This window comes from Streptomyces sp. NPDC058464 (assembly GCF_042721035.1).
In the GTDB taxonomy this organism is placed as follows: domain Bacteria; phylum Actinomycetota; class Actinomycetes; order Streptomycetales; family Streptomycetaceae; genus Streptomyces.
In genome coordinates, this window is record NZ_JBHXMA010000030.1 from 1 (window position 1) to 54,584 (window position 54,584).

The 54,584-nt window shown below is 69.0% G+C and carries 59 protein-coding genes and 1 pseudogene (1 of these 60 running past the window's edge); 25 read left to right on the plus strand and 35 right to left on the minus strand.

Annotation, left to right across the window (positions count from 1 at the left end):
- Window positions 1-381 precede the first annotated feature (381 nt).
- Window positions 382-1,128, plus strand: a complete 747-nt coding sequence (locus ACFWPQ_RS33695) for a hypothetical protein (RefSeq protein WP_384043153.1) — start codon at window positions 382-384, stop codon at window positions 1,126-1,128.
- Between the two features lie 26 nt (window positions 1,129-1,154).
- On the opposite strand, the gene ACFWPQ_RS33700 is transcribed toward ACFWPQ_RS33695, so the two are convergent.
- Entirely contained in the window at window positions 1,155-1,580 is a 426-nt protein-coding gene (locus ACFWPQ_RS33700) for a MarR family winged helix-turn-helix transcriptional regulator (RefSeq protein ID WP_384043156.1), read from the minus strand.
- Window positions 1,581-1,605: 25 nt separating this feature from the next.
- Complete coding sequence (locus ACFWPQ_RS33705) at window positions 1,606-2,877, minus strand: ferric reductase-like transmembrane domain-containing protein (protein WP_384043159.1); 1,272 nt, start codon at window positions 2,875-2,877, stop codon at window positions 1,606-1,608.
- Between the two features lie 293 nt (window positions 2,878-3,170).
- On the opposite strand from ACFWPQ_RS33705, the gene ACFWPQ_RS33710 reads away from it, so the two are divergent.
- On the plus strand, window positions 3,171-3,416 hold the full coding sequence (locus ACFWPQ_RS33710) for a hypothetical protein (protein WP_384043162.1): 246 nt from the start codon (window positions 3,171-3,173) through the stop codon (window positions 3,414-3,416).
- Window positions 3,417-3,508: 92 nt separating this feature from the next.
- Here the strand turns inward: ACFWPQ_RS33710 and ACFWPQ_RS33715 are convergent, their stop codons facing one another.
- The 3 genes from ACFWPQ_RS33715 to ACFWPQ_RS33725 form a co-directional block, all read right to left on the minus strand.
- A complete protein-coding gene (locus ACFWPQ_RS33715) occupies window positions 3,509-4,369 on the minus strand; it encodes an LLM class flavin-dependent oxidoreductase (RefSeq protein WP_384043533.1) in 861 nt (286 codons plus the stop codon).
- A 71-nt stretch (window positions 4,370-4,440) separates the two neighbouring features.
- Window positions 4,441-4,968, minus strand: a complete 528-nt coding sequence (locus ACFWPQ_RS33720; protein ID WP_384043165.1) for a cupin domain-containing protein — start codon at window positions 4,966-4,968, stop codon at window positions 4,441-4,443.
- Between the two features lie 184 nt (window positions 4,969-5,152).
- Window positions 5,153-6,118 (minus strand): LysR family transcriptional regulator, encoded by a 966-nt coding sequence (locus tag ACFWPQ_RS33725; protein WP_384043168.1) that lies wholly within the window; start codon window positions 6,116-6,118, stop codon window positions 5,153-5,155.
- A 53-nt stretch (window positions 6,119-6,171) separates the two neighbouring features.
- Between ACFWPQ_RS33725 and ACFWPQ_RS33730 the strand changes: the two genes are divergently transcribed.
- The 6 genes from ACFWPQ_RS33730 (at window position 6,172) to ACFWPQ_RS33755 (ending at window position 11,108) form a co-directional block, all read left to right on the plus strand.
- Entirely contained in the window at window positions 6,172-7,101 is a 930-nt protein-coding gene (locus tag ACFWPQ_RS33730; RefSeq protein WP_384043170.1) for a fumarylacetoacetate hydrolase family protein, read from the plus strand.
- Window positions 7,098-7,292, plus strand: coding sequence for a ferredoxin (locus ACFWPQ_RS33735; RefSeq protein WP_384043172.1), 195 nt, complete (start codon window positions 7,098-7,100; stop codon window positions 7,290-7,292). The genes ACFWPQ_RS33730 and ACFWPQ_RS33735 overlap by 4 nt, the downstream gene beginning before the upstream one ends.
- A gap of 5 nt (window positions 7,293-7,297) precedes the next feature.
- Entirely contained in the window at window positions 7,298-8,533 is a 1,236-nt protein-coding gene (locus ACFWPQ_RS33740; RefSeq protein ID WP_384043175.1) for an NAD(P)/FAD-dependent oxidoreductase, read from the plus strand.
- A gap of 42 nt (window positions 8,534-8,575) precedes the next feature.
- On the plus strand, window positions 8,576-9,118 hold the full coding sequence (locus ACFWPQ_RS33745) for a VOC family protein (protein WP_384043178.1): 543 nt from the start codon (window positions 8,576-8,578) through the stop codon (window positions 9,116-9,118).
- An 81-nt stretch (window positions 9,119-9,199) separates the two neighbouring features.
- The gene (locus ACFWPQ_RS33750) at window positions 9,200-10,159 is read left to right on the plus strand and encodes an amidohydrolase family protein (RefSeq protein WP_384043180.1); all 960 of its coding nucleotides are present in this window, start codon (window positions 9,200-9,202) and stop codon (window positions 10,157-10,159) included.
- Between the two features lie 97 nt (window positions 10,160-10,256).
- Window positions 10,257-11,108 carry an SDR family oxidoreductase gene (locus ACFWPQ_RS33755; RefSeq protein ID WP_384043183.1) on the plus strand — a complete coding sequence of 284 codons (852 nt, stop codon included), beginning with the start codon at window positions 10,257-10,259 and terminating at the stop codon, window positions 11,106-11,108.
- On the opposite strand, the gene ACFWPQ_RS33760 is transcribed toward ACFWPQ_RS33755, so the two are convergent.
- Together ACFWPQ_RS33760 and ACFWPQ_RS33765 are read right to left on the minus strand one after the other, a co-directional pair.
- Window positions 11,059-11,604 (minus strand): MarR family winged helix-turn-helix transcriptional regulator, encoded by a 546-nt coding sequence (locus ACFWPQ_RS33760; protein ID WP_384043186.1) that lies wholly within the window; start codon window positions 11,602-11,604, stop codon window positions 11,059-11,061. The two genes, ACFWPQ_RS33755 and ACFWPQ_RS33760, sit on opposite strands and share 50 nt — an antisense overlap.
- A gap of 50 nt (window positions 11,605-11,654) precedes the next feature.
- The gene (locus tag ACFWPQ_RS33765) at window positions 11,655-12,560 is read right to left on the minus strand and encodes a LysR family transcriptional regulator (protein WP_384043189.1); all 906 of its coding nucleotides are present in this window, start codon (window positions 12,558-12,560) and stop codon (window positions 11,655-11,657) included.
- 124 nt (window positions 12,561-12,684) lie between these two features.
- On the opposite strand from ACFWPQ_RS33765, the gene ACFWPQ_RS33770 reads away from it, so the two are divergent.
- The 3 genes from ACFWPQ_RS33770 to ACFWPQ_RS33780 all read left to right on the plus strand — a co-directional run bounded on the left by ACFWPQ_RS33770 (window position 12,685) and on the right by ACFWPQ_RS33780 (window position 16,121).
- On the plus strand, window positions 12,685-13,680 hold the full coding sequence (locus ACFWPQ_RS33770; RefSeq protein ID WP_384043191.1) for a fumarylacetoacetate hydrolase family protein: 996 nt from the start codon (window positions 12,685-12,687) through the stop codon (window positions 13,678-13,680).
- 113 nt (window positions 13,681-13,793) lie between these two features.
- Entirely contained in the window at window positions 13,794-14,726 is a 933-nt protein-coding gene (locus tag ACFWPQ_RS33775; protein WP_384043194.1) for a VOC family protein, read from the plus strand.
- 45 nt (window positions 14,727-14,771) lie between these two features.
- Complete coding sequence (locus tag ACFWPQ_RS33780; protein ID WP_384043197.1) at window positions 14,772-16,121, plus strand: amidohydrolase family protein; 1,350 nt, start codon at window positions 14,772-14,774, stop codon at window positions 16,119-16,121.
- A gap of 342 nt (window positions 16,122-16,463) precedes the next feature.
- Here the strand turns inward: ACFWPQ_RS33780 and ACFWPQ_RS33785 are convergent, their stop codons facing one another.
- From ACFWPQ_RS33785 to ACFWPQ_RS33820, 8 genes are all read right to left on the minus strand, one after another.
- Window positions 16,464-17,384 (minus strand): phosphotransferase, encoded by a 921-nt coding sequence (locus ACFWPQ_RS33785; RefSeq protein ID WP_384043199.1) that lies wholly within the window; start codon window positions 17,382-17,384, stop codon window positions 16,464-16,466.
- A 119-nt stretch (window positions 17,385-17,503) separates the two neighbouring features.
- Window positions 17,504-18,805, minus strand: a complete 1,302-nt coding sequence (gene eno, locus ACFWPQ_RS33790; RefSeq protein WP_384043202.1) for a phosphopyruvate hydratase — start codon at window positions 18,803-18,805, stop codon at window positions 17,504-17,506.
- Window positions 18,805-19,791, minus strand: coding sequence for a C-terminal binding protein (locus ACFWPQ_RS33795; RefSeq protein WP_384043205.1), 987 nt, complete (start codon window positions 19,789-19,791; stop codon window positions 18,805-18,807). The genes eno and ACFWPQ_RS33795 overlap by 1 nt, the downstream gene beginning before the upstream one ends.
- A 39-nt stretch (window positions 19,792-19,830) precedes the next feature.
- Window positions 19,831-20,370, minus strand: coding sequence for a VOC family protein (locus ACFWPQ_RS33800; protein WP_384043208.1), 540 nt, complete (start codon window positions 20,368-20,370; stop codon window positions 19,831-19,833).
- A gap of 547 nt (window positions 20,371-20,917) precedes the next feature.
- Window positions 20,918-21,055: a hypothetical protein gene (locus tag ACFWPQ_RS33805; RefSeq protein ID WP_384043210.1), complete on the minus strand. Its 138-nt coding sequence runs from the start codon at window positions 21,053-21,055 to the stop codon at window positions 20,918-20,920.
- Window positions 21,056-21,293: 238 nt separating this feature from the next.
- Window positions 21,294-21,488 carry a ferredoxin gene (locus ACFWPQ_RS33810; RefSeq protein WP_384043213.1) on the minus strand — a complete coding sequence of 65 codons (195 nt, stop codon included), beginning with the start codon at window positions 21,486-21,488 and terminating at the stop codon, window positions 21,294-21,296.
- A 2-nt stretch (window positions 21,489-21,490) separates the two neighbouring features.
- Window positions 21,491-22,423 (minus strand): fumarylacetoacetate hydrolase family protein, encoded by a 933-nt coding sequence (locus tag ACFWPQ_RS33815; protein ID WP_384043215.1) that lies wholly within the window; start codon window positions 22,421-22,423, stop codon window positions 21,491-21,493.
- Window positions 22,424-22,675: 252 nt separating this feature from the next.
- A complete protein-coding gene (locus tag ACFWPQ_RS33820; protein WP_384043218.1) occupies window positions 22,676-22,825 on the minus strand; it encodes a hypothetical protein in 150 nt (49 codons plus the stop codon).
- A gap of 80 nt (window positions 22,826-22,905) precedes the next feature.
- On the opposite strand from ACFWPQ_RS33820, the pseudogene ACFWPQ_RS33825 reads away from it, so the two are divergent.
- Both ACFWPQ_RS33825 and ACFWPQ_RS33830 read left to right on the plus strand, forming a co-directional pair.
- Window positions 22,906-23,031: pseudogene (locus tag ACFWPQ_RS33825) on the plus strand (NAD(P)-binding protein); the annotation flags it as partial.
- Window positions 23,032-23,440: 409 nt separating this feature from the next.
- Window positions 23,441-23,659, plus strand: coding sequence for a hypothetical protein (locus tag ACFWPQ_RS33830; RefSeq protein ID WP_384043545.1), 219 nt, complete (start codon window positions 23,441-23,443; stop codon window positions 23,657-23,659).
- Window positions 23,660-23,693: 34 nt separating this feature from the next.
- On the opposite strand, the gene ACFWPQ_RS33835 is transcribed toward ACFWPQ_RS33830, so the two are convergent.
- Entirely contained in the window at window positions 23,694-24,482 is a 789-nt protein-coding gene (locus tag ACFWPQ_RS33835; protein WP_384043221.1) for an oxidoreductase, read from the minus strand.
- Window positions 24,483-24,559: 77 nt separating this feature from the next.
- Window positions 24,560-25,135 carry a TetR/AcrR family transcriptional regulator gene (locus ACFWPQ_RS33840; RefSeq protein ID WP_384043223.1) on the minus strand — a complete coding sequence of 192 codons (576 nt, stop codon included), beginning with the start codon at window positions 25,133-25,135 and terminating at the stop codon, window positions 24,560-24,562.
- Between the two features lie 86 nt (window positions 25,136-25,221).
- On the opposite strand from ACFWPQ_RS33840, the gene ACFWPQ_RS33845 reads away from it, so the two are divergent.
- Window positions 25,222-25,353 carry a hypothetical protein gene (locus tag ACFWPQ_RS33845; protein ID WP_384043225.1) on the plus strand — a complete coding sequence of 44 codons (132 nt, stop codon included), beginning with the start codon at window positions 25,222-25,224 and terminating at the stop codon, window positions 25,351-25,353.
- A gap of 285 nt (window positions 25,354-25,638) precedes the next feature.
- Here the strand turns inward: ACFWPQ_RS33845 and ACFWPQ_RS33850 are convergent, their stop codons facing one another.
- Window positions 25,639-26,586, minus strand: a complete 948-nt coding sequence (locus tag ACFWPQ_RS33850; RefSeq protein ID WP_384043228.1) for a LysR family transcriptional regulator — start codon at window positions 26,584-26,586, stop codon at window positions 25,639-25,641.
- A gap of 239 nt (window positions 26,587-26,825) precedes the next feature.
- Here ACFWPQ_RS33850 and ACFWPQ_RS33855 point away from each other — a divergent pair, with 239 nt between their 5' ends.
- The 3 genes from ACFWPQ_RS33855 (at window position 26,826) to ACFWPQ_RS33865 (ending at window position 30,617) form a co-directional block, all read left to right on the plus strand.
- The gene (locus ACFWPQ_RS33855) at window positions 26,826-28,430 is read left to right on the plus strand and encodes a bifunctional 3-(3-hydroxy-phenyl)propionate/3-hydroxycinnamic acid hydroxylase (RefSeq protein WP_384043536.1); all 1,605 of its coding nucleotides are present in this window, start codon (window positions 26,826-26,828) and stop codon (window positions 28,428-28,430) included.
- A 65-nt stretch (window positions 28,431-28,495) separates the two neighbouring features.
- Window positions 28,496-29,548, plus strand: a complete 1,053-nt coding sequence (locus ACFWPQ_RS33860) for an amidohydrolase family protein (RefSeq protein WP_384043231.1) — start codon at window positions 28,496-28,498, stop codon at window positions 29,546-29,548.
- A gap of 49 nt (window positions 29,549-29,597) precedes the next feature.
- Window positions 29,598-30,617, plus strand: a complete 1,020-nt coding sequence (locus tag ACFWPQ_RS33865; protein ID WP_384043234.1) for an alpha/beta hydrolase family protein — start codon at window positions 29,598-29,600, stop codon at window positions 30,615-30,617.
- A 922-nt stretch (window positions 30,618-31,539) separates the two neighbouring features.
- Here ACFWPQ_RS33865 and ACFWPQ_RS33870 read toward each other — a convergent pair.
- Window positions 31,540-31,812 carry a hypothetical protein gene (locus ACFWPQ_RS33870; protein WP_384043236.1) on the minus strand — a complete coding sequence of 91 codons (273 nt, stop codon included), beginning with the start codon at window positions 31,810-31,812 and terminating at the stop codon, window positions 31,540-31,542.
- A 199-nt stretch (window positions 31,813-32,011) separates the two neighbouring features.
- On the opposite strand from ACFWPQ_RS33870, the gene ACFWPQ_RS33875 reads away from it, so the two are divergent.
- A complete protein-coding gene (locus ACFWPQ_RS33875) occupies window positions 32,012-33,076 on the plus strand; it encodes a LacI family DNA-binding transcriptional regulator (RefSeq protein WP_384043239.1) in 1,065 nt (354 codons plus the stop codon).
- Here ACFWPQ_RS33875 and ACFWPQ_RS33880 read toward each other — a convergent pair.
- The 4 genes from ACFWPQ_RS33880 to ACFWPQ_RS33895 are packed head-to-tail and all read right to left on the minus strand — an operon-like array spanning window position 33,039 to window position 37,693.
- Window positions 33,039-34,430: a glycoside hydrolase family 32 protein gene (locus ACFWPQ_RS33880; protein WP_384043242.1), complete on the minus strand. Its 1,392-nt coding sequence runs from the start codon at window positions 34,428-34,430 to the stop codon at window positions 33,039-33,041. The genes ACFWPQ_RS33875 and ACFWPQ_RS33880 overlap by 38 nt on opposite strands.
- Window positions 34,427-35,299, minus strand: a complete 873-nt coding sequence (locus ACFWPQ_RS33885; RefSeq protein WP_384043245.1) for a carbohydrate ABC transporter permease — start codon at window positions 35,297-35,299, stop codon at window positions 34,427-34,429. The genes ACFWPQ_RS33880 and ACFWPQ_RS33885 overlap by 4 nt, the downstream gene beginning before the upstream one ends.
- 22 nt (window positions 35,300-35,321) lie before the next feature.
- On the minus strand, window positions 35,322-36,287 hold the full coding sequence (locus tag ACFWPQ_RS33890; protein WP_384043248.1) for a carbohydrate ABC transporter permease: 966 nt from the start codon (window positions 36,285-36,287) through the stop codon (window positions 35,322-35,324).
- Window positions 36,284-37,693, minus strand: a complete 1,410-nt coding sequence (locus ACFWPQ_RS33895) for an extracellular solute-binding protein (protein WP_384043251.1) — start codon at window positions 37,691-37,693, stop codon at window positions 36,284-36,286. The genes ACFWPQ_RS33890 and ACFWPQ_RS33895 overlap by 4 nt, the downstream gene beginning before the upstream one ends.
- A gap of 150 nt (window positions 37,694-37,843) precedes the next feature.
- Here ACFWPQ_RS33895 and ACFWPQ_RS33900 point away from each other — a divergent pair, with 150 nt between their 5' ends.
- Complete coding sequence (locus ACFWPQ_RS33900) at window positions 37,844-39,433, plus strand: glycoside hydrolase family 32 protein (protein ID WP_384043253.1); 1,590 nt, start codon at window positions 37,844-37,846, stop codon at window positions 39,431-39,433.
- Window positions 39,434-39,451: 18 nt separating this feature from the next.
- Window positions 39,452-39,598 (plus strand): hypothetical protein, encoded by a 147-nt coding sequence (locus tag ACFWPQ_RS33905; protein WP_384043256.1) that lies wholly within the window; start codon window positions 39,452-39,454, stop codon window positions 39,596-39,598.
- A gap of 233 nt (window positions 39,599-39,831) precedes the next feature.
- Here ACFWPQ_RS33905 and ACFWPQ_RS33910 read toward each other — a convergent pair whose 3' ends face one another.
- The 4 genes from ACFWPQ_RS33910 to ACFWPQ_RS33925 form a co-directional block, all read right to left on the minus strand.
- On the minus strand, window positions 39,832-40,152 hold the full coding sequence (locus tag ACFWPQ_RS33910; RefSeq protein WP_384043259.1) for a hypothetical protein: 321 nt from the start codon (window positions 40,150-40,152) through the stop codon (window positions 39,832-39,834).
- Window positions 40,153-40,377: 225 nt separating this feature from the next.
- Window positions 40,378-40,746, minus strand: coding sequence for an antibiotic biosynthesis monooxygenase family protein (locus ACFWPQ_RS33915; protein WP_384043262.1), 369 nt, complete (start codon window positions 40,744-40,746; stop codon window positions 40,378-40,380).
- Window positions 40,747-40,791: 45 nt separating this feature from the next.
- The gene (locus ACFWPQ_RS33920) at window positions 40,792-41,754 is read right to left on the minus strand and encodes a TAXI family TRAP transporter solute-binding subunit (RefSeq protein ID WP_384043264.1); all 963 of its coding nucleotides are present in this window, start codon (window positions 41,752-41,754) and stop codon (window positions 40,792-40,794) included.
- A complete protein-coding gene (locus ACFWPQ_RS33925) occupies window positions 41,747-42,028 on the minus strand; it encodes a nickel-binding protein (protein WP_384043267.1) in 282 nt (93 codons plus the stop codon). The genes ACFWPQ_RS33920 and ACFWPQ_RS33925 overlap by 8 nt, the downstream gene beginning before the upstream one ends.
- 113 nt (window positions 42,029-42,141) lie before the next feature.
- Here ACFWPQ_RS33925 and ACFWPQ_RS33930 point away from each other — a divergent pair, with 113 nt between their 5' ends.
- The 5 genes from ACFWPQ_RS33930 (at window position 42,142) to ACFWPQ_RS33950 (ending at window position 47,069) form a co-directional block, all read left to right on the plus strand.
- Window positions 42,142-42,942 (plus strand): IclR family transcriptional regulator, encoded by an 801-nt coding sequence (locus ACFWPQ_RS33930; protein ID WP_384043270.1) that lies wholly within the window; start codon window positions 42,142-42,144, stop codon window positions 42,940-42,942.
- Window positions 42,943-43,163: 221 nt separating this feature from the next.
- On the plus strand, window positions 43,164-43,907 hold the full coding sequence (locus tag ACFWPQ_RS33935) for a hypothetical protein (protein ID WP_384043274.1): 744 nt from the start codon (window positions 43,164-43,166) through the stop codon (window positions 43,905-43,907).
- Window positions 43,904-44,446, plus strand: coding sequence for a hypothetical protein (locus tag ACFWPQ_RS33940; RefSeq protein WP_384043277.1), 543 nt, complete (start codon window positions 43,904-43,906; stop codon window positions 44,444-44,446). The genes ACFWPQ_RS33935 and ACFWPQ_RS33940 overlap by 4 nt, the downstream gene beginning before the upstream one ends.
- Before the next feature lie 77 nt (window positions 44,447-44,523).
- Entirely contained in the window at window positions 44,524-45,639 is a 1,116-nt protein-coding gene (locus tag ACFWPQ_RS33945) for an NAD(P)-dependent alcohol dehydrogenase (protein WP_384043280.1), read from the plus strand.
- Window positions 45,636-47,069: an aldehyde dehydrogenase family protein gene (locus ACFWPQ_RS33950; RefSeq protein WP_384043283.1), complete on the plus strand. Its 1,434-nt coding sequence runs from the start codon at window positions 45,636-45,638 to the stop codon at window positions 47,067-47,069. The genes ACFWPQ_RS33945 and ACFWPQ_RS33950 overlap by 4 nt, the downstream gene beginning before the upstream one ends.
- A 79-nt stretch (window positions 47,070-47,148) precedes the next feature.
- Here ACFWPQ_RS33950 and ACFWPQ_RS33955 read toward each other — a convergent pair whose 3' ends face one another.
- The 8 genes from ACFWPQ_RS33955 to ACFWPQ_RS33990 all read right to left on the minus strand — a co-directional run.
- The gene (locus ACFWPQ_RS33955; protein WP_384043286.1) at window positions 47,149-48,345 is read right to left on the minus strand and encodes a cytochrome P450; all 1,197 of its coding nucleotides are present in this window, start codon (window positions 48,343-48,345) and stop codon (window positions 47,149-47,151) included.
- Window positions 48,346-48,369: 24 nt separating this feature from the next.
- The gene (locus ACFWPQ_RS33960) at window positions 48,370-49,746 is read right to left on the minus strand and encodes an alkaline phosphatase family protein (RefSeq protein WP_384043289.1); all 1,377 of its coding nucleotides are present in this window, start codon (window positions 49,744-49,746) and stop codon (window positions 48,370-48,372) included.
- Window positions 49,743-50,933: a metabolite traffic protein EboE gene (gene eboE, locus ACFWPQ_RS33965; protein WP_384043291.1), complete on the minus strand. Its 1,191-nt coding sequence runs from the start codon at window positions 50,931-50,933 to the stop codon at window positions 49,743-49,745. The genes ACFWPQ_RS33960 and eboE overlap by 4 nt, the downstream gene beginning before the upstream one ends.
- A 7-nt stretch (window positions 50,934-50,940) precedes the next feature.
- Window positions 50,941-51,795, minus strand: a complete 855-nt coding sequence (locus ACFWPQ_RS33970) for a TatD family hydrolase (protein WP_384043539.1) — start codon at window positions 51,793-51,795, stop codon at window positions 50,941-50,943.
- On the minus strand, window positions 51,795-52,526 hold the full coding sequence (locus ACFWPQ_RS33975) for an EboA domain-containing protein (RefSeq protein ID WP_384043294.1): 732 nt from the start codon (window positions 52,524-52,526) through the stop codon (window positions 51,795-51,797). The genes ACFWPQ_RS33970 and ACFWPQ_RS33975 overlap by 1 nt, the downstream gene beginning before the upstream one ends.
- Window positions 52,527-52,610: 84 nt before the next feature.
- Window positions 52,611-53,471: a sugar phosphate isomerase/epimerase family protein gene (locus tag ACFWPQ_RS33980; RefSeq protein WP_384043297.1), complete on the minus strand. Its 861-nt coding sequence runs from the start codon at window positions 53,469-53,471 to the stop codon at window positions 52,611-52,613.
- The gene (locus ACFWPQ_RS33985) at window positions 53,468-54,367 is read right to left on the minus strand and encodes an SCO3242 family prenyltransferase (protein WP_384043300.1); all 900 of its coding nucleotides are present in this window, start codon (window positions 54,365-54,367) and stop codon (window positions 53,468-53,470) included. The genes ACFWPQ_RS33980 and ACFWPQ_RS33985 overlap by 4 nt, the downstream gene beginning before the upstream one ends.
- A gap of 112 nt (window positions 54,368-54,479) precedes the next feature.
- Window positions 54,480-54,584 carry the end of a hypothetical protein gene (locus tag ACFWPQ_RS33990; RefSeq protein WP_384043303.1) on the minus strand. 582 nt of this gene lie beyond the right edge of the window, so the window shows 105 of its 687 coding nt (coding positions 583-687); its start codon lies beyond the right edge, outside the window — the gene reads right to left on this strand; it ends in the stop codon at window positions 54,480-54,482.

Genomic DNA, 54,584 nt, shown 5'->3' on the forward strand with positions numbered 1-54,584 from the left:
CGCAGCCAACACCGGGGAATGACCAACATCAACTGACGCAGTGGGGGTCACTTTTCATCCGTCGGATATGGGTCACGATTCACGCGCCGCCGACACAGGCAGGGGGTCCGGTTGGCGTGATGGCAGTCGGCATCGCTGCACCGAAGGTCCTGGAACAGTTGGCCGGCGGAAAGTTGGCGGAGTTGGAGATGCTGCGTTCAGGTCCGGCGCACGTGCCTGCGGCGCAGCCAATCCCGAGTGGTAGGTCAGAGCTGGATCCCCGCATTGCCGTTGATGCTGTCCAACCCCCACAGTCCGGGCTTGATCCGTCACATGCCTCCGACTCTGTCCCCGGCCAGGGTTCCCGTCCGGATCCCACACGAGCGGAGGGAGTAACAGGCGATGGCTGACTCATTCATGCAACAACTCATTGCCTCGCTCGCGCGGCGGACTCCCGTCCTCGACGAGCCAGTCTCGTACCAACCTCGCTCGTCACTGGCCACGGATCAATCAAGCCCTATTTCAGCGTTGCTTCCCGAGGACCGTCCAGATTTCGAGCGCACCCTGGACGAGGTGTTGACTGCGGACGCTCCCGGCAGTTCTGGACGTCTCAATCCCGAGCAATTGCGCACGATGGCCCTCACCGCCGATGAAATCATCGCGGAGGCGGCAGCACACGAGTACGCCCACTACGTTGAGGTTCGAAAGCGAGACCCAGGTTCAGGAACGGACGATCAATCTTCGTCTACGGTCCCGGCTGGCGCCGGCCTTCTTGCGGTTGTGGCCGTACTGTTCCCTGTCCTGTCCGGGGCCGGTACGGCGATATTCCTGATTGTCGGATATCTTTTGAAGTTGGTGAACTCGGAGTCGCCACTCGCCTCCTCCTTGATCTCTGGGGGATGGGTCTTCGCTGCATTGACAGCGGCAAGTATGGTTGTCACCGCAGTGGGTCTGTTGCTGACGGCTCTGCGGAACACTCCACCCATGGGCGTGGCTCAGAATGAGGAAGTCGTCGCTGCTAGAGACGCTTGGTTGCAAGCTCTTCGTAGGCGCGGTATTGAGCCATTCCTGCGTGACGTGCGCAAGGCCGTGGACGGTGTAGTCGATGCCGGCCAACAACGGACCGGCAAACCTGAAAATGATATTTGAGCACCGTCAAAAGGGATCTCCGCTGCCTATTCGAGATTGCGTACGGTCTGAAGCAAGAGTTCGATGAGCTGTGCCGACGTTTCGGCGGGGAGGCCGGTGAACGCCGCCTCGTTGATGCTGCCCGCGAGTTCTTCCACGCGTGGCATGAGTTCCTCGGCCCGAGGCGTGAGTCGGATGATCGCTCGGCGGCGGTCCGTCTCGTCCTGGACGCGGGTGATCAACCCGTCACGTTCCATCCGGCGCAGGGTGAGGGCCATCGTCGGCTGCTGGATGGCCGAGACCTTCGCGAGCTCGCCCTGTGTCGCGCCGCCCACAGCGGACAGCGTGAAGAGCGTGGGAAGATAGGCCGGGGCGAGCCCGAGGGGACGTAGGGCTTCGGCCATGCGACGCTCGAACAACCGCGCACACCAGTTGATGACGAATCCGGCAGATTCGAAGCGGTTGAATTCCATCTGCCTCTTTTCAACGGTGTGCGCTTCACCGGCGTCGCCCTGTCACCGCTCGCCATTCGTACAGTTCCCGGTGCACCTGTCGGCGAGTGCCTGAACCCTGCTGCAGCCTGTGCTGGATCATAGACGTAAGGTCCGCCGGACCGCAGAGGTACCAAACGGTGCCTTCGGGTTTCCCGGCCGCAAGACGGTCGACGGCGCGCTCGTCGAGCCGTGCGCCCCGTGCACTGAACGCCGGAGTGACAGTCAGCCAGGGCAGTTTGTGGGCGTACATGCACAGGTCTTCCCAGCAGGGCATGTCATCGGCGTCGTGTGCCGCGACGACCAGTTCAACCTGTCCGTGTGCCGGGTCGCCCGCGGTGTCCGCGTCGGATGCCTGCTGTGCCGTCCGCAGAACCGACAGGAACGGTGTAATGCCGGCTCCTCCCGCTATCCAGACCTGGTGCTGCTCGGCGTCGGGGCCCGGCGACGGCGTGAACGCTCCGAACGGACCCTCCACGCGCACCTGATCGGCGACGGCCAGACCGGTCTGGGCCGCGCTCGACCAATCCCCGGACGGACGTATCAGGATGCTGATCCGCCCGTCGCCCTCCGCGCTCGTCAACGTGAAGGGGTGAGTCTCGCGCGCCCCGCCGGCGGTCGCCGTCAGGAACACGAACTGGCCGGATCGTTGCTGGGCGATCCTCCGTGCCCCCTCGGGCTGCATGACGATCTCGATCCCACGCTCTCGTCGCAGTGTCTCGACGATCGTGTAGCGGACCCCGCCGCGGGCTTTGCCCACCACGCGGACGATCAGACTCGTAAGACCCAGGAGGGCGAAGAATCCGAGCAGCCCGCCCAGCGGACCGGCCACGGAGAACCACAGGCTCACGGCGCTGGCCATGTGCGCCGTCAACACGAGAAAAGCGAGTCCCGTGGCCATATGGACGCGCTGCCACTTGTCGTACGGCACCTTGGTGTTCATCGCGAGCGCGATCGACCCGAAGAGCAGCAGAGCACCCAGCACCCCGAGCGGAACCGCTACGCCGAGGTTGTCCAGAATGCTCTTCCCGCGGTCGACCTCGGATGCGATGGGGATGAGCACCAGATGCAGCCCCAGCAATCCGGCGATACCCGTCCCGATCAGACGATGGGCGACGTAGACGCGGTCGAGCGGCCCGAACAGCCTCTCCAGCACGGGCAGTCGGGTCGCCAGCAGCAGATTCGTCGCCATCAGTGCGTAGGCGACAGTGCCGGGGAGGACGGCGAAGCTGGTCAGCCATCCGGAGGAGGGGCCGAGGCTCAGCACGCTCGCCGCCAATCCCAGGAATGTGCAGCCGAGAATCCAGGCGCCAGGATATGATCTTCGCAACATAGATAGCATGCTATATGAATCGCCATGCCGTGTCGACGGAAGTCAGGGCGGGGCTGCGGGCTGAGGGGGGGGCGCGATGGGCTTGGTGCGGGTCGGTATAGCGCTCGGGCGGCGCGGGCGTCAGGCGTGTCTTCGCACCGGAGTTACGGAACCTGGCGCTCGCCCAGGGCGTCGGCGGTCAGGCGCCTGTCCCGCAAGCACGGGTGTCCGACGGCCGCGGCTCAGGACGTGAAGGAGAAGTGGATGAGTGCATCAGCCCCGATGCCGCCGCGGAAGCGGACGCCCGCTTGATGACCAGCCGCAAGTTCAGCGGGGTGCTCGACTTCAACGACTACCTGATTCTCGAGGCGCGCTGCCGGCAGAGCGGTGACGAGCGTCTGGCCTACGCCCGGGAGCAGCTCTCCCTGGGGCGGACTGGGACAGCGAGGCTCTTCTTCTTCGCGGGCGTCCGCCGTGTATCGGGTCAGACAGCACCCGGTACCTGACCGAACGCCCGTGCAGGGCCGATCCGAGGGCCCCTGAGTGAGACGTGAGCACGCCCCGCGCGCAGTTCGGGCACGGGGCGTGCTCACATCTCTCAGGCGAGTTCGGCCAGGCGATCGACCTGGTCGACGCTGGAGGACCAGCAGTAGAGCATGATCTCGTCGGCACCGAGATCGCCGTAGGCCTTGATCGTGTCGCGGAGGTCCCGTGTGGTGGTGAGCATCCTGCGGACCGTCTCGTCGGCGCCGTAGAGGGCGTCGTCGCCGGTGAAGGCGTAGTACGCGCGAAGCGCTTCACGGGCCTCGTCCACGGTGGACTCCGGGCCGAGCGCGACGTTGACCTGTGCGACCAGGCGAGGTCGGCCCTCCCGGTCGGCCTCGTTCCAGAACCGCTCAACGGTGCGGAAGAGGTCCCCCGCACCGGACGCCGGCGCCGCGCAGACGAAGCCGTCGCCCCAGCGCGCCACACGTGCCAGTCCAGCCGGCTGGAAGGCGCCGAAGAGCACTTCGGGCCCACCCGGCCGGACCGGTGCCGGGCCGACCGGCCCGGCGTCCTCCGCAGACGGCTCACCGGCCCAGATCCGTCGCATCAGCGACATCTGCTCGTCGAGCCGGCGACCGCGATCTCGTGGATCCACGCCCACCGCGGCGAAGTCGTCCATCCGCGCGCCGATGCCGAGACCCAGGGTGAACCGGCCGTTCGACAGACGGTCGAGCGTGGCGCTCTGTTTGGCAAGCAGCGTGGGGTTGCGCAGCGGCGACAGCAGCACTTCGGTCTGGACACGCACCCGGGTCGTCGCAGCGGCGACCGCCGCGAGCGTGACCATCGGCTCGGGATTGTCGTACACCACCCGATCGAGCAGGCCGAGCGCGCTGAACGGGCCCGCATCGGCACGGCGCGCCCAGTCCAGCAGGGACTCCGGGCGGGAAACAGGCAGGCCAAGGGCAATCTTCACGTTGATCGATCCTCCAGAGCGTCGCTGTGGCACCGGGAGCCTCGTGAAGTCTTCGCTCGACCGCTGACGGATCAGCCCCCTGCCGCGAAGGGGCTGGCGAGGGGCGTGAGCTGTTCGATGTCGTAGCGGCGGCGCAACTCGACGATCTCCTCGATGCCGGGCGGTGTGCCCTGCCGCAGCAGCGCGGTGAGTTCCTCGAAATAGTTCTCGTGTCCGGACGGGGCGGACTGGAAGAGCATGGTGGCCGGCTTGTCCGTGGGATTGGCGAAGGCGTGCGGGCAGCCGGCCGGGACGAACATCAACGCCCCCGGACCGCCGCGCATGAAGCGCTGGCCGGACTTGGACTCCCAGGTGTGCCAGTCGCCCTCCGTCCGGTCCAATGGTTCGAAGGCGAGCAGTTCCAGCTCTCCTTCGACGATGTAGAACAGTTCCTCGCCGTGGCTGTGTACGTGGGCGCCCACGTCGTACCCCGGAGGGACGACGCACTCGAACGTCGAGGTCAAGGCCCCAGCACCGCCAGGGATCTTCAGCGTGGCCTGCAGTCCCCCGCCCGATATCAGTTTGCCCGCACCGGGTTCCAGCATCGCTCCCGTCGACATGATCACTCTCCTCGTACGACCGGCCGTAGCCGACCGGCACAGCCCCTGACGGGGCTTCGACTTCTTCGTCCTCGGGGAGTCTCGGGCCGGGCCGCGTACGGCGTCCAACAGACATTGCATACGGCCTGACAGTCGGCGACTGTCAGAGGCGACCGATACCGGGGTCGGTGAAGGACACGCAGAGTCAGAGTCGCTCGTCGGCGGGCATCCACCAAGGCGTCTCCGGCGGGACCAGCCAGCCATGCTCCTCGGCGATCTCATGGATCGCCGCGACCGCCCGTCGCAGGGGCAGCGAGGCGCGCCCGGACCGCCAGATGACGGAGAAGGGGTACAGAGGCACAGGGTCGATCACGGGCCTGACCACGACACCCTCCGGCACCGGTGCCTCCAACGGCCCCAGCGACGGAGCCTGGTACGAGAGCACGGCCGCGTTGGCTGCTCCACGTCCGTGGCCGTGCAGGCGCCAGCCGAAGGTCAGGCCGAATTCGGCGGCCAGTTCCTCGTTCCAGGCCTCCCATTCGGTGGCCTCGGCCGCCGTGTGCAGTACCAGGGGGTATTCGGCCAGTTCGTTCATCGGTACCCGCTCCCACTTGGCCAGTGGATGTCCGGCGGGCAGCACGACGCCCAGGGGCTCCCAGCGGACCAACTGGTGCCGGAGGTTCCCCGGGAGCGGTCTGCCCATCCCGTGCACCCGCCCGAACGCCAGGTCCACCCGGCCTTCCGCGACAGCCGTCACCGTAGCCGCGAATCCCTGTCCCTGGACGACCTCCAGCGTGACGTCGGTGAGTCGTGGCCGCAGTTCCCGGGCCACGACGCCCGACGTGAGGCCCTCCGTGATCACATCAAGGCGCAGCGGAGGGATGCTCTTGCTCAGTTCCGTCAGCAGATCCTGGGACTCCGCCAGCAGCGCCCGCCCGCGGCGCACGAACAGTTCCCCCTGGGGGGTGAGTTCCACATGGCGCCGGTCCCGTACGAACAAGGCGATACCGAGCCGGTTCTCCAAGCCGCTGATCTGCGCGGAGAGCGTCTGTTGGGCGATCATGAGGCGATCGGCGGCGCGGGCGAAATGCAGCTCGTCGGCAAGGACGACGGCGTACCGCACCAGTCGCAGGTCGAGGTCCACAGTGCGGTAACAGTAGATGGCTGTCACCGGCCGTTCAAGAGTGTTGGACGCCTGGCCGGGGCCGGTCGTCGAATGAAGCCATGGCCGCACATGACAACCACGGTCCAGCATGGTCGCTGGTCACCGTCGAGGCCCCGGGACGGGGTACCTCCTGCGCCGCGCTCACTCAGGACAGTCTGTGGGAGGTGCCCGCGCTGCGGGGCTATCCCGGGGTCTTCGAGGCCTTGCAGGACTGGGACGAGCTCGCCCCCGGACTGCGCTCCTACGAGCCCCTGAAGGCCGATCCCGTCTTCGAAGCGCGAGTCCTCACACCGGTCCGCTACCCGCGGACCGTCCTGTGCTCGGGCTCGAACTACCGTGACCACCTGGCGGAGATGTCCGGCGACGGCTCCGCCGACATCAGCCCGTTCTTCTTCCTCAAGCCTCCGACCACCACCGTGATCGGCCCCGACGACGCCATCGTCATCGAGGCCGACCCGGCCCAGAAGGTCGACTGGGAGGCCGAGCTCGCGGTGGTGATCGGGAGGGCCGGCCGTGACATCACGCCGGAGCAGGCCGACGCGCACATCGCGGGTTACACCATCGTCAACGACGTCTCGGCACGCGGGACGCACTTCCGGACCGATGCCTTCCACGAAGCCTTCGCCTGGGACTGGCTGGCCTCCAAGGGGCAGGACACCTTCTGTCCCACCGGACCTGGTGTCACTCCCCAGTGGCTGGTGCCCGATCCGCACGATCTTCCCATCGTCCTGACCGTCAACGGCCGTCAGGAACAGGTGAGCAGCACCAAGGAGATGATCCAGAGCGTCCAGGAACTGGTCGCGGCGGCGAGCGCCCTGGTCACGCTCCAGCCCGGAGATCTGGTGGCCACCGGCACCCCCGCCGGAGTCGGCATGCCCCGCGGCAAGTTCCTGCGACCGGGCGACCTCGTCGAGATCACCATCGGCGACCTGGGCCGGCTCAGCAACCCCGTCGTCGCCCGTGACAGCACGCAAGGAGAACCAGCATGAAGGTGCATGTCGACCGCGATGCCTGCCAGGTCAGCGGCCTGTGCACGGGGCTCGCCCCCGACGTCTTCGAACTCGACGAGCGAGGTGACCTCGTCATACTCGACGAGACACCACCCCCACACCAGCACGACGATGTGCAGGAGGCCGTGCGCAGCTGTCCGTTGCAGGCCCTGTTCGTCACGGACAACTGAGATCCATGGCTCGCAAACATCTGCGTCACGTCAGTATCGTCGGCGCCTCCGCCGCCGGCCTGGGCGCGGCCCATGGACTGCGCAGGCGTGGGTTCGAGGGGCCGATCACCGTTTTCGGCGATGAGCCGGAGACGGCCTACCAGCGGCCCGCCCTCTCCAAGCGCTTCCTGACCAGCGGCGACCTGCAGCCGGACGACATCCGGCTGCGCGGGCCCGCCGAAGACGTACGCGTCGAACTGGGCGTGCGGGTGACAGGTCTCGACCTCGCGGCACGGTGTCTGCGTCTGCAGGACAGTGACAGCGGTCGCCACTTCACCCACTCCGTGGACGGACTCGTCATCGCCACGGGAGCCGCCGCCCGGGAACTGCCGATGCCGACGCCACCCGGGGTGCACGTCCTGCGCACGGCCGCCGATGCCCTCGCCTTCCGGGCGGAACTGACGCGGTCGCCTCGCGTGGTGATCGTCGGCGCCGGTTTCGTGGGCAGCGAGGTCGCCGCCTCCTGCCGCAGCCTCGGCCTGGACGTCACGCTGGTCGAGGCCGCCGCCACACCGATGGAAAGAGTTCTCGGCGGGACCGTGGGAGCGGCCCTGGTAGGTCTGCACCGTGATCACGGCACCCGGTTGCGGCTGGGCACCGGGGTCGCCGGTTTCACCGGGGACGATCGGGTCACCGGCGTACGCCTGGCCGACGGTGAGGTGCTGCCCGCCGATGTCGTGATGGTGGGCGTCGGAGCCCGGCCGGCCACGGACTGGCTGCGCGGCAGCGGACTGCCGGTGGACGACGGTGTACTGTGCGGGCCGGACCTGGCCGTGGCCGACCGGATCGTGGCAGCGGGGGACGTCGCACGCTGGCCGCATCACAGTGACGGCACCCTGGTCCGCGTCGAACACTGGGAGAACGCGCTGCGCCAGGCGGACTCCGCCGCGGCGACGTTGCTCGCGGGCGCGGGCCGGGCCCCTGCCTTCGCCGAAACCACCATGTTCTGGTCCGACCAGTACGACTGCAAACTCCAGTTGATCGGCCACCCCCGCCCCGGCGACCTGGTGACCGTGGCCGAGGGCGATCTGGCGCAGCGCCGCTGCGTCGTCGTCTACAGCCGGTCCGGCCGGACGACCGCCGCGCTTCTGGTCGGCAGCCCGCATCGGCTCCGCGCCTATCGGGAGGCCGTCGGATCAGCGGTGCTCGTCGCCGACGTCCGCCCGTCGCCGGACGGACCCGCCCTGTCCAACGCGTCTTGAGAACGCACTTCCCCTTCGACCCTCCCCGAGGAGTGACGCCCCATGCCCGGTATCACCCACCGTTCCACCAAGCCGCCCCTGCTGAAGACACGCTTCTTGTCTCACGGCACCCTCGAATGCCGGAACATCGCGACGACCCGTCGCTTCTACGAAGAGGTGCTCGGCCTCGAAGTCGTCCAGCAGGCTCCGATGTCCCTGTTCGTCCGCCTGGGCAGCGAACACTGCTACGCGGTGGTCGAGACCCAGGGCAGCGCCCAGGAGATGCCACTGATGAACCACAACGGCATCGACCTGGCCAGTGAGGAGGAGGTGCGCGAGGCGCACCAGGCCCTTCAGGCGGTCAAGGAAGAGTACGGGATCAAGAAGCTCACCAAGCCGGTCAACCAGCACGGCACCTTCTCGTTCTACCTCCAGGACCTCGACGGCAACTGGTGGGAGATCTGCCACCTGCCGCACGGTGGTTACGCCTTCCGCTTCCAGTACGACCAGGTGGACCTGACCGGCCGGGACGACCTGTCCCAGGAAGAGGTCCGGTCCATCTACCAGCGACCGCTGGACCACCTGCCGCCCGAGGCCGCGGTCTAGCCGGACGCCGGAGCCGGATCACCCGCTCCTCTCGAACCCCCCCCACCACACCCCCCTCATCGAACAGCCCAGGAGGGCACCATGCGCGTCGTCGCCATCGAAGAGCACTACTCGACCCCCGAACTGCTCCAGGCCACCGGGGTGGACTTCTCCTGGATGGCGGACAATCCGCACGACCGGCTGATCGACACCTCTGAAGCGCGACTCGCCGACATGGACGCGGCCGGTGTCGACGTCCAGGTGCTGTCCGCCTCCGGCCCGGGGGTGCAGGTCCTGCCCGCCGAAACGGCGATCCCCATGGCTCGCACACTGAACACCAGCCTGCACGAGGCCGTCGTCGCCCGGCACCCGGACCGGTTCGCCGCGTTCGCCACCCTCCCCATGGGCGATCCCGCGGCGGCCGTCGCCGAACTCAAGCACAGCGTGACCCAGTTGGGTTTCGTCGGCGCGCTCGTCAACGGGACGACCGGCGGCCGGTTCCTCGACCACCCGGACTTCGACCCCCTGCTGGAAGCCGCCGCCGAGTTGGACGTGCCGCTCTACCTGCACCCCGGGGTGCCCCCGAAGCCGGTGCTGGGTGCCTACTACTCCGAACTGCCGCACCCTCTCAGCCTTCTGCTCGCCACCACCGGCTACGGCTGGCACTACGAGACCTCGCTGCACGCCCTGCGTCTTGTCGTGACGGGCGTCTTCGACCGCCACCCCGGGCTCAAGGTCGTCCTCGGACACCTCGGCGAAGGGCTGCCCTTCCACCTCGCGCGGATCGAGGACACGGTGACCCCGCTCGCCGGCCACCTGGCCAAGCCCGTCAGCGCCTACTTCCGCGAGAACTTCTGGGTCACCACCAGCGCGTACTTCTTCGACGGCCCGTTCCACCTGACCCGGGAGGTCTTCGGCGACGACCGGGTGCTCTTCTCCGTCGACTACCCCTTCTCCGACAACAAGCGCGGCACCGACTGGCTCCAGCAGCTCTCCGTCGAACCCGACGTCCGGGCGCGCATCGCCCACGCCAACGCCGACGACCTCCTCCACCTGGGCTGACCTGGCAATACGGTCCGGCATGCAGAGCATTGCATGCTATGAGAATATGTGCTGTGTGATGTAATTTTTCTCGTACGAAGATCGAGAGGGGCAGCCCGTGTCGAATTCCACTGGCCCCGTTGTCGTGACCGGAGCGAACAGCCGCACCGGGCGCGATCTGCTGTCACGTCTTGCCGAGAAGGGCGTAGCGGCCACAGCGCTCGTGCGGTCCGCGGAGGATCTGCCCGCCGGGGAGGTCGTGGACGACTGGATGCGGTCACAGCGAGCCGTCGAAGCGCTGTCCAAGGCATCCGTCGTGATCCATCTCTGCGGAATGTTCGCGGCCACCGACTGGGAGACCTACGAGGCCGGCACCGTGGCCACCACCCGCAGGGTCGTGGAGTCGGTCGGCCCGGAGACGCGACTGATCTACCTGTCGTACGTCGGCGCGGACGCCGCGCACGACAACTGGTACGTCAAAGCCAAGGGGCAGGCGGAAGACCTGCTGCGGACGCTTCTGGATGCCGTGATCTTCCGCATCCACACGATCGTCGGTGGACGTGAGGCACCCGCTCCCTTCGAGTTGTTGTTCCGCCAGAGCGCGCCGGACGCCCCGGTGCGTGTCGCGGGCGACGGTACCCAGCGCTTCTGCCCCACCTACTCGGGTGACATCCTCGACGCGCTGACCCGGGCCGCCTTCGGGCAGGGCGAGGCAGGCACCTATGACCTGGTCGGTCCGAGCGAGTTCGCCGTCGCGGACCTGCCGGAGCTGATCAACGGGCACCGTGTGCCGGTCGAGTACATGCCCGTCCGGCGGCCCGCGTCCGTGCCGGGGCCGCCGCACACCGTCGTCGACCTGCTCGCGCACCCCATGGAGCCGGCCGATCCCGATGCCGTCGTCAAGGCCTTCGGACTCTCCCTCACCCGACCGGAGACACACTGGCCGATCGCCGGGCCCTCACGTCCCTGACGTTCGGCCGGGTGGCGGGGGCATCGGACGTTTCCTCGGCCAGGGCGTGTTCGCGGCGACTCCGTACGGTCTCCGCGAGCTGGGTGTCGCGCAGGCAGCACTCCAGGAGGGCGGTGGCGGCGGTGAGGTCCTGACCGGACAACTGGTCGCGCACCCAGGAGCGGAAGGTCTCCTTGCGCTCCCGCGCCTGCCGGGCGAGTTCGCTTCCGCGTGCCGTGCAGGAGATCTCGACGCGTCGGCGGTCGTTGTCGGCGGATTCGCGTCGCAGGAGTCCGGAGGTGACCATGCGGTCGACCAGTCGGCTCGGGTGGCCGCCCTCGGCGATCAGAAGGGTGCCCAACTCGCCCAGGGAGAGCGGCCCGTACCGGTCGAGCAGTTGCAGCGCCTCGGCCTGACTCGCCGTGATCCCCAGCGGCCTGAGCAAGTCGTTGATCCGCCGGTCGGACTCGCGGGTCAATGCCTTGAGCAGGAGCCCGAACTCCTCGATGGCATCCATGCCGACATGTTACGTGTGGTGTGAACATGTGCTGTGCGACGCATTCGCCCTTACGCCGTCACCGAGTCGGCGATCCGTACGGCCGTCTCGCGCAGCCAGGTGTGCGCGGCGTCGTGGGTGTGGACGGGGTGCCACCACAGGGCTTCCCGGAGGGGAGCCACCTCGTAGGGAGCGGGCATGATCCGCACAGGGGCGCTGGCCCGCAGACGTTCCGCGAGGCGCCGCTGGACCAGGGCGATGCGGTGGGTGCCGGCCACGAGAAAGGGCAGTACCTGGAAACTGTCCACGGAGACCTCGACGTTCGGCTCGATCCCGAGCAGCCCGAGCTGGTGGACGGGCGGGGCGTCGTAGACGCGCTGGTACGTCACCCACGGGAGCCGCGCCAGGTCTTCCCGGGTGAGACGCTCGCCGACCTCGGTGTTGTCCTCGGCAACGATGAACACCCATTCGTCCTCGTGGAGTTCGACGCTGGGGAACCCGCTGATGATGCCGTGGGGCATGAGTACGCCGTCGACAGAACTCAGCACGGTCGCGGCGGACGCGACGATGTCGGCCGGGGTCTGCGTGAACCGCAGCCGCACCCTGGGCGCCTCCTGACGAAGTGCCTGGACGAGCGCGGTGCCGAGCACAGTCACCGCGTAGTCGGAGCACACGAGATGGAACTCGCGGGTCTCGGTGGCCGGGTCGAAGCCGAGACGGCTGCTGAAGACGCGTTCGGCCATGTCGCAGACCGATGCCGTGCGGTCCAGCAGGGCTCGGCCGAGTGCCGTCAGCTCGTACTGCCCGCCCACGCGGGAGAGCAGTTCGTCGTCGAAGTGACGCCGCAGCCGCGCCAGCGAACCACTCATCGTTGGTTGGCTGAGGCCCAGTCGCTGTCCCGCACGGGTGACGTTGCGCTCCTCCAGCAGGGCCCGCAGCGCGACCAGGAGGTTGAGGTCGAGGTTGGCGAGGTTCATGAGCCGTCCCGAGTCATGAGGAAGGGTATCGGTCGCACCAATTAAGTCTATCCAAAGAATTTATTTCCCTGATCGTTGTTGTCGCGCCAGATTAGACACATAGCCACACCAGGAAGAGACGGACATGAATGCTGTGACCACGCCGGTGAGCTTCGCCGGTTCCTTCGCCCTCGGCACCCTCTCCGCTCCGGGCCAGGAGCCCTTCCCCGGCCTCGTGATCCCCAGCGACGAGGTGCTGGACCTGCGCACCGAACTCGACGAGCCGACCCTGACCATCCGTACGCTCCTCGAACGCTGGGACGAGCTGCTGCCGCAGCTGCGCGCACTGGCGGCGGACAGCTCCCGCGCATGGCTCCCGCTGCGAGGGCTGCACGTGCACGCGCCCGTGGAGCCTCTCCAGGTTTTCCAGGCCGGTGGCAACTATCGGCAGCACGCGATCGAGATGGAGATCATCTATCGTCCGGCCGACGACAAGCGCACCGTCGAGCAGGCGCGAGCCGACCTCGAGGTCGAGATGGACCGCCGTGCGGTCGAGGAGCGGCCCTACGTCTTCGTCGGTCTGTCGGGTGCCATCACGGGTCCGTACGACGACGTCGTCATTCCCGCCTGGGCCAAGAAGCCGGACTGGGAACTGGAGTTGGCCGCCGTCATCGGCCGGCCGGCATACCAGCTGTCCGTCGAGGAGGCCCTGGGCTGCGTCGCCGGATACACCATCGCCAACGATCTCACCGACCGCGCCAGCATCTTCCGCAAGGACATCCCCACGCTGGGCACGGACTGGCTGCGCTGCAAGAACGCGCCCGGTTTCACCCCGCTGGGCCCGTGGATCGTGCCCGCCGAGGCGATCGCCGACCCCCAGGACGTGCGCCTCACGCTGAAGGTGAACGGCCAGACGATGCAGGACGAGTCGACCAAGGACATGATCTTCAGCATCGCGCAGGTCGTGTCGTACATCTCCCAGACCGCCCGGCTGCTCCCCGGTGACCTGGTCCTGACGGGCAGTCCGACGGGCAACGGCGTGCTGCGGGGCATCCTCCTCCAGGACGGCGACGTCATGGAGTCGACCATCGCCGGGCTCGGAGACCAGCGCACACGTTGTGTCGCGGAGCGCACGTCGTGATCAGACGCCGGAGAGCGACATCTCATGGGTGTCCGTGACGCGGCCTGCGCCGCACCTCACCCGCACACCAGGGGAGGCGGTTCCGCCTCCCCTTTCCTGAAAGAAGCAACGCCATGACCCTTCTCACCCATCTGCGCCATGTCGATCTCGCCGTGCCGGACTACGACAAGCAGCTTGAGTTCTACTCGGGCGTCTGGGGTCTGACCCAGGTCGCGGAGGACTCCGGGATCTCCTTCCTGGCCGCCGAGGGTTCGCCCGAGCAGTACGTCGTCCGGTTGCGCAAGGCCGACGAGAAGCGGCTCGACCTGGTCTCCTACGGTGCGGCGAACGCGTCGGACGTCGACACGCTGGCCGAGCAACTCCTGGCCGGGGGAGTGCAGTTGCTCTCGCAGCCGGGCAGGGTCGACACTCCGGGCGGCGGTTATGGCTTCCGCTTCTTCGACGTCGACGGCCGCACCGTCGAGGTCTCCGCCGACGTCGCGGCCCGGCAGCACCGGAAGATCGAGGAGAAGGAGTCGATCCCGGTCAAGCTGTCGCACGTGGTGTTCAACTCGCCCGACATCGACCGCACCCGGGACTGGTACGAGCGCTACCTCGGCTTCAGGCTCACCGACTCGCTGGCGCACCCGCGCATGGGTGAGGTGCTGAACTTCATGCGGATCAGCAACCTCCACCACTCGATGGGCATCGCCAAGGGCCCGCACACCTCCGTCAATCACATCTCCTTCGAGATGCGCGGTGTCGACGAGTACATGCGCGGCTCGGGCCGGTTGCTCCGCGCCGGACACCGCTCGCTCTGGGGCCCCGGACGGCACCTGGCGGGCGACAACACCTTCACGTACTTCCAGGATCCGCACGGCAACGTCGTCGAGTACACCACCGAGCTGGAGACCGTCGACGAGGACCTGTGGCACCCGCATGTGTACGACGTCTCCAGCCCCGACGTCACCGATCAGTGGGGCACGGCCGCCCCGGTGAGCGAGCAGATCTTCGCGGAGATGTTCAACGACCCCGACCGAGGCTGCTTCGTCGCCCCGCCGGCGTAGGACACCCCGCCCTTCCAGACCGTCCACCGACCTCATGGAGCACCCGTGAGCACCTCGACAGCGCAGTCGCTGCTCATACGCAACGCACACATCCTGACCATGGACCCCGCACTCGGCGACATCAGCGGCGGTGATCTCCTCGTCGAAGGAGGCCGTATCGCCGCGGTGGCACGCCACTTGGACGCCCCCGCGGGCGCCGAGGAGATCGACGCCACCGGATGCATCGTCATCCCCGGCTTCGTCGACACACACCGCCACATGTGGCAGGCGATCCTGCGTGGCCGCACACCCCACGACACACTGCGGGACTACTTCCAGAACGTCCTCATGGACCTGGGCCCCGCACTCACCGCCGAGGATCTGCACCTCGCCAACCTGCTGGGCGCCCGTGCCGCGCTGGCCTCCGGGGTCACCACCGTCCAGGACATCTCCAACATCCAGGCCACCCCCGAGCACTCGGACGCACTGGTCGAGGGGCTCAAGGAGTCCGGGCTGCGTGCCGTCTTCGCCTACGGCATCGATGTCCCTCAGGCCCTTGCCAAGGGGAGCCGGCTGCCGGAGGACGTGCGCCGCGTCCGCGCCGAACTGCTGCCGGACGACGACGCCCTGGTCACCTTCGCGATCCTCACCGAACTCGGCGACGACGAGGCCGAGCTGCACAACGCACGGCTCGCCCGCGACCTCGCGGTCCGCACGGCCCGCCACGTCGTGCCGCGCCCCGGCGAACCGCACCTGAGCCGCCTGAAGAAGCTCGACGTCCTGTTGCCGGGCACGACGTTCATCCACGGCACCCAGCTGCCTGTCGACGAACTGCGGCTCATCGCCGACGGCGGCAGCAGCCTGTCCATCGCGCCCGCCATCGAGATGATGATGGGCCACGGCTATCCGCCGTTCGCCCGCGCGGCCGAAGCGGGGTTGCGCATCAGTCTCAGCACCGATGTCGAGGTCACCGCGTCCGCGGACATGTTCACCCAGATGCGTGCCGCATACCAGGCCGGCCGCTTGAGCCAGCTGACCTCCGAGGAATCGGCGGACCGGCGGCTCACGGTGCAGGACATCCTGCGCTGCGCCACCCTGGCCGGCGCCGAGACCCTCGGCCTCGACGACCGGATCGGTTCTCTCACCCCCGGCAAACAGGCCGATCTGCTCGTCCTGCGTGCCGACCAGCCCGACACCGCGCCGGTGCACGACCCCTGCAGCACCGTGGTCCTGCAGATGGACCGTGCGCACATCGACACGGTCCTGGTCGCCGGCAAGCCGGTCAGGCGAGGCGGACGCAGCCTTGTCGACAACAGCGATCTCGTCGCGAAGAGCCAGGAACTGGTCGACCGCCTCGGAACTAAGGGTCAGTCGACCACCACGGGCCCTGCGGGTGCTGTGCCGTTTTCCGAGTGATACCTCTCGACCAGAGCCGGAAAGGGCAATGAGCACCAACCCCTCGTACGGGGCTACTTCCTTGCCGCAGATCCCGACGTGGGCGGCCTCGTCGACGCGGCTGGGCTAGTCAGGGATGGTCCCATCGGCCACATCGTCGACGTCGCCCCCGGCCTGCCCTTGGGCGATGCCGACGTCGTGGAGGGGAGCGGTTGCCTCGTCGTTCCCAGCGTCGTTGACGCACCGGCCTCGGCGGCCACTTCCTCCGGCATCGGACGGTTGTGGCGACCCCCTGCGCATGGCGTCTGGGGGGGCTTACTCCTCACCCGTCCTCGGCGGAACGGGGCCTCGAATCGCTGCCGGTCATTGACGTCGCCGACCGGCGGACAGCAGTTGGACCGCCTTCGTCATGACGGAACGCAGATCCGAGGTCGGGGCACCCAGCAGTTTCCTGGCGGCCGCTCGCACGAGCCCCTGCTGTTCCGTATCGAGGTACTCCACGGGGGAGAGACCGTCGACCCGGGCGAGGAGAAGCGCCGGCAGCAGCTTGGCCGCCCTCGCGAAAGTGCCGTCCACGGCTTCCCACGTCACCTGTCGGGCGTAGGCGTCGACCAGGGCGTGGGCCGAAGGGAGGAGGGCTTGCCTCTGGCCGGCAGCCACGAGCGTCTTGAGTACCAGGTGGTTGACGACGAATGCGATGTCGAACGCCGGATCGCCGTACCACGCGCATTCGGCGTCGAGCAGGACGGGACCGGACGGGCCGAGAAGGATGTTCTTGGGGCTGACGTCGCCATGGACCACGGCCAGGTGGGTGGTCGTGGTGGACCGGATGATGCGTCGGAACTCGTACGCCAGATCGGGGTGGCGTCGGGCGGTGGCGGCGAGATAAGGCTCGATGCGCAGGCTCGTGAAGTTGTCGTCGGTGGCGAACCGCCGGGCGAGCTCCCGGTCGCCCGCGCTCGCGGCGTGCAGTCTGCCGATCAGATCGCCGACTGCTGCGGCGTCCTGCTCGTGCACGGCGCCCGTCAGGAGAAGTGCCTTCCACACCGGATGGCTTGGCGTCGGCAGGTAGCTCATGGCGAACAGGGCGCGGCTCCCGTCGTGTGCCAGTGGCTCGGGCACCTGGCCAGGCACGATGCCGGCGGCGAACCCGAGCCAGTCCCACTCCACGCGGTTCCTGCCGACCGGGGCGTGCCAGTCACCCTTCACCTTGAGCTTTTCCAGGGCCCTCTTGACGCAGATCGTCCTGTCGGCCAGGTCGACGCGCCACAGTTCGGACGACACTCCACCGCTCAGGGGCGTCCAGAGCGGAGTCTCCTCGCCGGTGGCCAGACCGTTCTCCACGAGGAAGCCACGGACAGCCGCCGGAACGACCGTCCCCGAGGTCTCGGGCGTTTCGCGGTTCACCTGATCCGGTCCGCCCTGTGGCGGGGATAGGCGGTCATGCCGGCGAAGCTCACCGAGGGGTCCTCGGCGATACGCAGGAGCTGGTTGTACTTCGCCAACCGGTCCGAGTTCCGCACCGACCCGATCTTGATCTGGCCGACCCCCGTGCCGACGGCAAGATCGCTGATGAAGGCGTCCTCGGTCTCGCCCGAACGCGCGGACACCACGGACACGTAGCCGGCGGCGCGGGCCGCCGCGATCACGGAGAGGGAGCCGCTGAGGGTTCCGTTCTGGTTGACCTTCACCAGGACGCCGTTGGCGGCGCCGAGTCCGATCCCTCGCCGCAGCCGCTCGGGGTTCGTGGTGAAGAGATCGTCGCCGATGAGGTTCAACCGATCCGTGAGCCAGCCAGTCAGCAGCTTCCAACCACGCCAGTCCTCCTCGTCCAACGGGTCCTCGACCGACGCGACCGGGAAGTCCTCGGCCCAGCCGACGATCGTCTCGACCATCTCGGCGGTGTCCACGTACCTGCCCTCCCGGGCCAGGTGATAGCTGCCACGGGCGGCGTCCCACAGCGTGTGCGCCGCGACGTCGACGGCCACCACGATGTCTTCGCCGGGCGTCAGACCGGCCCGCTCGATCGCTTCAACCATCAGCTCCAGGGCAGCCCGCCCCGTCTTGAGCCCCGGGCTCAGCCCGCCCTCGTCGGCCAGCAGTGTCGGCATCCCCCTGGCCGCGACGGCGTCCGTGGCAGCGGCCCGGACCCGGCTCACCAGGTCGATGGCCTCCTCCATGGTCGTGGCGGAGGCCGGCACGGCCAGGAAGTCCTGTACGTCCATGCCGCGCCCGGCGTGCAAACCACCGCTGAGGATGTTGACCATGGGCATCGGCAGGCTGGGTGCGGTGCCCGCCAGCGCCGCCAGCCAGCGGTAGAGCGGGGTGTTCTCGCTGTCCGCGGCAGCCCGGCAAGCGGCCAGCGACACTCCGAGGATCGCGTTGGCGCCGAGCCGACGCAGCTGTGGTGTGCCGTCGAGCTCGACCAGCGACTTGTCCAGCACGGTCTGCTCGCGCACGTCGTGGCCCAGCACTGCCCGCGCTATCTCGCCGTTGACGTGGGAAACGGCGGTGCGTACACCCAATCCATTGTATTCGTCGGTCCCGTCGCGCAGTTCCCAAGCCTCACTGGTGCCGGTCGAGGCGCCGGACGGTACGGCCGCCCGCCCATGACTTCCGTCGTCGGTCTCGATGTCGACCTCGACGGTCGGACGGCCCCGGGAGTCGAAGATCTGGCGGGCGTGGACTCGGGCTATCCGCGGCATCAGAGGCGCTCCTTCGCGGTGGAGGGGACGAGCGGGAGATTGCAGGGAAAGCAGGGTGGCCGACCGCGTAGAACGCGGACGACTTCCTCCGCCGCCTTCGTCCGCAGCTCTTCGACGGACTCGTCGGAGGAGAAGCCGACATGCGGTGTGACGACGACGTTCGGGTGAGCCAGCAGTGCCGGGTCGACCACCGGCTCGTCCTGCAGGACGTCGAGCGCGGCACCACCGATCCGTCCGGCGTCCAGCGCCTCGACCAGAGCCGCGGTGTCGACCAGGCCACCCCGGCTCACATTGACGAGAAGGGCGTCATCGCGCATGGCGGCGAGCTCAGCCGCACCCACCAGGTGCCGGGTGTCGTCGGTGAGCGGAACGTGGAGCAGGACCACGTCGGCCATGCCCAGCAGGTCGGCCCAGGACACGAACTCGACGCCTGCCGCGGGGGCTACCGTGCGGCTGTGGACCACCACGCGACAGCCGAACGCCACGAGTTTACGGGCGGTGGCCCGGCCGATGCGGCCGTGGCCGACGATGCCGACGGTCTTCGAGCGGAGCCGTCGCAGCCGGGCAGCAGCCGGATTCCAACGGCCGGCGCGCACCTCGCGATCGAACGAACTGATTCCGCGTGTCCAGTCGAGAACCAGGGCGACGGCGTGATCGGAGACCTCCTCGACGCAGTAGTCGGGGACGTTGGTGACCAGGGTGCCGAGCTGGGTCGCCGCCCGGACGTCGATGTTGTTGAGTCCGACCCCCATCCGCGCGATGACGCGCAGATCGGACGGCGCCCTTACGGCCGCGGCGGAGACCCGCGCCCAGCACGTCATGATCGCTACTGGATCGTGCTCCCGCACCAGGCGCTCGATCTCCTCCGCGGGTGCTGGATCGGCCGGACCGCTGACGAGTTCGAACCCGGCGCTCTCGACGATCTCCCGCTCGATCCGCTCGTCCGGCCAGGCGCGGTCGGTGAGCAGCACAACCCTTCTGGACATGCCAGGTCCTCTTGGTCAGATCTTCTTGGCCCGCGGCCGTCAGTCGTAGGTACGGTCGGTGACGTGCTCAAGCGGCCGCTGGAGGCGGGAGCGGATCTCGGCCGCGGACAGGTCCTCGCGCCCGGTCAGATCCACCCCGCTGTCGAAGCGGAAGTCGAAACCGTTCTTCGGCAGGTAGCAGATCTCCCACCAGTTGCCGTCGAGGTCCTGCAGGTAGAAGGAGTACGTGCCGTGCTGGAGCACCGGCGAGGTGAGCTTCCTGATCCCGTACTCGTCCTTGATCTCCTGCATCTTCACGTGTGCCTCGTCCACCTCCTCCCTGGTCCCGAGGTCGATGCCGTTGTGGTTCAGCAGTGGCATCTCCTGGTCGTTGTCGGGAGTCTCGATCACGGCGTAGACGTGGTGGCCCCCTAGCCGAACGATCAGCGCGAGCGACGCCTGCTGGGCCACTTCGAGGCCCAGGACCTCCTCGTAGAAGCGGCGAGTGGCGAAGATGTCCCGGCACTCGAGAGTGCCGTGCGAGATGAAGGTCGACTTCAAAATGGGTGGCTTGGTGGATCGCTGAGTGATGCCAGGCATGACCGGTTACTCCTTCGCGGTGGTGCGGAGACGTGGAAGTTCATCGAGCGCGGGCAGGGGAGCGGCACCGTGTGCGACGGGTTCCGCGGACTCGGTGCCGGCGGCGACGGCCTTTCGGTAGTCGAGCAACCGGTGCGGGCGGGACACCAGCCGCGCGGCCGTCATCCGCCCGGCCCGGGGTGACCGGTCAACTGGATTCTGCAGCCGTACAGTTCGGACCAGAACATCGAGGTGTCGGTGAACGCCGGTGCGACACCGTCGGGGGCCAGCAGCGTCCGCCTGACGCATCGCGTTGTCCCAGTACTCGACCCAGACCATGGCGCCGTCGCGGTGGTGAGGCCAGCGGGGCACGTCCTCGGCGGCAACGATCCGGTCGGCGACCGACTGATCCGGCCCGCACAACACCCCTTCGTCCAACGGGAGCCCGCTGCTGCGCAGCCAATCGGTGGCGGGCCGCGTGCCGGCGCCCACGACACCAGGTCGGCGGGCACTGTCTCCCCGTCGGCAATTCGCAGGCCGGTGAATCCCTCGACGCAGACTCCCAGTCTTAGCCGAGTGCCGTGGTCGCGGTGCAGAGCCGCCAGCGCGGCGCCGACTTCCGGTCGCTGTACTCATGCCCGCTGCCGCTGCCGCTGTCACGCAGCCGCAGTCGGCGGCCGATCGGATCGAGTCCGGTCGCGCGCATGTCCAGTGCGACCCGGACATTCGTGAGGTCCGCCCGTAGCCGGATGTCCTCGGACTGGACCCCTTCGGCGGTGAGGAAACGTTTGGAGAGGACAGGGCGCAGGTAGGCCGCTTCCGTCTCGTCACCGAAGAGCGTGATCGTCCCGTCGCAGCCCTGCTTGCGCGGGACTGTACGGAGGCCGGCCCGGCGGTGGAAGCGCCGACGACGGTGACGTGCCGAAGCGGAGGAGTCATCGTGCTCATTCCTCCGTGAACGACAGGGCATTCACCGGGCAGCTGGCGACCGCCTGCTGTACTGCTTCGTGGAGTTCGGCAGGGGGGGTCTCGTCCAGGACGATGAGTTCACCCTGCTCGTCCATCTCGAGGGCCTCGGCGGCGATCCCGGCGCACAGCCCGCTGCCCAGGCAGAGCTCGTTGTTGACACGCAGTTTCATGGTCACGCTCCTGGTGAATCGTCGCGGTCGGCGACGGGGTTGCGGAGTCGACCCAGCCCTGCGATGGAGATCTCCACCGTGTCGCCGGGCCGCAGGAACCTGCCCTTGCCCGCGCCGACGCCGGCGGGCGTGCCGGTGGCCAACAGGTCACCGGGCTGGAGCCGGACCATGGCGCTGGCGAGGGAGATCAGCTCCGCCACACCGCGGATCATCTCCTTGGTGTTGCTGGACTGCTCCTGGCGGCCGTTGACCGTCAGGACGATGGACAGATCCTGCGGGTCCGGGACCAGCCACTCCGGCGTGACACCGGGGCCGGTCGGACAGAAGGTGTCCTGTCCCTTCGACGCCAGCCAGTCCCAGGCGAAGGCCTCGTGGAAGGCGTCCGTGCGGTGGATCGCGCCACGCGCCGAGATGTCGTTGACGATGGTGTAGCCGGCGACGTGCGCAAGCGCCTGGTCCACCGGGATGTCCCGACCGCCCCGGCCGATGACCACACCGAGCTCTGCTTCCCAGTCGACCTGCTGAGCCGGGTCGGCCGAGATCAGGATGGGCTCGTCGGGGCCGATCACAGTGGTCGTCGCGGGCTTGATGAAGAAGTACGGGGGCACGTGGATGGCGGTGCTGTCCGACCCCAGCATCTCGGTCAGATGAGAGTGGTAGTTGGAGCCTCCGCACACCAGCGTCCGCGGATAGCGGACCGGGGCGAGGAGGCGGGCGTCGGAGACCGGGGCGGCCTGGCGCGGGTCGTAGGAGCGGAGGGCCGGGGCGAGTGACTCCCAGTCCTGGAGGGCCTCGAACACCCCCGCGTAGCCCTTCAGCGAAGGTACTTCCCGTACGCCGTTCTCGCCGAGTGCCGCGCAGAAGATGTTCCGGCCAGTGGCGGACACGGTGACCAGCGACCACGTTTCCGGGAGGGGGCTTCCGTTCGTATCCATGCCCTCATGTGACATCCGCCGCGGAGACGGAGTCCAACAAGGTTGTCGGGCCGGTGACCGACAACTGTTGTTATCCATTCCGGGACCTGGTCCCAACAAATGGTGAGACCTGTCATTCATCCAGCGGCGGCCCGCTGTGAGACGGCACTTGGGGCCCCTCGCGACCGCTGAGAATCCCGACGTGCCGCGCGAATACAGGCGCGTGCCGGGAGATCGTCCACCGGTACGGCGGTGAGTTCGCGGTGGCGGTCGCTACGAGGAGACACCCGAGGGCACGCTGGAGCCGTCCGGCTGTCGCCCCACGACCGGGATCGTCCAGTACCGGCCCGACCGCGCGGCCCCCGACCGGATGCTCACGTCTCCTGAGTACATGGCCTTGAGGTCGCAGCGCACGGAGTTCATGACCGCGACGGTTGCGGTGCTGAGTGACCTGAAGGATCTCCAAGGGGGTGGCCTCTGATGACTCAGTGCTCTGACGTCGTGTGATCGGCTCCGGCCCGAACGGGCTGGTGTCAGTCGCCTACCTGGCCCGCGGTGGGCTCTCGGACACGGTGCTGGAGGCGGACGGATCACCCGGCGGCGGTGTCGCTTCGAGCGAACTTTCTCTGCCTGGGCACATCAGCGGTCTCGCCTCCAGCCTGCATCCGCTGATCCACTTCAACCCCGTGTTCGCAGCCAACGAGCTCGGCCTGAACGCCGATCACGGCCCGCGCTACCTCATGCCCGACCGCGCCATGGCGGTCATGACCGAAGACGGTGGCGCCCTCGTCAGCCACCGCGATGTCACGGCCACCGCCGCCGAGATCTACCGGTACTCGACGCGGGACGCAGACGCGTTCGTGACACTCGTCGAGGGGCGGGAGAGCGTCCTGCCCCTGTTCGTCAAGCGCCTGGCCGCCCCGCCCGGAACTGTGCCCGGCACCTCGCCGGAGACGGCGCGGAAGCTCGCCGAGTTGATCGCGCCGAGCGCGATGGCGCCAATAGTGGCCCTGCGAGCTGGGGTCGGCCGGAATCCGCGTGGTGACCCTCAAGTCCTGCGGGATTTCTGGAGGCATTCCGCAGGACTTCGGAGTACGCGACGAGCTGGTGCAGATACTCACCGAGCCGACGCTGCTCGGCTGCACGGCGACGCTCTCCGACGTCGGCCCGGTCGCCGCCTTCGTGGCCTCCGACCGGGCCCGCGCGATGCTGTCCGCGACCGTGAACGTCTCGTGCGGGGCCCTCGTCGACCACTGAAGGCCGGCTGGCGGCCGTGACCCGAGGCGGCCGATCAGGCGGCCTTGAGGGTGCCGCCGTCGATGACGTGGTCGGCGCCGTGGATGTTGGCGGCCCGGTCGGAGAGCAGGAACGTGACCAGGTCGGCCACCTCCTCGGGTCGGGTCATCCGCCCTGAGGAGATGCCGGACTGCCCGGGGATGCGCGCCAGCAGTTCGTCGTGGCTGATCCCGGCGGCATCGGCCAGTCGTCCGGCGAATCCGTTCGGGTCGGTCCACAGCGAGCTCGCGACGATACCCGGTGAGACGGTGTTGACGCGCACCCCGCGCGGGGCGAGTTCCTCGCTCAGCCGCTTGCCGAGCTGGGTCAGCGCCGCCTTGGCCTCGGCGTAGCCGACGGGCGCGCCGGTGGGCACACGGGCAGTGATCGAGGAGATATTGATGATCGAGCCCTTGCGCTCGAGGATGCTCGGCAGTGCCGCCCTGGTCGTCCAGACCGCACTGAACAGGGTGAGATCGAAGAAGGACTGCCACTGTTCGTCGTCCGCGTCGAGGAAGTGGCCCTGGGAAGGGCGGCCCGAGTCGCCGCCGCCGACGTTGTTGACCAGGAAGTCGATCCCGCCGATCGTTTCGAGCGCTCGCTCAACGACCGCCGTGGCGCCCTCCCGAGTGCTGAGGTCGGCGGAGACCGTGACGGCCGCGGCCTTCTCCAGCTCGGGGGTGACGGTGCGGGCGGCACCCACCACCCGGACGCCCTCCGCGGCCAGTGCACGGGTGATGGCGAGGCCGATGCCGCGGCTCGCTCCGGTGACGACGGCGGTCTTTCCGTTGAGTCCGAGTTCCATGTCTATCCTTTCTTGAACTACAGGTCAAAAATTGGGGTACAAAAATCCCGGCCCGTTCGGGCACGGTGGGGCAGGGATCAGAGGCCTGCGAGCGCGGTGTCGATGATCCGGTAGAGGGCCGGTCCATGGAAGGTCCGGGCCATGACGTGCAACCCGACGATGGTGTTCATGAGGAACTGGGCCTGCGCCTGGGCATCGACCCCGCGGGCGACGTCGCCGTCCCGCTTCCCCTGCTCGATCCGGGCGGCGAGCACCTCGACGCTGCGCTCCTGTATGCGGCGCACCGCGTGGAGTGCCTCCTCGTCCCGACCGCCGAACTCCAGCGCGGTATTTACGGCCAGGCAGCCACGCCGGACCGGCCCCTCGAGGTCCATGTCCACGATGTGTACCAGGTAGGCGCGGATCCGGTCCCGGGTAGTCCCGGGCCGGGAGAGGATCTCCTCGATCAGCTCGGATCCGGCACGGCCATACAGGTCGAGCGCCTTGGCGAAGAGCTCGCGCTTGGAGCCGAAGGCGTGGTACAGGCTCCCCTTGGCCACGCCGGTGGCCTCGGCCAGGTCGGCGGGAGAGGTGCCGCCGTAGCCGTTCGTCCAGAACGTCTCCATGGCCTGCTTGACCACGGCGTCCGGCTCGAAGCTCTTCGGTCTGCCCATATCGGTACGCTAACCGATTCTAGACCTGCGGGTCAAAAATAGGTTCGCGGCTGGACCGGAGCCCGGTGGCGGCGAGGCCAACGGAGATGACTGACGACTGGTCGAAGGCACACGCGGTGTTCCGCACCCCCCTGGCAAGCGGATGCGGCAGCCCCGTGCCGGTGGACATCCGGGCCGACCTGTACGGCGTCTCGGAGCCCTACCGCCGCTGGGCGTAACCGGCCGTCCGCGAACAGCGGGACACAGGTCGAGCACGCCGCAATCGCCGAGGCGGCCCTGGCGGCCAACGCGCAGCGTGCGGCGGATCTGCTCGAACGGCGTCGGCGCAAGATGGCGGAGATCCTGCCGGCCAGCGGTCTGACCACGTCACCCGTCGCATCCCAGTCACCGGCGACGCGCCAACGCTAGAACCACTCGGCCGACCGGATTCCCACCGGCGGTCGCGGGCGGCACAGTGCAGTCAGCGGCACCCGGCGACCTGGTTCCCGGCCGGGCGGCACGGGCTACCGACGGCCCATGGGGTTGGGGCGGTCGGCTTCGGGCAGCCAGTAATCCGTCGTCGGCAAGGTCAGCCAACGGTGGCCGGTGCTGATCTCCTGAATGGCGCTGATGGCCCTCCGCAACCGTTCTGGGGCATGCCTCTGGGACCGCCAGACCACCGAGACCCGGGCCAGCGGAACCGGTTCGACCACGGGCCTTACCACGACGCCCTCCAACAAAGGCGCCTCCAGCGGTGCGAACGCGGGCGCCTGGTGGAACAGGACCGCCACGTTCGCCGCGGTCCGGCCGTGGCCGTGCAGACGCCAGCCGATGGTGAGGCCGAAGTGCTCCGTGACCTTCTCGTTCCAGTCCTCCCACTCGGCCGCCTCCTCCGCCGTGTGCAGGACCAGTGGATGGGCAGCCAGGGCGGCCATGGGCACCTGCTTCAGTGCCGCCAGCTCGTGGTCCGCGGGCAGGACGATCCCGAGGGGTTCCAGCCGCACCATGCGATGGGCCAGTCCTGGAGGCAGCGGCTTGTCCAGTCCGCACACCCGGCCGAACGCCAGATCGACACGGCCGTCGGACACGGCTGAGAGACTCGCCGTGAGCCCCTGGCCTTGGACGACCTGCAACTGCACGTCGGTCATCCTCGGTCCCAGCTCCCGGGCGATGACTCCCGGAGTGAGACCCTCCGAGACCACATCCAGACGCAGCGGCGGGGCCGCGAGTCGCAGTTCCTGGAGAAGATCCTGCATCTCGGCCAGCAGCTCCCGCCCACGGCGGACGAACAACTCGCCGGCCGGGGTGAGCTCGACGTGACGACGGTCGCGGACGAAGAGCGCGACGCCCAACCGCGTTTCCAGCTGGCTGATCTGTGCTGACAGGGTCTGCTGAACGATCGACAGCCGTGTCGCGGCACGACCGAAGTGCAGTTCGTCTGCGAGGACGACCGCGGAGCGCACCAGTCTCATGTCCAAGTCCATCGGTCCGTGACCATAGGTTTCTGTTAGTGGCTGGTCAAGAGTGTTGGACGACATCCCCTCGCAGCGGTGAAGCTCTGTTTCCGGCCTCGTTCCGATCCACTCCGAGGCCGCTCGGCACGCCTGGCCGCGGTGTGACCCGAGCATCGGAATTCCCGCTGCCCCCGTAGCCGCATCGGGCAGGTCCTGGCTCCTTCTTCCTTCCCCTTGGAGGTGTCGTGCACAGTGAAGTGACAACGCCCTGGGATTACGACGTCGTCGACATCGGTTTTGGTCCCGCCGGTCAGACCATGGCCGCCCTGCTCGGGCAGAAAGGGCATCGTGTCGGCGTCTTCGAGCGCTGGCCCAGCGTGTATCCGTTGCCCCGGGCGGGCCATGTGGATCACGAGATCATGCGGATCCTGCAGTCCGTCGGCGCCGCTGAGGACTTCGAGCCGCACGCGATCTCCCTGGCCAGCTACGACTGGTTGAACGGCAAGGGCGAACTGTTGCTCAGCATGGACTGGGACCGGCCGGCGCCGTCGGGCTGGAAGTCCGACTACCTGCTGTTCCAGCCGGATCTGCAGGACGCCCTGCTCGCTGCGGTCCGCCGGCACCCGTCCGTGGAGCTGAACTTCGGCTGGGCGGCGACGGGCATACGGCAGTTCGACGACCATGCCGAGGTCGACCTGGCGCACGGAACGGTCATCGAAGGGACCTGGGTGCCCGACGGCGAGGTCCGCACCGTGACCGCAGGGTTCGTCGTCGGTGCCGACGGGGCCAACTCCACGGTCCGGAGCGAGGCCGGCCTCCCATGGGTCGACCGCGGTTTCCAGGAGAACTGGCTGGTCATCGACATTGAACCGCACGACCCGGACCTCGACATCGACATGCCCGGCGCCGGACAGTACTGCGACCCGAAGCGCCCGGTGTCCTTGTTCCGCTGGCTCGGCCGGGGACACTCCCGCTGGGAGTTCATGCTCCTGCCCGGAGAGACCCCCGAGGAGATGACCCGCGAGTCACGGTGCTGGGAGCTGCTGTCCAGGTGGAAGGTCACCCCGGACGACGCCACGATCATCCGCCGTACCGTGTACACCTTCCGGTCGCTGTACGCCGCCTCCTGGCGCCATGACCGGATCCTGCTCATCGGCGACGCCGCCCACCTGATGCCGCCTTTCCTCGGGCAGGGCATGTGCTCGGGTCTGCGGGACGCCGCCAATCTGGCCTGGAAGCTCGACCTTGTGCTGTCGGGACGGGCCGAGGACTCGCTCCTTGACCACTACACGGCCGAGCGCCTGCCCCATGTCCAGACCGTGATCACGATATCGGTGGAACTCGGACGCATCATCTGCATCTCCGATCCGGAGCAGGCCGCCGCACGGGACGAGGCGTTCAGGACCGGCCAGGTGCCGCCGCTCCCCGAATTCCCCATCTTGACCGACGGCGTCCTGCAGCGCGGGGCCGACGGTCGGCCGACACCGGGGGCGGGGACGCTCAGCGTCCAGCCTCGGGTCCACCACCAGGGCCGTACCGGACGACTCGACGACGTCGTCGGCACCGGATGGACGCTGCTGAGCAGGGTGCCACCCGCCACGCTCGGGCTGAGTGGCGAACAACTGTCCTGGCTGGACACGCTCAACGCGCGCACCATCCAGGTCACCCGGGCGAAGGTCCCCGGCGCGGTCATCGACCTGGACGCCGTCGCGACGCGATGGTTCGACGAACTCGACGCCGACGTCGTTCTCGTCCGCCCTGATTTCTACGTCTACGGCGCCTCCCGCGTCGATGGCGTGAAAGGCCTGGTCGAGTCGCTGCGGCGGCAGCTGGAACCACATTGGCTTCAGGCCCTGGCATGAGCGAAGTGCCGCCGCCGACCGGTGGCGGCACCGGTCGATCACATCACTTGAGGAAAAGAAGGCACATGGACGGGATCATCGACTGCGAGACCCATTACTTCAGTGACGGGTTCCTCGAACTGCTTCGAAGCCGAAAGACTCCGCCCCGCCAAGAGGTGCACGGCGGTCTGCGCAAGTACTTCCCGGAACCGACCGCGCCCGATGTGGCCATCGCCTATCCCGCGGTGCTTGAGGAGAACCTGCTGGACCTCGGCGACAGCAGGATCGCGCTGATGGACCAGCACGGAATCGCCGCGCAGGTGGTGTCCCTCACGACTCCCGGCACCGATGTGTTCGAACTCGACCTGGCGCTGAAACAGGCCCGCGAAGCGAACGACGTGCTCGGCGCCGCCGTCGCACGCCACCCGGACCGCTTCATCGGGTTCGCCACGCTCGCCCCGTTCGGTGGTGACGAGTCGGCGAGGGAACTGGAGCGGTGCGTCGTCGAGCTCGGCTTCCGGGGCGTGAACATCCACTCCCATGTCGGTGACCGATACCTCGACGACCGCAGCTGCTGGCCGATATTCGAGGCGGCGCAGCGGCTCGACGTCCCGATCAACGTCCACCCCACGCTTCCCCTGGGCACCATGCTCGCCCCCTACCTGGGCTACGGCTGGACGCTCTCCGGGCCGGGACTCGGTTTCGGCCACGAAGTCGCCGTCCAGGTCAGCCGTATGATCTACGCAGGGGTCTTCGACACCTACCCGGATCTTCAGCTGATGCTCGGCCACTGCGGCGAAGCGCTGCCCTTCTGGATGTACCGCCTCGATTTCCCCTATATCAAGCCGTACATCGACGTACTCGGCGATCACCCCAATCTCGACCGCAAACCGAGCGAGTACCTGGTCCAGAACTGCTGGTACAACTGCAGCGGCAACTTCTTCAACCCGGCCCTGCTGGCCTGCCTGAGCGCCGTAGGCAGCGATCGGCTGATGTTCGGCAGCGACCACCCCTACGAGTCGTACGACGAAGCCTGCCAGTACCTCGCCACCATGCCGGTGTCCGAGCCGGACCGGGTGAAGATCGCCAGCACCAATGCCCGACGCCTCTTCAAGCTCGATGCAGTCTCCGCCGACTGAGCCCCGGCCCGACGACGGCGATGCGTATCGGGCCGCGCTCCGGCGGGCCATGCCGGTCACGCGAATGCTCGACTACGGCATGAGCTACCACGACGCGACCACGATCCACCGCGAGAGCGAGCGGGGTGGATCGTGGGACGCCGTCGCCGTACGACTCGCGGATGCCCATCTGGACCGGGCGGTGGCCGCGACCGACCGCGGCCACCGGGAAACGGCCGTGGAGGCCTACCGGTCGGCCGCGGTCTGCCTGGTCTTCTCCCAGCTGGCCTACAACTTCGACGGCGACCGCAAGCGCGAGTTGTACTGCTGGCTGGTCGACGCGTTCGGGCGGGCCGCCGCCTTGGACACCCGGCTCGCGGTCCAGCACCTCACGGTTCCCTTCGACGGCGCCGCCCTGGCCGGCTGGCTGGTCCGCCCACCGCTCACGAACTCGCCGCCGACCGTCGTGCTGGTCGGTGGGCAGAGTGGCTGGGGACCGGCCTATTTCCCGGCGGCGCGAGCCCTGGCCGACCGGGGGATCGCGACGCTGCTGGCCGAGATACCCGGGCAGGGAGAGACGCGTCTGCTGCACGGCCTCCACCTCAAGGCCGACGTGCACCGGGCCTTCTCGGCGCTCGCCGATCACCTGCTGGCCCGCGGCGACCTTGGTGCCGGCCTCGGCGTCTGGGGCAACAGCTTCGGCGGCCTCCCGGCCGCGCTGGCCGCAGCCAGGGACCGGCGCTTCACCGCGTGCTGCGTCAACGGGGCCTGGGCACACCCCGGCATACCGACGTTTCGAACGGCGGCCGAACAGGCGGCTGCCATGGTGGGCAGCCCGGACCCGGCCCGGATCGGCGAGGTCTTCGACGCTCTCGCCTTCCGGCCCGAGCGAGACCGTCTCGCGTGCCCGCTCCTGGTCCTCCACGGCGGGGCCGACCCACTCATCACCAGGGACGACCAGCAGCCGTTCCTCGACGGTGCGGACGACGCGACCCTCAGGGTCTGGGCGGACGGTGAGCACACCCTCTACAACCACGCCGCCGAACGAACGGCCATCGTGGCGGACTGGTTCTGCGACATCCTGCGCTGAGGTCTTCGTCCTTGCCTCCTCTGGCCGCGGCTTCATCAACTAGCAGATGGGCACGTCCTGGTTGTCCGGGCTACCGACGGTCCGCCCCCCACACTCATCTGTTACGGAGAGTAGTCGACGTGGTCGGAGCAGCGCGTGGGCCAACGGATTCCAAAAGCCGACGCCCTGAGTAGGCAGGGTGGAGGCGTTGAGAGTGGTGCCGGTGTGTCTGCGCTATTCCCGCGGTCGGCTCGATGCTCGAATCAACCGTGCGGTAATCGCCGCACGGGTTCCGTCTCGACCGGATCCAGGGGGACGGAGGGCGACTCAAACGGATGGATGTGTCCGTCCCTCCGACGGAACCGCAGGTGACAAGCGTCATCAGAATGGGTTCGAGTCCCCCGGCCCACTAGTGCAGGGCCCTGGGTGGCGGGAACGTTCATGTTTCGGTGTCTGATCGTCAACTTTGCCCGAACGGACTGAGTCTGCTGCCTACTTCACTGAAGTGTTGCGCCCGCCTGGTCCGCTTTGGGTCGCCATCGATCCTCTGACCTGCGACTTTGTAATTGATCAGGGAAGTCGTCAGTGCAGGTGTGGCAGTCCTTGAGGCCGCTGCCCACTTGGTTGGGGCCGGACTGGGGCCGAGGTAAATAGCTATGAAGTGGGGCGATAATGGGGCATGAGGGCGAGGTGAGCTGGGACGGCGTTCGGCGCAGATGCTGGCCATGGGCCGGTGGGTGCCGGACCGGGGCCAGCTACCTTGTTGAAGACTGCCGAGCGCGCGCTACCTGTTGGCGGAGAAGAGCGACCAGCCGTCCCTGGCACGGCAGTTGAGCCCGTCGGCCTGGAGTCATGTCCCCGTTCTGGACTGTGCCCGCGAACGCGGGAGAGCTGGGAAGAGATCTGCGGAGTCTAGATCGTCACCGTCAGCAGAGTGGGCTTCCTACATGCCCGTCAGGTGGTGCGCATCCGCCGCGAGCGCCGCCGCATCGGCGAGAAGGAGCGGCAGGCCGAGACCGCCTACGCTGTCACCGGTCTGCACGCCGAGCAGGCCACCGCGAGGAAGATCGCGGCCCGGGGACGCGCGCACCGGGTCATCGAGAACACCGTCCACCCGACCAAGGACGTCACCTTCGGCGAGGGCGCCAGTCAGGTCCGCCACCACAGCCCGGTCGTCGTGAGCGGCTTGCGCGGTCCGGTCCCTGTTGTCCTCCACCGGGCCGGTGGGCCGGCATCGCCGGCGGATGACGTGCTTACGCCCGGTCCGAAGCGGTCCCCGCCCTCCGGGGCATCCGGTGATCAGATCGGACGCCCACGCCGTGGCGCCCTGAGGATCTCCGGTGTGCCGTGGCGCTCCCCGCGGATAGGGTGGACGGTGATCGACAGGGACGGGCTGGGCGAGGACGGCGGACGGCGTGGGCGGTGCCGAGGAGAGCAGGAGCACGGGCACCGGGCGCCCGACGTCACGGGACGTCGCCCGGCTCGCCGGCGTGTCGCACACCGCGGTGTCCTTCGTGTTCAACGGACGGGCCGAGGGCAACCTCTCGCCCGCCACCCAGGAACGCATCCGGCAGGCCGCGGCCCGGCTGGGCTATCGCCCCGACCCGGTGGCCCGCGGTCTGCGCCGTCGCCGTACGGCCGTGATCGGGCTGGTCACCGATGAGATCGCGTCCTCGCCGTTCGCCGGCCGGCTGCTGCGCGGCGCCATGGAGACCGCCTGGGAGAGCGACCATCTCGTCCTCACCGTCGACTCCGGCGGCGACCCGGCCAAGGAGGACGCGGCCGTCGCGGAACTGCTCGACCGGCGCGTGGACGGCATCATCTACGCGGCCATGTCACTGCGCCGCGTCCGCGTCCCCGAGGGCCTGCACCGTACCCACTCCGTGCTGGCCAACTGCCTGCCCGAGGACGGCTCACTGCCCGCCGTGGTCCCCGCCGAGCGCGCCGGTGGCCGTACCGCGGCCCGGCTGCTGCTCGGTGCGGGCCACCGCCGGCTCGCCGTGATCGGCGGTCTGGACGACATCGCCTCGGTGGAACGTACCCGCGGCTTTAGGGACGCGCTGCGCGCCGAGGGCGTCACCGTGCCCGAGGGGTGGATCGTGCGCGGCGGCGGGGAGATCTCCGCGGGACACGCGGGGGCGCTGCGCCTGCTCGACGGGGTCGAGCCGGGCCGTCGCCCCACTGGCGTCCTGTGCTACAACGACCGGGTCGCGGCGGGCGTCCTGCACGCCGCGACCCGGCTCGGGATCGACGTGCCCGCCGATCTGTCCGTGGTCGGTTACGACGACCAGGAGCACATGGCCGCGTTCCTCACACCGCCGCTGACCTCGGTCGCGCTGCCGCACCGGGCGATGGGCGAGGCGGCGGCCCGGCTGCTCCTGGACGCCATCGAAGCCGGCCGTACGCCGCCCGCGACCGTCCGACGCCTGGCCTGCCCTGTGGTCAGCCGCGCCTCCGTGGGTCCGGCGCCCACCCGGTGACCCGGGCGCCCGGCCCGTCGACGACCAGCTCGGCGATGTCGCCGGGGCGCCGGTAGACGCGCTCGGTGACCATGGCCCGTTCCCCTACGAAGAGTTCGAGGAGCGAGCCGTCGACGAGCAGCCGGAGCGCGAGTTCCGGCCCCTTCGGCACGTGCACGGTGATCGGGGCGGAGCCTTCCCTGCCGGTCCGGGGCCAGGCGCTGCGGTCGAGGACGACGGTCCCCGAGGCAGGGTCCGCCCGGACGGTCAGCTCCCGGCCAGCCGCGTCCCGGAGCAGGCTTACGGTGGTCGGTTCACCTGCGGTGACCGTCAGGTCGTACGTGTGGGGAAGCGGAACCCGGCCCGGCGCGGTGACGAACGGCTCGGCCGGGCGCAGCAGGTCGAGTTCCGGGGCCGGACTCACCCGCAGTGAACCGTCGGGGTGGACGTCGACCACCCGGGGTGCCGTGAGTACGCCCGCCCATCCGGCCCGGTCCGTCTCCTCCTGCGGGCGGGCCTCCCACGACCAGCCCCACAGCAGGGCGCGGTCCGGCTCCTGGAGCACGGCGGGGGCATAGAAGTCCCGCCCCTGGTCGAGCCGGCCGCCGGCACGCGGCTCGAATATCAACGCGCCCTGGTTGTCCGGCTCCAGACGGCCCGTCAGGTGTCCGGTGGAGCAGGGGTCTCCGTCCCACAGGGACACCAGGAGTACGTGGTCGCCGCCCGCTGTCCGGTACAGGTGCGGGCACTCCCAGCCCACCGACTTGTCGCCGAACACGCCCGCGGCCACCGGGTCCCTGCCGTCCAGCAGCACACCGGCGAACCGCCAGTCGGTCAGGTCGTCGCAGTCGTAGAGCAGGACCGACGGCGTGCCGTCGGCGTGCCCGGCGCCGACGAGGGCCCAGCGCCGGTCCGCGTGGTGGAAGACGAACGGGTCACGGAACATCACCACGTCCAGTCCCGGCGGCGGCCCCGCCACCACCGGCGTCGGCAGCGGCTTCCACTCGGTCAGCCGCTCGTCGTCCGGGTCCGCCGCCCGCGCCAGGCAGATCGCGCCGAGACCGGCGTGGGCACGGCCGACTCCCGTGTACACGGCGATCGGCGTGCCGGCGTCGTCGATCACGCAGCCCGACCAGCAGCCGGCCTCGTCGGGGCCGCCGGGCGTCGGGGTGAGCGCGATCGGGTGGTGCTCCCAGTGCGCGAGGTCGGCACTGGAGGCATGACCCCAGTGGACGTTCGCGTGCACCGGTGCGTCGGGGTTGTGCTGGTAGAAGAGGTGGTAGCGGTCCCGCCAATGGAACGGCCCATTGGGGTCGTTGATCCAGCCGACGGGCGGACGGACCCTGAAACGCGGCACGTCGGGGTCATTGCTCAACGGTTGACTCCTGCCGAGGTGATGCCCTCACGCAGAGGGCGCTGGCCGACGAGGAACACAGCGAGGGCGGGGAGCATCGAGAGCACGACCCCGGCCAGGACCACCGAGATCGACCCGGTTCCGAGGTTGCCCTGCAGGGAGACCAGACCCAGCGGAAGCGTGTAGTTCTGGCCGGAGGTCTCCAGGATCAGCGGGCGGAAGAACTCGTTCCAGTGGTAGTTGAAGGCCAGTACGCCGACGATCGCCAGGCCGGGCGCGGCCAGCGGCGCGTACACCGAGCGGAAGATCCGCCAGGGCCCCGCGCCGTCCAGCATGGCCGCCTCGCCCAGGTCCTTCGGCATACCGAGGAAGTACTGGCGCATCAGGAAGGTGCCGAAGGCCGTAGGGAAGGCCGGGATGATCAGGCCGAGGAGCGTGTCGGTGAGGCCCATCGACTTCAGCACCAGGAACACCGGCACGATGGTGACCTGCAACGGCACCATCATGGTTGCCAGGACCAAACCGAAGAGCGGCTTCTTGAAGCGGAACTCCAGGCGCGCGAAGGCGTAGCCGGCCAGGCCCGCCGTGATCATCTGGCCTACGGCGATCAGTGCCGTCACGAGAGTGGAGTTCAGGGCGAGCAGCCATACGTCGAGCTGATCGAAGACCCCACGGTAGGCCGCGATCGTCGGGTGCGTCGGGATGATCTGCGGTGGCAGGTCGAAGGACTGGGCCGGAGTGCGCAGCGAGGTGGCGACGGTCCAGATGACCGGGCCCAGCGTCAGCAGGGCACACACGGTCAGCGCGGCGATCCGGGTCCAGGGGGCGAGCGAGTACCGTACGCGGCCCAGGGGCGGGGTCGCCTTGAGGGTCGGGGTTGCTTGGCTCATAGCGCTCATGCGGCTCACCGGCTCACTGGTAGTGGACGAAACGCCGGCTGAGCCGGAACTGGAGGGCGGTGACCGCCATGATCAGTACGAAGAGCAGCACGCCCACCGCGGATGCCTCGCCGAAGTCGAGCTGCTCGAAGGCCCTCTCGTAGATCACCATCACCACGGTGCGGGTGGCGTCGCCGGGTCCGCCGTCGGTGAGGACGTAGGGCTGTTCGAAGACCTGGAGGGCGTTGATGATGCCGACCACCGACGCGACGAGCAGCGTCGGCGACAGCAGCGGCAGCGTGATACCGAGGTGCTTGCGCAGGCCGGTCGCGCCGTCGAGAGCGGCGGCCTCGTGGATCTCCTTGGGGATGTTGTTCAGACCGCCGACGAACAGCAGGAACGAGAAACCGAACTGCTGCCAGACGTAGACCAGGATCACCGTGGCCATCGCCGCGTGCTCCGAGGTCAGCCAGGGCACGGGCGCGACGCCGACCAGGCCGATCAACCAGTTCACCACCCCGAAGTCCTGGTTGAACAGGTACTTCATCACCACCGAGATCGAAGCGGCGGACAGCACCAGCGGGAAGAAGAACGCCGAACGGAACACCGACCGCAGCCACCCCGGCATCCGCCCGTTCAGCGCGAGCGCCAGCGTCAGCGCGATCAGCAGTTGCAGCGCGACCGCGAGGACCATGAAGAGGAGCGTGTTGCGGAAGGAGACCAGGACGGTCGAGTCCGTGAAGGTCGTGCGGTAGTTGGCGCCGCCGGCGAAACGGGGCGGGTCGATCACGTTCCAGTGGAACAGGCTCAGCACGATGGACCCGATGATCGGCACGACCGTGAAGACGACGATGCCGACGACCGTGGGCGTCAGGAACAGCGCGGCCAGCAGCCGGGCGCCGCGGTCGCGGACAGACGGCCGCACGGCGACGGCCGGTGGCGTGGCAGGCCGCGAACGTACAGTTGGGGCCTGGGAGTTCGGGACCTGAGTGTTCGTCATATCTCACGCTCCATGGCCTGCTCCAGGCCGCCCTGCATCCGGCGCAGCGCGGGACCCACCGCACGCGGCGAGGCCAGCGCGGTGCCGGTGTACTTGAGCAGGACGTCGGTCACCTCGGCCACCTGCGGCGGCGCGGGGATCGGGCCGGTGTCGGGAAACCGGTCGAGGGTGTCGTAGAAGACCCGCCAGTGGGCCGGGCCGCTCGCGGCGTAGCGTGCGGCGGTCAGCATCGAACGCCGGGCCGGGGTGGTCTGGTTGCTCTGGAACAGCCGGGTCATGGTGTCCTTGCGGGCCGCGTATTTGATGAACTCCCAGGCGGCTTCCTGCTTCTTCGAGGTGCGCAGCAGCGCGTAGCCCGCCGCGCCGAACTGGTGGCGCTGGGTACGCCAGCGCGGGAAGTACTGCACGTCGTAGTCGGCGGCCCGCATGCCGGCCAGATGCAGGCCGCCCGCCCAGAATCCGCCCGCCGGTGTGACGCCGACGCGGCCGGTGGAGAACACGCCGACCAGATTGCTGCCGTTGCCGCCCTCGGGCCGGGTGCACAGGTCCTCATGGACGAGGGAGGCGAGATAGTCGTACGCCTCCTCGACCCGGTCGGCGGTGGCCTGCGGGGTCGTCCAGCGGAAGCCCCCGCCGCGCCCCTGCCGGTCGGCGGCCGGGTAGAAGGTGTCCCACAGCCAGGAGCCGCCCGGCGCCTTCGACTCCTTCAGCAGGTTCGTGCCGTTCGCGAAGAGCCAGGGCACCACGCCGCCCCAGAGCCGGTTGGTCCAGAAGTACGGCGTGAAGTGCGCGTCGCCCGCACGTTTCATCTCCCGCAGCAGCGAGGTGAAGTCGTCGCGGCTCCAGTCGGCCCCCGGGAAACCCGCGCCCGCCCGTTTCAGCACCTGCTTGTTCAGGTACATGTCGGCGGCGTTGAACTCCATCGGCAGCTGGTAGAGGTTGCCCTCGTACATCATCGACTCCACCAGCGAGGGATGGACGTCGGCGAAGTAGTTGCGCAACTCCGCCGCGTCCCGCCGCACCCAGCGGTCCAGGGGCACGCCGAGTCGCCGGGCGAACAACTGCACGCCCTCGGTGGCCACATACACCAGGTCGGGGGCGGTGCCCGCGGCGATCTGGGTGAGGATCTTCGCGAAGAAATCCGACCAGTCGACGGCCTGCACCGCGTTCACCCGCAGCGGAATGTCGGGGTGGAGCCGGTGGAAGCCCTGGGTGAGGGCGTCGACGGTGGCCGGGTCGAAGGCGGAGCCGAGGGTGGCGACGACGAGGGAGCCGTCGTCACGGCCGGGGATGTCGGCTCCCGTGAGCCGGTCCCAGCTCGCGGCGGTCGCGGCCAGGGCGGCTGCCCCGGCCCCGTAGGCGCCGTACCGCAGCAGCGTGCGGCGGGGGAGGTGCGAGTCAGTCATCAACGGGCCTAACTCGTGTTAGTTCAGGGTTGATGCCCCAGATGATGGGAACCGGGCGGCGGGCCTGTCAAGGGTCGGGAACGCTTGACCTTTAACGAGTTAGGTCTACAGTCCTCGTTCACATGAGCCGCACGAGAGGAACGATGCGTCATGCCCGGAACATCGGGGATTTCCAGGAGATCACTGTTCGCGGGATCGGCGGCGGGCACCGCCGCCGCGCTGCTGCCCACCGCAGCGGCCACGGCCGGCCCGAAGCCCAAGCCCGGGGCCACGACCAAGAGCAGGACCAAGTCCGCGGCGAGCGGCGCGAGTTACCGCGCCGGGTACCACTTCACGGTCCCCGACCAGTGGAAGAACGACCCGCAGCGGCCCGTCTGGATCGACGGCGAGTACCACTACTACTACCTCTACAACGCCGACTACTTCACCGGTGTCGTCGGCACCGCGTGGCGCCTGGCCACCACCGAGGACCTGGTCTCCTTCGCCGACCGCGGGGTCGCCGTGCCCAAGGACACCACGCCGGGCGGCGATCTCTGGTCGGGTTCGGCGGTGGTCGACATCGGCAACACGGCCGGATTCGGCGCGGGCGCGGTCGTCGTCATCGTCACCATGTCCCCCGGCGGCGGCACCGACCACCAGGAGCAGTTCCTCTACTACTCGACGGACGGCGGTCTCACCTTCGACAACTACGGGACCGACCCCGTCCTGCCCAACCCCGGCGTCGCCGACTTCCGCGACCCCAAGGTGATCCGCGACGAGGACCGGGGCCGCTGGGTGATGGCCCTCGCCGAGAACGACAAGATCGGTTTCTACCACTCCGACGACCTCAAGTCCTGGACGTACGTGAGCGGTTTCGTCCACGACGGCATCGGCGTCCTGGAGTGCCCCGACCTGTTCCGCATCACCGCCGGCAACGGCACCGTGAAATGGGTGCTCGGCGCGAGCGCCAACGGGAAGGGCTCGGGGCTGCCCAACACGTACGCCTACTGGACGGGTTCCTTCGACGGCAGCGCGTTCACCGCCGACGCGAGTGACCCGCAGTGGCTCGACCACGGCTGGGACTGGTACGGCGCCGTCACCTTCGAGAAGCGGGACGCGAGCGGCGCGGTGGACGCGGCCGCCCGGTACGCGATCGGGTGGCTGAACAACTGGGACTACGCCAACACCACCCCCACCATCGACTGCGACGGCTTCAACGGCACCGACTCCGTCGTCCGCGAGATCAGCCTGAAGAAGGCGTCCGACACCACCTATTACCTCGCCTCCCAGCCCGTCGCCGGTCTCGACTCGTATGTCTCCCGCACCGTGAACCTGGGCGACGTGACCGTGAACGGCACGAAGGTGCTCGACTACACCGGTATCTCCTACGAGGTGACGACCGAGATCACCTGGTCCCAACTCACCGGCGCCGGACTCCAGCTGAGGCGCTCACCCGACGGCGGTCGGCACATCGACGCCGGGATCTACGCCGACTACGCCTTCCTCAACCGACGAGGCACGGTGAACGCCGACACGTCCGGCAAGTGGCAGGAGAGCCACACCCCGTTCGACCCGTCCGCCGGCACGGTGAAGCTGCGCATCCTGGTGGACCGCACGTCGGTGGAGATGTTCGTCGACGATGGCCGCTACGTGCACACCAGCCAGGTGTTCCCGTACCTGCTGGACACCCGGCTCGCACTGTTCACGATCGGCGGCAGCGCGGTGTTCCGCAACACGGTGATACGCGAGTTCTCGGTGTGAGGCCGGCCAGGGGGGCGGGTGCACACCATTCACGTGAACCCGATCGGCAACACCGGAACGGGCCGCCAGACCCTGGAGGGATCCGCGCTCCGCCCCGCTGACGCGGCGAAGCCGAACGCCGGCCGTGTCTGCGCCGTACGGCTCATGCCGACGAGGCTGTCCTGACCTTCCACCGCATTCCGAGATCAAACCCGGCGAACGTGGCTCTCCTTGGACCTTGCCCCGGCGGAGCCCCTGCGCGTTGGCTGGGGGATCCGCCGAGGGCGAGTGCGAGCCCCGTTCGCGAGTCGGCGAGACCCTCCCGCGCGAAGCTTGCCCGGCTCCGTGGGGCCTGATCGAGGCCGCGTCGGGGCCGCAAGGACGAGAACAGACCGTGGTGCTGTGGTCGATGACCAGGCTCATGAGCGGTCGCCTGGCCGGACGCCGCCCGGCCGGCTGCAGACGGCCGGCACCGCGAGCGCGCAGAACACTCCCGGCTGGCAGCGCATGCCCACCCGGCTCGCTTCAGAATCCAGCACCGACAAGATCCGCTGGTAGTCCGGCGCGAGGACCGTCGCCGTCATGCCCGTCTCCCGCCGGGGCACCGTCGAACCCGCGATCGCGCTTTCCGGTGGCTCCGTGACCATCGAAGGCAGCCCGGCCAGCACCTCGGTCCTTGTCGCCCGGGCATCCACCAACCGCTGAAGCCCGCGTTCGGCCTCACCGAGCGCGGCCTGCACCCCCTGGGCCTCCTCCCGTAACCGCGCGATTTCCTCTCGGACCCTCTTCTCCCGTTTGCTTAGCGCCGTCCTGTGGCATTACGCCGAGATTCTTGGAGCGGTACCGGCGAGTGCGTGGCGTGAGGTTCTGAGCCGGGTCACCTCGACGCACGCGTCACGGGGCGCAGAGCCGCCGTCGGCTCTGCGCCCCTGTCGTACGACGGACGTCACTTCGCCCGCGTCGGTTCACGCGACGCAGACGCCCTCCACGGCGACCTTCTGGAAGACGTGCGGATAGGAGACCGAGCCGTCGGGATAGTGGGACCGGGCCTTCTGGAACTCCTCGGTCGAGAAGGCGGCCCGAAGGTGCGCGACCGATTCCCAGACCGCGACGTTCACCAGCACCCGGCTTCCGCCGGTGCCGCGGTGCAGCTGGGCGGAGATGTATCCGGGCTGCTTCTGGAAGTACTTGGCGTCCCATTTCCATGCCTCCACGACCTCGTCGACCTTTCCGTCGGGGGCCGTGAAGGTGTTGATCAGGACTATGGGTCCTTCCTCTCCCTGCAGTTGCTGCGGGTAGGGAGTGGACTCGTCGAGATGGGCTAGCTGGATCATGATCTCCGTTCCTTGTCCGGGGGCAACCGCTGTCGTCGGGCGGGATTACTTCCAGATCGGCGCGTCGTCGGCCAGCTCCCTGTCGCCCAGCGCCTCGTACACACGCGCCGCGGCAGGGTGCAGCGGCAGCGGGGTGGCCGCCATGTCGGCGGGGACGAGCGGGTAGGTGACCGGTGAGTGGTCCGCCGGAAGGTGCGCGTACTGCGCCTCCAGAGCACGGCGGGCCATCACCATGCACCACGTGGCCAGGGCGGCCACGTCGTCGTCGAGGTCCTCCCGGCACAGCACCGCGAAGTCGGAGAAGTCGAGCGTCCGCAGGTCCTCGGTCAGTCCGGGGAGGTACCCGGCCTCCACCACCGCGTCCTGCCATCCTTCGGCCGCGAACGCGTCCAGGACCGCGTCCCCCCAGGGCAGGTACCTGACGGGACGAACGCGGTCGATGCGCTGCCACGCCGGGGTCATCACGGCCTCGTGGATGAGGACGTTCGCCTCGCCGGCGGCGAAGCGGGCCACCGGCGGGAACGGCCGCTCGTGGTAGTAGAAGGAGAGCTTTTCCGGATCGACGCCGGCGAGGCGCAGTGCCTTGTGTGCCGCGTACCCGATGAGGTTGACGCCGTCGTCCGGCGAGGTCGCCACCGTCAGCTGGTCCGCGACGGCAGCGAGATCGGCCACCGTGGTCACCGGGAGGGCGGCGTCGACCGCGACCACCAGACGGTCCCGCTGGCCGACCACGCCGAGGGCGGCGAGACCCTTCGCGTTCCCGGCGCGGTGCAGCATCCGCATCGCGGCCGTCGGGGTGGCGATGGCGATGTCGGCCTCGCCGGCGCGCAGCGCCTCGAACTGGTCGAAGCCACCACGGCCGGACCAGATGGCGAACCGGGAGCCCTCGGGCGCGCGGTCGAGCATCTCCTGGGCGATCCAGCCGCAGATGCGGTGCATGTTGGCCTGCCCCCAGTCCCCGCGGAGATGGACGGTGACCGGACGCGACAGAGCGGGTGCCTCAGACATGGTCGCCCTGCGCAACCATCTCGGCCAGCTCCGCGGCGTTCTGGGTGAAGTCGATCTCGTGGATGGCGTCGAAGGGGAAGCCGATCCGCTCGAACTCCTCCTCGACGGCCTTGGCGTTGTCGGCCTCGTAGACCGAGACGATGAATCCGGTCCCGGTGTTCACGTACAGCTGCCGGAAGGTGGCGTGCACCTGCTGGGCGACTTCCGGCGCGTTCCCCGCGATCTCCTCGACCGAGAGGCCGGGGGCCTGGTGAAGGCTCAGGTACAGAGGCATGGCAAGACTCCCTCGTCGTTGCAATGTATCACGATACAGAACACTGTCCCGTTCATTGGAACGTAACTGCAAGGGGTAAGAAGTCTGGAAATCCCTGCGCTACTGTGCTCCGCGTGGATCAGAAATCGGGGACCAACAGCGAAGAGGCCAGTTCCGCCGAGCGTCCGGCCGGCCTGATCGGGGCCGTGGACAACGTGCTGCGGCTGCTGCGCATGTTCGAGGACCACGAGATGATCCGGGTCAACCAGGTGGCCCGAGACATGGGTCTGTCCCGCTCGACCGTGCACCGCATGCTGGCCACGCTCAGTCATCACCACTTCGTGGTGCAGGACGAGTTCTCCCGCGCCTACAAGCCGGGACCCGCGCTCGTCGACATCGGTCTGTCGGTCGTCGCGAACATGGACATCCGGGCGCTCGCCCACGGTGCCCTGGTGCGGTTGCGCGACGAGACCGACGAGACCGTGCACCTCGCGACCCTCCGGGGGGCCGAGGTGCTCTACGTCGACAGCGTCGAGAGCAACCAGGTCGTGCGCACGGGCAGTCGCATCGGCTGGACACTGCCCGCCCATGCGACAGCGGCCGGGAAGGCTCTCCTCGCCGAGCTCGGCGAGGACGACCTCGCGGCCCGCTTTCCGTCGGAGGACCTGAAGTCCCCCACGTCGCGTGCGCCCCAGACGCTCGATGAGCTGCGCAAGCAGCTGGCCGAGGTCCGGCGGCGCGGTTACGCGACCAACAACGCCGAGAGCGAGGCCGACGTCAGCGCGGTCGCCGCGGTCATCCGTGACAAGCGCGGCCGCGCCCGTGCGGCCATATCCACCACTGCCCCGCAGTCCCGTGTCGACGACGCCTGGATCGTCTCCGCGGCGGCTGCCACCACCCGCATCGCTCATGAGCTGGGCGAGCGCATCGACTGACGTCCGCCCCGACACCAGACGGCCGCCCCGGAAATCTCCGGGGCGGCCGTCGTCGTCTGTGCATCCTGTGTGACCTGCGCTTCTGATGCTCGCTGTGGTGTGGTTCGCCCGCCGGGGCCGTCACATTTCCTGCTGTCCGACGCTTGCCATGCCGTCGATTTTGGTATCAAAATAGCGACCGCTGTTCCGCATCATGAAACAATCTTATGAGAGGGGCTAGCATGAGCGAGCCCAACACCGATTCGGTGCGACTGGCGGAGACGAAGCAGATCCCTCCGCCCGACGCCGACCGCGAACCACTCAAAGTCAACGTCTATCAGCGCATGGCCCAGGCCGCGGCGCAGCTGGTACCGCTGTTCCCGTACGACTACGCCGGCGCGATCGTGCCGTGCGGCAACGTCCTCATCGGCGACCCCGAGGCGGAGTACGGACACTTCTTCCACTGGAACACCGTCAACGAGGTCGTCGTCGTATACGGCGCCAACCGGTCCATGCTGTCGACCGGGCAGATCATGGCGACCCAGAACCTGCACGGTGTCAACTCCTACCTGCGGGACGAGAAGGAGGCCGGGGCCTACGCGGTCATCGTGGTCACCCAGCACCAGTCGGAGGAGGGCGACCAGTCCGAGGCGCTGATCGCCCGCTGTCAGAACTGCAAGGCGGAGATCGTGCGTCACGAGTACGACGCCACCCCGTTCGGCCTGCCCGGCTACGACGCGGCCCGGTACGGCAGCGCCGAGGACGCCGTCCACCAGTTCGCGACGACGGTCGGCTCGGCGACGTTCGCCGACATCCGCAACTCCGACGAAGGCCGGACCTGCAAGGAGTGCGGCCACGTCAACACAGCGTTCCCGGGAAGCCGGTGGGGATGGGCCCGTCAGGTCGCCCAGACCACCGCGGTGAACGCCGCGTACCACGCGCTGCGGGACTCCGCGCAGCCCGCAATCGAGGAGGCCGGCCGATGACGAACCGCCGCAGGATGCTGCACGCCCTCAAGGTCGCTCCGGAGCTCGGCAGTTACGCCGACGCGGCCGTGCTCCCCGCGGACACGGATCCCCAGCTCTACCTGTCGCACAACGAGTTGCCGCAGCCGTTCCATCTGATCTGCGAGAAGGACACCGTGCTGAGCCAGTTGTCCGGCAGCAGCGACGTGTATCTGCGGGACAGCTCGGTGAACCGGTTCCGGATGTCCATCGGCGATCACGTCTACGTACCCGCCGGCACCCCACACCAGATCGTCCCCGTCGAGGCGGGCACCGTGATCCGCTACATGGCTCTCAACGCCGGTCGTCAGGGCGCGGTCTGGTACTGCCCGGAGTGCCGCACGGAGCTGCACCGTTACGAGTGGGAGCACGACAACGACGTGACGCCGTCCCGGTTCTACGCGGCCGCGTGCGCAAAGTTCTCGGCCGACGACAGCGCCCGCACCTGTGGTGCGTGCAAGGCCGTGCATCCCCAGATCGATCTCGCGGCGTTCGGCTGGTCGAGCCCGGTTCCCGCTTGAACGATCCGCGCCGGCCGACCAGATCCCATCGTTTCCGGAAAGAGTGAGAACCTGTGCCCACACCGACAACAGCAGCCGTGGCGCGGGCTGGAGAGGACACGTTCCACTGGGAACAGGTCCTGCTCGACGACCCCCGCCCCGACGAGGTACTCGTGCGTCTCGTCGCCACCGGCCTGTGCCACACGGATCTCTCCGTGCTCGCGGGACGGCTGCCCACGCCATTGCCCGCCGTACTGGGGCACGAGGGAGCCGGTGTGGTCGAGGCCGTCGGTACCGACGTCGTCGACGTCCGCCCGGGGGACAGGGTCGTGCTCTCGTTCAACTCCTGCGGCCGGTGCGACAGTTGCCGGACAGGCAAGCCGACGCGGTGCGGGACGTACTTCCCGCTGAACTTCGCCGCCGCACGTCCGGACGGCTCCACCTCCGTGCACACCACGGACGGAGCGCCGCTCGGCGGGCTCTTCTTCGGCCAGTCGTCCATGGCTCGGCACGCGCTCGTATCGGCACAGAGCGTCGTACGCGTCGACGTCGCCGACGACGAGGAACTGGCTCTGCTCGCCCCCATCGGCTGCGGAATCCAGACGGGTGCCGGTGCCGTCCTGAACATACTGCAGCCCGGACCCGGGGACACGGTCGCGGTGTTCGGCGCCGGAGCCGTGGGACTGTCCGCCGTCATGGCGGCACGACTGAGCGGTGCCGGGGAGATCGCCGTCGCGGACGTGGTTCCCTCCCGCCTCGCCCTCGCCGCCGAACTCGGCGCCACCCACACCATCGACAGCGCCCACGAGGATCTGGGGAAGCGCCTGGCCGAGATATCCGGCGGGGCCGGAGTCACGTACGTCATCGAGACGACCGGTGTACCCGCACTCCTGGAACTGGCCGCCACCGCCGTCACGTCGTACGGGACCGTCGCGGTGATCGGTGCCCCGGCGGCCGGCAGCCGCGCCTCGTTCGACATCAACTCCCTCATCGACGGCCGCACGATCCGCGGGGTGGCTGAGGGAAGCAGCGACCGGATCACCTTCATCCCCGCACTGGTCGGCCTCGCCCGCCAAGGGCGGCTTCCGTACGAGAAGTTCGTCCGGTTCTACCCGCCCGAAGAACTCGACCAGGCTGTGGCGGACGCTCGTTCGGGCGGCACGATCAAGCCGGTGATACGTTTCGCCGACGTACCGAAGGACACGAGCGCATGAGCCTTCCGCACGTACGCAACCTCGTCGACGGCACATGGCTCGACGGTCACGCGGTCGGCGAGTCCCGCGACCCGGCGACCGGCAAGGTCATCGGCACCTTCGCCGACGCGGGGGCTGTCACCGCAAGGGCGGCGATCGACGCGGCACGCCGCGCCTTCCGGGAGACCGGCTGGGCGCGCGACCGCGAGCTGCGGGCGCGAGCCCTGCACGAGATGGCCGACCGGATGCAACAGCGCCGCGATGAACTGGTGGCACTGCTCTCCCGCGAGAACGGCAAGAAGCTGGCCGACGCGGCCATGGAGATCGACTCCACCATCCCCAAACTGCGCTACAACGCTGCTCTCGCCCTCACGGACGCCGGCCGGGCGGCCGAACTCGCCGACGGTTCCTATTCCATGACGCTCCATCAGCCCATCGGAGTGGCGGCGGTGATCGTGCCGTGGAACTCCCCGGTGATCCTGGCCGTGCGCTCCTTCGCCCCCGCGCTCGCAGCCGGCTGCACGGTGGCCATGAAGATGCCCGCGCAGACGGCGCTCACCAACGGGCTGCTCTACGAAATCATCGCCGGGACCACCGCACTTCCCCCCGGGGTGCTGAACGCCTTCACCGAATCCGGGAACTCGGGCGCCCCGCTCCTGGTGTCGGACCCCGGCACCGACGTGATCAGCTACACCGGATCCACCGCCGTCGGACGGCTGATCATGGCGGAGGCCGCCCGCCACCTCAAGCCCTGTTCGCTGGAGCTGGGCGGGAAATCCCCGATGATCGTGTTCGAAGACGCGGACCTGGACGCCGTCGTACCCGTGCTCACCGCGGCGGTCACCACCTTCGCCGGGCAGTTCTGTATGGCGGGAAGCCGCATCCTCGTCCAGGAGGGAATCGCGGACGAGTTCCGGCAGCGCATGACGACCGCGTTGCAGGCGGTGGTCGTCGGAGCCGGTGACGACCCGGACACCGGCATGGGACCCGTCGTTGATCGTGAACAAGCCCTGCGCATTGACACGTTGGTCGCCGAGGCGGCGTCGTACGGCAAGATCCTGGTGCGCGGCGGACTGGTGAACCCCGATGGTGTGGACGCCTTCCTGCGCCCGAGCCTGGTCGAGGTCGACGAGGTCTCGGCTCCGCTCGTCCAGCGTGAGGTCTTCGGCCCGGTGGCGACGTTCGAGGTGTTCGCCGACGAGGCCGAGGCGATCGCCCGCGCCAACGCGACGGAGTACGGCCTCGCCGCGTCGGTCTGGACGCGTGACGTGGACCGCCCGCTTCGGGTCGCTCGCGAGATCGACGCCGGCACCGTGTGGACCAACGGGTGGGCGGTCATCCGGGACCAGATGGAGGAGGGCGGCTTCAAGCAGAGCGGGGTCGGCCGCCTGAACGGGCCCCGTGCGCTGAGCGAGTTCCAGGAGATCAAGCACCTCGTGCACAGCGTGTGACGCGGCGCGAAGATGTGAGTCGGCCCTGCTCCGGACGACGAGCGGGGCCGAGCCATGATGGGTTGCCGATGCCGGGGATCTACCAGCTCACGGGAAGTTCCCGCACGCCGTGGATCGCCCGGCCCTCGAACGCGTACTCCTCCGCGGCCCGACCGGCGAGACGCAGGTCCGGCAGACGACGGAACAGCGCGGGCAGCGCGATCTGCAGTTCGGCGCGGGCCAGCGACTGCCCCAGGCAGTGATGGAGGCCATGGCCGAAGGCCAGGTGCCGGCCGGCGTCCCGGTGGATGTCGAACGTGTCCGGGGAGGCGAAGGCCGAGGGATCCCGGTTGGCCGCCTGCAGAGCGATCACGACGCCCTCGCCGGCCCTGATAGTGACACCGGCGACCTCGACATCCTCCGTGGCGATGCGACGGAGCCCGATGTGGACGACGGTCAGACAGCGCAGGAGTTCCTCCACCGCGCCCGGCACCAGGTCCTCGTCCGTCCGCAGCGCCGCCAGCTGGGCGGGATGACGCAGCAGTGCGACGGTGCCCAGGGAGAGCATGCTCGCGGTGGTCTCGTGCCCCGCGATGAGGAGTTGCACCAGCAGGCCGGCCGCCTCCGCCGCGGTGGCCTCGCCGGTCGCGACCCGTTCCGTGGCGAGCTTGCTCATCAGGTCGTCACCGGGATCGCGCGACTTGACCGCCAGCAGCTCCTGCAGATAGCCGAAGAGCGCCGCCCACCCTGCCCGCATGGCCTCAGGCCCGGCCGTGACGGTGGCGAACGCGGCAGCCTGTCGGTGGATGAAGTCCCGGTCCGTGTAGGGAACTCCGAGCAGCTCGCAGATGACCAGGAGGGGAAGCGGCAGGGTGAAGTGCTCGACCAGGTCGGCCGGCCGCTGTTGTTTGACGAGGTGGTCGAGGAGTTCGTCGGTGATGCTCCGGATGGCCGGACGCAGTTGCTCGACCCGGCGGAAGGCGAACTCGGGGATGAGCATGCGGCGCAGCCGGGTGTGATCGGGCGGGTCCATGGCGAACAGCTGGCCGGGCGTGGGCGGCGGCGGGGTCGGCTGCAGGCCGGGGAAGCCGGGCCTGACGTTCTGCGAGCTGAACCGGGGGTCGGCGAGGACGGCCCGGGCGTCCTCGTGCCGGGTGACCAGCCAGGGGTGGGCGTCACCCCACAGAGTGACCCTGGCCAGGGGCCGCTCCGTGATCCAGCGCCCGTACTCGGCGGCCGGATCCAGGAGAGGACGGTGGTGGGGCAGGGACGGCGGCGTGGGGTCCGTCGAGTGCATGCGGGGGCTCCGGTGGTCGGATGTTCAGGGAGTGGAGAGTCCGGCGAGGGCGAGAAGGAGATCCTTGACCTCGGTCGCGTCGATCTCCTCGCGTGCGAGTCCGGGCCGCGAACACAGCAGGAGGGGGCTGTCCTGCGGGTCCTGCGGCAGTCGGCCATGGCTGCCGCGGACGCCGGAAGGATCCAGCGGGACGGTCCGAATGCGGTAGCGCAGGCCCAGCTTCTTGCGGGCGACCTGGGCGGCGGCTCGTGCCTTCACACCGGGGACGGCGGGGTCGTAGAGGAGCTCCGCGGGGTCGTAGCCGGGTTTGCGGTGGATCTCGACCTGGCGGGCGAAGTCCGGGGCACGGTCGTCGTCGAGCCAGTAGTAGTACGTGAACCAGGCGTCGGAGTCGGCCACGGCGACCAGCTCTCCCGAGCGTGCGTGGTCCAGCCCGTGTGCCGCCTTGCCCTCCTCGTCCAACACCGTCTCCACGCCTGGAAGTTCGGTGACGACCTTTGCGACCGTGTCGATGTCGGCGGGGTCGCGGACGTAGACGTGCGCGATCTGGTGGTCCGCGACGGCGAAGGCGCGCGAGGTCCACGGGTCGAGGTACTCCATGCCGTCCTGGGTGTGGACTTCGAGGAGTCCGGCCCGGCGCAGGGCGCGGTTGATGTCGACCGGGCGGGAGGCGGGCGCGATTCCGTACTCGCTCAGGATCACGACGGTGGCGTTCTCGCGCCGGAAATGCTCCAGCAGCGGGCGCAGGGCGTCGTCGAGTCGGCGCGCCTCGCGGGCGGACGCCCGTGAACCGGGTCCGGAACGCTGGGGTTCGTAGTCCAGGTGCGGTACGTACACCAGGGTGAGATCGGGGCGGTGCTCGTCGAAGATCTGGCGGGACGCGGCCAGAATCCACTGGCTGGACGGCATCCCGGCGTTCGGGCCCCAGTAGGTGAACAGCGGGAACGGTCCGAGCCTGCCGGTGAGTTCGTCGTGCAGGGCCGGCGGGTGGGTGTAGCAGTCGGGTTCCTTGCGGCCGTCGGAGTAGTAGATCGGGCGCGGGGTGACGGTGAGGTCGACGTCGGCGCCCATGGCGTACCACCAGCACACGTTGGCGACCTTGTAGTCGGGCTTCGTGCGGCGGGCGGAGTGCCACAGCTTCTCGCCGCCGACGAGTGCGTTGTGCTGGCGCCACAGCAGGACCTCGCCCAGGTCCCGGAAGTACCAGCCGTTGCCGACGATCCCGTGCTCGGCAGGGCGGGCGCCGGTGAGCAGGGTCGACTGCACGGAGCAGGTCACCGCGGGCAGCACGGTGTTCAGGCGGGCTTGGAAGCCCTGCTCGGCGACAGCCCTGACGGCGGGCATGTGCCGTAGCAACCTAGGGGTGAGGCCGACGATGTCGAGGACGACCAGTCGTGTCATGCGACGGGCTCCTTCCTGAGGTGGGAGGTGCGCAGCAGACCGATGTCGAGGAACTGGTCGCGGGCCCAGGCCAGTTCCGCGGCCAGGCCCGCGACCAGCCCCTCGCGGTCGCGGGGGCGGAGGTGTTCGGGCAGGACCGACCAGGTGTAGGTCTCGACCTCGACATGATCGGTGAGGGCCTGTGCGCCGCCGAACAACTCGCGCAGCGTGGAGCTCAGTTCGTCCGACGTGGTGCGAAGCGGCGGCTCGGGTTCGGCGTGCAGCGGTGCGTGGAAGTGCACCCGCCAGGCGGAGCCCGAGGGCAGTCCGCCGGCGAGGGCGTCGGGAAGGTCGTCCACTCCGGTGACGCGGCCGCCCGGGGCGGTGCGGGTCTGGTGCAGGAAGCGGGGCTCGGCGAAGCGGGCGAGTGCACGGCGGGCGTGCGGGTCGGCGGGGTCGTCGGCCTGGAGGGCGCTGGATGCCTGGACCTTGACGACCGGGAGCCCGGCGTCGGCGAGACGACGCAGCGCCTGGGCCGGCTCCTCGAACTGCACGGCGAGGTGGCAGGTGTCCAGGCATACACCTAGCCGCTCAGGGTCGAGTCCGCCGAGCTCCCGGGCGGCCTGGACAGTGTTCTCCACCACGCATCCGGGCTCGGGCTCGAACCCGACCCGGATCGTACGACCTGTCTCGCGCTCCGACTCGGCAAGTTCGGAGCCGAGGTGATCCAGCGCCCGGCGGGCGGCGTCACGGGCCTCGGCCGACCAGGGTGTGCGCCAGCCCAGAGGCAGTGTCGAGACGCTTCCGCGCCGCGCGTCGTCGGGAAGGAGCCCGGCGAGCACCCGGGCGCAGTCGACGGTGTAGCGCAGCCGGGCGGGGTCGGTCCAGTCGGGCAGGTAGACGTCCTTCTTGACCACTTCGCGGTGGAATCCCCCATAGGGGAAGGCGTTGAGGGTGACGGTCTCCAGTCCGCGTGCGGTCAGCTCGGCGCGCAATCGGCTTACGGCACCGGGCTGGGCGGACAGGGCGGTGACGACGTCACGTGCCAACCAGAGGCCGATCCCGAGCAGGTCGGCGCCGAGAGCTTCCCGAACGGGCTCGGCGTAGTCGGCGAGCTGGGCCACCACCCCGGCCAGGTCCTCGGCCTGGTGGACATTGCTGCAATAGGCCAGGTGGACGGTCGTACCGTCAATGTGTCGGAAGCGCACAGCGGGCTCACTCTCCGCCGCGTTTGATCGAGTTTCCCTGGAACAGGGCGGTGCCGTCCGGCTTGACGTCATCGAGGTCGAGCCGACCGCTCTGCCCGTAGAAGGCCACCGGATTGCGCCACATGACCTGGTCCACGGTGTCGTCGCCGAAGCCGGCGGCGAGCATCGCGTCCGCTGTCCTCCGGGTCTTGAGCGGATCGCTGCGTCCCCAGTCGGCGGCCGAGTTGACGAGCATCCGCGCGGTGCCGTGCTCCTGGAGGACGCGCACCATGCGGTCCTCGCTCATCTTGGTGTCCGGGTAGATGGAGAACCCCATCCAGCAGCCGCTCTCGGCGACCATCGCCACGGTGAGTTCGTTGAGGTGGTCCACGAGGACCCGCTCGGGCGGGATACCGGACTCGCGGACCACGTCGAGGGTGCGGCGGGTGCCGACGGCCTTGTCCCGGTGCGGGGTGTGGACCAGAACCGGCAGGTCGTGCGCCACGGCGAGTTCGAGCTGGCGGGCCAGCGCCTCGTCCTCCTCGGGAGTCATCGAGTCGTAGCCGATCTCGCCGACGGCCACCACTCCGTCCTTGGCCAGGTAGCGGGGCAGGATGTCCAACACCCCGGTGCAGCGCGGGTCGTTGGCCTCCTTCGGGTTGAGCGCGATGGTGCAGTGATGGCGGATGCCGTACTGCCCGGCGCGAAAGGGCTCCCAGCCGAGCAGCGCGTCGAAGTAGTCGGTGAAGCTCTCCACCGAGGTGCGCGGCTGGCCGAGCCAGAACGACGGCTCCACCACCGCGCGGACCCCGGCCGCGTACATCGCCTCGTAGTCGTCGGTGGTGCGGGAGGTCATGTGGATGTGGGGGTCGAAGATACGCATCATGCGGCTCCTGCGGGCGTGGTGGCATGGAAGGCGGCGAGGGCCCGCTCGGCCGCCGCCCGGCGGTCGGGTGAGGCCGCTGCGGTCTCGGCGGGCAGACCGGAGGCCTCGAGCGCGCCCGGGTGGGCACGCACGAAGGGCCAGATGTCCACGGGTACGTCACGTCCGGCGGCGACTCGCTCGTGGGCGAAGTCGGCCAGCATGCGGGCGAGTTCGGGATCCGCTCGCTCGTCGAGACCCGCGACCCGGTGCAGCGGGATACCGCAGAAGACGCACTTCAGAACGGCGTGCCGATAGTCGCCGTGGTGCAGATGGTGTGCGGCGTAGGGGCCGAGCGCCGCCTCGATCAGGCTGGTGTCGTTGCCCCGCAGCGTCATGCGCACCAGCGGTAGCCCGAGATCGCCGAAGGAGCCGTCGGCGTCCTCCAGCAGGGCGAGCGAGCGCAGCACCGCGCGTTGCTCGGCGGCGTCACCGTAGCGGTGCAGGGCGGTGATCTCCTCGGCGAGTTCCGCGCCGCGCAGCGGCAGGGCTGCCAGCAGCAGGGCGCGGGCGGCGTCCTCCACCGCCCAGCCGATGACGAGCGGCCCGCGTCCGCAGTGCCGGCCGACGGCCGGGAAGACCGCGCGTACGGCCGCCGGGTCCTGACCGACGCGTGCGACGGCATCGGCCAGCCAGAACCGCGCGTCGGCGGTGAGATGTCGGTCGAGGGCGGTCGCGATGTGTGGGTCCACCGCGCATACCTCCAGTTCGGATGCGCGTACGGCAACGGCCGTACGGAAATCGCTGATCGTTGGCGACGACGGGATACCGGTCCGTCAGAAAGGCTCGGCGGCCTTGAGGAATTCGAGCGAGCGTTGGGCCACGTCCCGTGCGTTCTGCGAGGCGCCCTGGATCTCCACCGAGACAGGGCCGCGGTAGCCGGCGGCCTTCAACGCGGCCAGGACGGGCGGGAAGTCGATCTCGCCCGTGCCGAACTCGAGGTGTCGGTGCACACCGCGTCGCATGTCCTCGATCTGCACGTTCATCAGGTGCGGTGCCGCCAGTCCGACGCAGTCGAGCAGGGGTTGCTCCTCCACGCAGTGCGCGTGGCCGATGTCGAGCGTGATGCCGAACAGGTCCGGATCGCCGAGCCGGTGCCGCAGGTCGAGCACCCGCTGCACGGTGTCGACGAACATGTACGGCTCGGGCTCGAACGCGAGGGGCATGTCGTACTCATGGGCGACGACGAGGACCTTCTCGCAACCAGCGGTCAGCCGTCTCCAGGCCTCCTCCTCGGGTACGTCCGCGGGGGTCGGGCCGCTGCAGAGGTGGACGGCAGGGGCGCCCAGGTCCGCTGCGACGCGTATCGCACGCGCCAGCAGGTCGACGCGCCGTTCGGCACCGGGCACCGACATCAGGGTGGGGAGGTGCCCCCGCCACGGGTCCAGCAGGTACGGAGCTCCCGTCTCCACCATGACCGCCAGCCCGAGCCGTTCCAACCGCCGGGCCAAAAGGGTGACTTGACGGGGCAGGTCGGCGGCGAACGGGTCGAGGTGGACGTGGTCGAGGGTGAGGCCGACCGAGTCGTAGCCCAGATCGGCGAGTACCGTCAGCACGTCGCCGAGCCGGTGCTGGGCGAAGCCGTTGGTCCCGAAGCCGTACCGGAGCCGTTCCGTGGGAGTGGATGCCGGGGTCACGTGGGGGACACCGTTCGGGCGAGCCTGCGCGCCAGTGGGTGTGCCACGGCCAGGACGCCGGCCAGGCCCGAACTCCCGCCACCCGCGGTGAGTGACGCCTGCAGTGGCATCAGCGACAGTATTCCGGCGCCGACGGCACTACGGACGTTCGTGGCGGTCGGCTCGCGTACCGCCCGTACCTGGGCCGCGCCGAACGAGGCGAGGTACCCGAACGCTCCGGCGGCCGCACCGATCCGCGCCGCGGTGCTCCGGCGCCGTGCGCGCGGAAGTGCCGCCGCGGCCACCGAGGTTGCGGTGGTGGCTGCCAGCGTGGCGACGGGCAGTGTGCGGGGCGCACCGGATATCTCGTGCCGGCTCAGGCTGGTGACGGCGTAGGTGTGCGTGCCGACCAGCAGGGCGGCACGCAGGGCGGACACCCGGCGTCCGGGCTGCGCTCCGCTGAGCACGTTGAGTGCCCGAGCGCCCGCCATGACCGCGGGGCCGGCCGGGGTGGACTTGAGGCCCAAGTCGTACGCCCATATCAGTCCGGTCAGGGGCAGTGTCACCGCGAGGGCCCGCCGGCCGCCCGTGAGGGCGGCGAGGCCGAGGCCTGCGGCGGTGAGACCGCACGCCGTGGCCAGCGCGGCACGGCGGGAGACTCTCCCAGAGGGTATGGGCCGCTCGGGGCGTTCCACCGCGTCGACTGTCGCGTCCGCGTAGTCGTTGAGCGCCATGCCGGCCCAGTAGAGAGCGGTGGACGAGGCGATCGTGCCGATGACGCGCGGCGGGGGTGTACCGGTGCTCGCCACGCTGCCGGCGAGCACGTCACCGGGCACGCTGAGTGCTGCGGGCAGGCGGACCAGACGGACCACATCCGTGACGCGGGGGGAGTGGTCGGAGTTGTTCAGGTCGTGCATGACGTGACCATACGCCTGAAAGTTAAAATATAAGGAGCCTTATTGTATTCATTTCTGTGAAGAATGTGTGTGCGGCGCGATGGGTGGAGTCCGGGGTGTCGCTGGAGCGGGACTACCCCGCCGGGTCGGACGCGGCCTGCCGCAATGCCGACTGGGCGGCCTGAACGGTGGCGGTCTGGGTGACCTGTCGGGACCAGCCCCAACTGGTCCCGGGGAA

Excerpts from the sequence above, each read along its gene's own strand:
- ACFWPQ_RS33695 (WP_384043153.1), top strand. The coding sequence starts at position 382 with ATGGCTGACTCATTCATGCAACAACTCATTGCCTCGCTCGCGCGGCGG.
- ACFWPQ_RS33700 (WP_384043156.1), bottom strand. The coding sequence starts at position 1,580 with ATGGAATTCAACCGCTTCGAATCTGCCGGATTCGTCATCAACTGGTGT.
- ACFWPQ_RS33720 (WP_384043165.1), bottom strand. The coding sequence starts at position 4,968 with ATGTCGACGGGAGCGATGCTGGAACCCGGTGCGGGCAAACTGATATCG.
- ACFWPQ_RS33730 (WP_384043170.1), top strand. The coding sequence starts at position 6,172 with ATGGCCGCACATGACAACCACGGTCCAGCATGGTCGCTGGTCACCGTC.
- ACFWPQ_RS33735 (WP_384043172.1), top strand. The coding sequence starts at position 7,098 with ATGAAGGTGCATGTCGACCGCGATGCCTGCCAGGTCAGCGGCCTGTGC.
- ACFWPQ_RS33740 (WP_384043175.1), top strand. The coding sequence starts at position 7,298 with ATGGCTCGCAAACATCTGCGTCACGTCAGTATCGTCGGCGCCTCCGCC.
- ACFWPQ_RS33745 (WP_384043178.1), top strand. The coding sequence starts at position 8,576 with ATGCCCGGTATCACCCACCGTTCCACCAAGCCGCCCCTGCTGAAGACA.
- ACFWPQ_RS33750 (WP_384043180.1), top strand. The coding sequence starts at position 9,200 with ATGCGCGTCGTCGCCATCGAAGAGCACTACTCGACCCCCGAACTGCTC.
- ACFWPQ_RS33760 (WP_384043186.1), bottom strand. The coding sequence starts at position 11,604 with ATGGATGCCATCGAGGAGTTCGGGCTCCTGCTCAAGGCATTGACCCGC.
- ACFWPQ_RS33765 (WP_384043189.1), bottom strand. The coding sequence starts at position 12,560 with ATGAACCTCGCCAACCTCGACCTCAACCTCCTGGTCGCGCTGCGGGCC.
- ACFWPQ_RS33770 (WP_384043191.1), top strand. The coding sequence starts at position 12,685 with ATGAATGCTGTGACCACGCCGGTGAGCTTCGCCGGTTCCTTCGCCCTC.
- ACFWPQ_RS33775 (WP_384043194.1), top strand. The coding sequence starts at position 13,794 with ATGACCCTTCTCACCCATCTGCGCCATGTCGATCTCGCCGTGCCGGAC.
- eno (WP_384043202.1), bottom strand. The coding sequence starts at position 18,805 with ATGCCGCGGATAGCCCGAGTCCACGCCCGCCAGATCTTCGACTCCCGG.
- ACFWPQ_RS33795 (WP_384043205.1), bottom strand. The coding sequence starts at position 19,791 with ATGTCCAGAAGGGTTGTGCTGCTCACCGACCGCGCCTGGCCGGACGAG.
- ACFWPQ_RS33800 (WP_384043208.1), bottom strand. The coding sequence starts at position 20,370 with ATGCCTGGCATCACTCAGCGATCCACCAAGCCACCCATTTTGAAGTCG.
- ACFWPQ_RS33805 (WP_384043210.1), bottom strand. The coding sequence starts at position 21,055 with ATGCGCGCGACCGGACTCGATCCGATCGGCCGCCGACTGCGGCTGCGT.
- ACFWPQ_RS33810 (WP_384043213.1), bottom strand. The coding sequence starts at position 21,488 with ATGAAACTGCGTGTCAACAACGAGCTCTGCCTGGGCAGCGGGCTGTGC.
- ACFWPQ_RS33815 (WP_384043215.1), bottom strand. The coding sequence starts at position 22,423 with ATGGATACGAACGGAAGCCCCCTCCCGGAAACGTGGTCGCTGGTCACC.
- ACFWPQ_RS33820 (WP_384043218.1), bottom strand. The coding sequence starts at position 22,825 with ATGAACTCCGTGCGCTGCGACCTCAAGGCCATGTACTCAGGAGACGTG.
- ACFWPQ_RS33835 (WP_384043221.1), bottom strand. The coding sequence starts at position 24,482 with ATGGAACTCGGACTCAACGGAAAGACCGCCGTCGTCACCGGAGCGAGC.
- ACFWPQ_RS33840 (WP_384043223.1), bottom strand. The coding sequence starts at position 25,135 with ATGGGCAGACCGAAGAGCTTCGAGCCGGACGCCGTGGTCAAGCAGGCC.
- ACFWPQ_RS33845 (WP_384043225.1), top strand. The coding sequence starts at position 25,222 with ATGACTGACGACTGGTCGAAGGCACACGCGGTGTTCCGCACCCCCCTG.
- ACFWPQ_RS33850 (WP_384043228.1), bottom strand. The coding sequence starts at position 26,586 with ATGAGACTGGTGCGCTCCGCGGTCGTCCTCGCAGACGAACTGCACTTC.
- ACFWPQ_RS33860 (WP_384043231.1), top strand. The coding sequence starts at position 28,496 with ATGGACGGGATCATCGACTGCGAGACCCATTACTTCAGTGACGGGTTC.
- ACFWPQ_RS33865 (WP_384043234.1), top strand. The coding sequence starts at position 29,598 with ATGCCGGTCACGCGAATGCTCGACTACGGCATGAGCTACCACGACGCG.
- ACFWPQ_RS33885 (WP_384043245.1), bottom strand. The coding sequence starts at position 35,299 with ATGAGCCAAGCAACCCCGACCCTCAAGGCGACCCCGCCCCTGGGCCGC.
- ACFWPQ_RS33890 (WP_384043248.1), bottom strand. The coding sequence starts at position 36,287 with ATGACGAACACTCAGGTCCCGAACTCCCAGGCCCCAACTGTACGTTCG.
- ACFWPQ_RS33895 (WP_384043251.1), bottom strand. The coding sequence starts at position 37,693 with ATGACTGACTCGCACCTCCCCCGCCGCACGCTGCTGCGGTACGGCGCC.
- ACFWPQ_RS33900 (WP_384043253.1), top strand. The coding sequence starts at position 37,844 with ATGCCCGGAACATCGGGGATTTCCAGGAGATCACTGTTCGCGGGATCG.
- ACFWPQ_RS33915 (WP_384043262.1), bottom strand. The coding sequence starts at position 40,746 with ATGATCCAGCTAGCCCATCTCGACGAGTCCACTCCCTACCCGCAGCAA.
- ACFWPQ_RS33920 (WP_384043264.1), bottom strand. The coding sequence starts at position 41,754 with ATGTCTGAGGCACCCGCTCTGTCGCGTCCGGTCACCGTCCATCTCCGC.
- ACFWPQ_RS33925 (WP_384043267.1), bottom strand. The coding sequence starts at position 42,028 with ATGCCTCTGTACCTGAGCCTTCACCAGGCCCCCGGCCTCTCGGTCGAG.
- ACFWPQ_RS33935 (WP_384043274.1), top strand. The coding sequence starts at position 43,164 with ATGAGCGAGCCCAACACCGATTCGGTGCGACTGGCGGAGACGAAGCAG.
- ACFWPQ_RS33940 (WP_384043277.1), top strand. The coding sequence starts at position 43,904 with ATGACGAACCGCCGCAGGATGCTGCACGCCCTCAAGGTCGCTCCGGAG.
- ACFWPQ_RS33950 (WP_384043283.1), top strand. The coding sequence starts at position 45,636 with ATGAGCCTTCCGCACGTACGCAACCTCGTCGACGGCACATGGCTCGAC.
- ACFWPQ_RS33955 (WP_384043286.1), bottom strand. The coding sequence starts at position 48,345 with ATGCACTCGACGGACCCCACGCCGCCGTCCCTGCCCCACCACCGTCCT.
- ACFWPQ_RS33960 (WP_384043289.1), bottom strand. The coding sequence starts at position 49,746 with ATGACACGACTGGTCGTCCTCGACATCGTCGGCCTCACCCCTAGGTTG.
- ACFWPQ_RS33970 (WP_384043539.1), bottom strand. The coding sequence starts at position 51,795 with ATGCGTATCTTCGACCCCCACATCCACATGACCTCCCGCACCACCGAC.
- ACFWPQ_RS33985 (WP_384043300.1), bottom strand. The coding sequence starts at position 54,367 with ATGCACGACCTGAACAACTCCGACCACTCCCCCCGCGTCACGGATGTG.